This is a genomic window from Marinobacter sp. NSM (assembly GCF_052380025.1).
In the GTDB taxonomy this organism is placed as follows: domain Bacteria; phylum Pseudomonadota; class Gammaproteobacteria; order Pseudomonadales; family Oleiphilaceae; genus Marinobacter.
This window is the reverse complement of record NZ_JBQTCK010000002.1, coordinates 340206-396549: the sequence shown is the minus strand read 5'-3', so window position 1 is coordinate 396549 and position 56344 is coordinate 340206. Positions and strand designations below refer to the sequence as shown.

Here is a 56344-nt window from a genome sequence, read left to right as displayed (position 1 = left end):
CGCCAGGCCGTTACCGATGAACAGGGGCTTGTCACCGTGCAGCTCACGCTGAACGTCCGTTAATTCTAATCGAATCAGGTAGTTCTATGGCCAGTCTGACACAGCGCACTGCCAGCCACTTCTTTGCCTATGTTTCCCGCTTGCGCTGGATCAAGCGCTGGGGCCTGATGCGTAATGCCATCGAAGAAAACGTCGCCACCCATTCCTGGGAAGTGGCCACCATCGCCCACGCCCTGGCGCTGATCCGCAACCGGCACTTTGACGGCCAGGTCAACGCGGACCGCATCGCGGCTGCCGCGCTTTACCACGATGCCACCGAGGTGATCACCGGCGATATGCCGACACCGGTGAAATATCATTCGAAAGTGATGCGGGAAGCCTTCGGTGACATTGAACATAAGGCGGAAGCCGAGCTGCTTGCGCTGCTGCCGGATGACTTGCGGGACGACTTCTCCCCTTACCTGAGGGAATCCCGGCTGGCGGCGGAAGAAAAAGAGCTGATCAAGGCGGCGGACCGGTTGTCGGCCTGGCTTAAATGCCGGGCGGAAATCCGCGCGGGAAATCCGGAGTTCGTTCCTGCCGAGGTCCAGATCAGGTCCCGCCTGGATGCCGACGGGCTACCCGAGGTCCAGTACTTTCTGGAGGTGTTCGCGCCGGGTTATGACCAGCCTCTGGATAACCTGCTGGGATAGCGCCCCCACTGGCCCGACTGCCGGCACCGCGCGGAGTCCAGTGCCATAGGTTTGGTGCTGGCGCGCCTCTAAAGTGGCGAAGTATGCAGACGCTGCTTTAATTGGAAGACCACAACAAGAGGCTCCCGCCATGAAAGATCTGAAAAACAAAGTCGCCGTGGTGACCGGTGCAGGTTCCGGCATTGGCCGTGCCCTGGCCCATGCCCTGGCAGCCCGGGGCTGCCGCCTGGCGCTGTCGGATGTCAACGAAGCTGGCCTGGCGGAAACCGTCGCCACCCTGGACAAGAACCGTGTGAAAACCTACCGCCTGGACGTCTCTGACCGTGACGAGATCTACGCCCACGCCGAACAGGTGAAGGCAGATTTCGGCCAGGTAAACCTGGTGATCAACAACGCGGGTGTGGCGCTGTCTGCCACGGTGCGGGAAATGACTGACGACGACTTCAAGTGGGTCATGGACATCGATTTCTGGGGCGTTGCCCACGGCACACGGGCCTTTTTGCCTCATCTGATCGCCTCCGGCGACGGCCACGTGGTGAACATCTCCAGCGTTTTTGGCCTGATTGGCGTGCCCAAGCAAAGCGCCTATAACGCCGCCAAGTTTGCCGTTCGTGGCTTCACCGAATCCCTGCGCCAGGAAATGAAGCTGGAGAACCAGCCGGTGCATGTCAGCTGTGTGCACCCGGGTGGCATTCGTACCAACATTGCCAACGCCGCTCGTATGGGCAAGTCCGAAAACGCCGACGCCCAGCGTAAGGGCTTCGACAAGCTGGCCATGACCACCCCGGACAAGGCGGCCGAAATCATCGTCAAAGGCATTTTGAAGAACGAATCCCGCATCCTGGTGGGCCCGGATGCCTGGGGCATTGATGCCATCAACCGCCTGTTGGGCTCTGCCTATCAGCCACTGGTGGAGCGTTTCTCCAGAAAGAACCTGTACGTCTGATCGGTTCTAACCCCCGGCCCTTGAATACCGATTGCTTATTTTACAACCAGTCTTCAAGGGCTATACTCTGAGGCTGATCCAGGGAAGAGTCAGCATGAATACGCCAAAGCATCCCGATCTGGGCGCGGCGCTGGAACACAGCCGCTCCGGTTTGCGGGACAACCACCGCCGTACACTCGCAAGATTACTGTTTTTTGTCACCGGTTCCGCACTGGTGGTGTTTGCTGTGCTTCAGTTTTTCAACGGATTCCCCTGGGTGTCTGCCATTGAACTGCTTGCCAGCGGCCTTCTGTTCTTCGGCGCGCAACGGCTGAAGACCACGCCCCACCTGCAGCAGTGGATCTACGCCTACCTGGTGGCCATCTTCTCATTCTTTATTGTCATCATGTTGTTGCCGGATGCCTCCATCGCGGCGTTTGTCTGGGTGTTGATGATGCCGGTGCTGGCCTATTTGCTGCTGGGTAAATGCGAAGGCATGATCCTGAGCGTGCCGTTCATGGTTGTCGGCCTTGTTGTCTACTACTTCTTCCTGGAAACCGTCGGTACCGCCCACGGCATGATTGATCTGCTGAACATGGTGTTGTGCGGCGTGCTTATGCAAGTGTTCATGCATATGTACGAGGAGCGCCGGGAGGAGGCCGAGCAACGGCTGGTGGACATGGCCCAGACCGATGCCCTGACCGGACTGGCTAACCGGGCTAATTTCCAGTCCACCCTGGCCCGCACGATTGCCGAATGCGAGCGCAACGGCAGCGGGTTTGCGCTGGTGGTGATGGACATCGACCATTTCAAGCTGGTGAACGACACACTGGGCCATGATGCCGGTGATCACGTGCTGCGCAACATCGGCCAGTGTCTGAGCGAACGCCTGCGTGCCACTGACTCCGTAGGCCGTCTTGGTGGTGAAGAGTTCGGTTTGATCCTGCGGGACGTAAAACCCGCAGACGCCTTTGAACTGATGGACGAACTGCGAGAGCGTATTGCCGGCCGGGAGCTACGCTACGGTGAGGCCGGTATCCGGGTGACGGCGTCGTTCGGCATTGCCCAGTGGCCTGACCATGGCCAGGACGCCGAAACCCTGTTCTGTGTCGCCGACCGCTGCCTTTACACCGGCAAACGCGCCGGGCGAAATCGGGTGGCCCCTGCGGGACCAATACACCGTGACCGGAGCGAAAAAACCGTGGCTGGAGGTACGGTCTGAATCGGTTATCCTAGGGCGGACAGCATCGATAGCCAAGGACCGAATTCACCATGTGCGAACTGCTGGCCATGAGCGCCAACACCCCCACCGACCTGTGTTTCAGCTTCACCGGTCTGACCCGCCGTGGTGGCGAAACCGGCCCCCACAAAGACGGCTGGGGCGTATCCTTCTATGAAGGAAAGGGCGTTCGCAGCTTCCACGATTCCGACGCCAGCGCCAGCTCCCGCCTGGCCGAAGTGGTCCAGACCCACCCAATCAAAAGCGAAGTGGCCATCTGCCACATCCGCCAGGCCAACGTCGGCGAAATCTGCCTGGCCAACACTCACCCATTTATCCGCGAACTCTGGGGCCGCTACTGGGTCTTCGCCCACAACGGCCAGCTCTCCAACTTTCGGGCCGCAGAGGGGTTCTACGAGCCGGTGGGCGACACCGACAGCGAAGCCCTGTTCTGCGACATCCTCAACCACCTGCGCAGTCACTGTGACCGCAATGCACCTCCGGAGGAAGTGGTCGAGAGACTGGTGCGCCTGTCACAAACCTACGCCCGCGAAGGCGTATTCAACCTGCTGCTGAGTAACGGCGACTGGCTGTTCACCTACTGCACCACCAAAATGGCCAGCATCACCCGCCGAGCCCCCTTCGGCCCGGCTCGCCTAAAAGACGCCGACGTGACCGTCGATTTCGAATCCGAAACCACCCCCAACGACATCGTCAGCGTCATTGTCACCGAACCCCTAACGAGTGATGAACAGTGGGATGTCTACCAGCCAGGCGAGTGGCGGCTGTGGAAAAAGGGAGAAGTGATAGCGGCAGGCGGAAAATAACACTCCGGGCCAAAAAGAGCCCAGAGCACAAAGCCCAGTCAAGCAGGAGAGTGGGTTGGGAGGGCTTTCCTGCAGAAAAAAAGATGTCTGAGCGCAGCGAGTTGTTTTTTCCGGAAGGAAAGCCCTCCCAACCCGCTCGCCAGCGTAACTCCAGACCCCCCGGAGTCACGCTGAGCGGCAGACCTTACTGCAAGGTCCGCCGATTGCCATTCTTATACTGCGGCGCAATATAACCCTCGATCTCCGCCTTGAACCGCCCAATCACCTCACTGTTGTCCTTGTCCCAAGGATGGAAACCAGGCTTAAAGTACTCCAGCCAGGTCGGAATCAGGCTGGAAAACGCCCCGTCCTTGCCCCACATGCGCCACATGCCCTTGGCGGCATCCTTCAACGAGAAATGCTTGCGATCATGCATCACCATACGGCCCGTGTACCAGGTGCCGACAATGCCCAGTGCGACCGTGCTGAACACCTGATAGAACGCCCGCTCGGCGTAGGTGCCGCCAGCCTGCTGGAAGACATCGTAGGCCACCGCCTTGTGTTCGGTCTCCTCGATGGCGTGCCATACCCACAGCGGGCGCATGGATTCGTGCATGTCTTCGCGCACATCGTCCCGCTCCAGCAGCATATCCGCCATCATCGCCGTGATGTGCTCCAGGGCACAGGTAATGGCCAGCTGATGACGCTTGGGCAGCTTGCGGGCGACATCCAGGATGACTTTGAGATCCCGCTCCATCTCTTCCACCGGCATACCCTGGTCACGTACATGCTGGTTCATGGCAATGTGTTCCAAAGAATGCATGGCTTCCTGGCCAATAAAGCCCCGAACCTCATCCTTCAGTTTCTTGTCCTGAATCTGATCGCGGAATGCCCGTACCGAATCCACAAAGAACTGCTCGCCCTCGGGGAACAGCACCGACAGCGCGTTCATGGTATGACTGATCAGGTAATTGTTATCCAACCAGTACCGGGGTACCTGTTCTCCAAATTCAAAGCCCATGCGCTGCGGCTTGATCGAGACATTGTCCGGTGTATGTGAAACCTTGTTTTGCTTGTCTGTTTGAGTTGTTGTCAGCATGTCTGTACTCCTCTGCGATTGAACGCTTTGGCTGATGTCATGGCTTCAGTGTGGAGGAGTCAACGGCGTTACAGAATGCGAGGTTGGGACGGCTGTCGTTCACATTGGGACAAAAAGCGCCGCACAATTGGCCCGGGAGACAGGTAAATCGGTGCGAGCCGCCCCACTGCCAGTGGCGGTGGCTTCTGATAGAGTCAGAAACACGACAAATATCAATCAGGGACATGGCATGGCATCAACCAGTGCAGACAAAGAACGACAAATGCTGGGGCTGTTCCTGGTACCTGGCGTTTACCTGCGGGTACTGGGTGAAACGGTGCGCCAGCTTGGCCACAACGACCGTGCCCTTTACCAGGGGCTGAATTTCACGGCGGACGACCTCAAAGCCAACGACAGCCGCATCTTCGTGACCGATGCCATTCTGATGGCCCAGCGCGCCCTGGAGCTGGCCGGAAAGGATGGCCTTAGCTTCCACTTAGCCAAGGAACTGCGGTTAACCATTCACGGCACCCTGGGATTCGCTGCCCTGACCAGCCCCACCTTTGAGGGCGCGCTGGATTCCGTTCGCCGCTACCTGCAACTGCGGGCCCCGTTCCTGAGCATGAAACAGTCCCTGGCCGGTGATCAGGTGCTGGTGCAGCTATGCACCGAATTCGACGTGCCGGGCTTGTATGGATTTCTGGCCGAAACCGTCAGTGCCACCCTGATCCTGTTAACCGAACAACTACTGGACCGTGCCGACGCCGAAAGCCGGGGCTTTGCCCTGGAGGACGGCAAGCTGCCGGGCGTCTCGGTACGCCTGTCCGGCCCGGAGCCGGCTTACTACGCCCGGTTTGCCAGCCAGTTACCGGTGCGCTTTGAGTACGGCCAGCCAGAGGAAATGCTGGTGTTCCCCCGCAAGCTTCTCGATGTTCGCATGCGCCTGGCCGACGCCGAAGCCTCCCGCATGGCCCGGGACCAGTGCGAGTTTGAGCTGCAGAAAGCGCTTAAGGAACAGGGCGATATCGTGCTCGCGATTCGCAACATGCTGCGCATGACGCCCGGGCCGCTGCCGTCCCTGGAAGCCATGGCGGAGCGTTTCTGTGTGTCGTCCCGAACGCTCAAGCGCCGATTGGCGGAGAAAGACACCAGTTACCGCGAAATCGTCGAGGCGGTACTGAAAGACCGGGCGATCCAGCTGTTGCGTTATACCAATCAGTCGGTCAGCGAGATCGCCTATGAGCTGGGCTACGCAGACTTGTCCAACTTCAGCCGGGCATTTCGCAAGTGGACCGGGAAGTCGGCGTCCGAGTTTCGTGAGGGTGGGGTTGATCCGGCTCCGGAGGTGGGGCCTTGATAGTTTGTTTGTTGCGCCTTTGGGTTGGGAGCGTGACCACCCCACGCCCTGCTGACGTTTTAGAAGGTGTATCTATTAACACATAGCGGTTTTTGAGCGTTCTTTTCAGTGTTCTGTATTGGTTTTCGCAGTTGTCTTTCCCCGCCTATGCCCCGATATTGTGACGGACGGGGAGGTGGGATTATTTTTCCCGCCAGAAAAAAGATGTCTGAGCGAAGCGAGTTGTTTTTTCCAAGGGAAAAATAATCCCACCTCCCCAGTCCCGCCCCCAAAACCCACAGGCTAGGGCCGGAGTTAAAGCCAAAAAAAGGAACCAAGATGAACGGACAACCAGACACCCACAGCAAAATCATCGGCTACCTGCTCTGGATCTTCGGATTCCTCGGCTCCCACCGCTTTTACTACGGCAAACCCATCACCGGCACCATCTGGTTCTTCACCTTCGGGCTGTTCCTCATTGGCTGGATCATCGACCTGTTCCTGATCCCCAGCATGGACCGCCAGGCCGACAAGCGCTTCCAGGAAGGCAATATCAGCTACAACATCAGCTGGATACTGCTCACCTTCCTGGGTGTGTTCGGCGTACACCGCATGTACATGGGCAAGTGGATCACCGGCATCATCTACCTGCTTACCGGCGGTCTGTTCCTGATAGGTGTGCTGTACGATTTCTGGACCCTGAACAGCCAGATCTCGGAACGCAATCACGCCGACCAGATCGGCTGATTACAGGCCCGCGGCCGCTTCCAGCTCTACCAGGCCGTCTTCCAGGTAATCCAGCATCCGCTGCAGGCTGGGCAGGGTTCTTCGGCAGCCAATCAGGCCGAATTCTACCTGGCCGTTGTAGCTGGTCAGGGTCATGTTCAGGGCCAGGCGGTCCATGGCGATGGACACCGGGTACATGCCCTCCAGCTTGGCGCCATTCCAGTAACGGGGGGAGGGTGGCCCGGGCACGTTGGAAATCACCACATTAAACGTCTGCCAGTTGGGCGCCATCCCCGTCAGCAGATGGAAGGCGGCGGGCGCCAGGGTCAGGGCGGTGTAGTTGATGATTTCTTCAGACGACATATGGCGGTAGCGGTCTTTGGCTTCCTGCATGCCGTGATGGATTTTCAGCAATCGTTGACCGGCATCGTTCTCGTCCGTGTGCAGGTTAGCGAGGATGACACCCACCTGATTGCCGTCGGAGCTGTCGTCCCGGTGCAGGGAGACGGGCACGAAGGCGATCAAGGGTTTTGCCGGCAAGGCATCCTGGTTCATCAGATAGGTACGCAGAGCCGAGGCACACATGGCCGTGACCACATCATTCACCGTGGTGCCGGAGGCCTCGCACACCGCCTTGATCCGAGTCAGGCAGTAGGATTGCGCGGCGAAGCGCCTTGAACCGGTGATCTTCTGATTCAACATGCTGCGGGGCGCATGGAAAATGGAATCGTAGGCGGGGTCTTTGCGGGCCTGGTTGACCGTTTTCAGCAATTCCTTCGCCACCGTGGGAATGGTGCCCAGCTGTTTTCCGGAGCTGCCCAGTAAATGCGCAACGCTGCGCCACAGGGACGGGCTGTTATCGTCCCGTTCGGCCCTTTGCCTGGGGGGTAAGGCCCAGATCGGCGGCAGGCCCATTTCGGTGGGGTCTTCACTCAGCATCCGGGTGGCCATGCGCATGGCGGACACACCATCCACCAGGGAGTGGTGAATCTTGGTGTAGATCGCGAATTGCCGGTCTTTCAGGCCCTCAATCAGATGTACCTCCCACATCGGCCGTTCCCGATCCATCAGGTGGGAATGCTCGGCGGAGACAAACGACAACAGCTCCCGGATACGGCCGGGGGTGGGCAGCGCTTCAAAGCGGAAGTGATGCTCCAGGTCGAGATGTTCATCCTCCACCCACATCGGTTGCCCCAGTTTGTAACTCAGCCGTTGGTCGAAGGGCCTGGTCACGCGGTGCTGGGTTCTCAACTGGTCTGCGAGTTGGGCCACGTAATCATCCGGCGCGCCTTCCGGGAAGGAAAACAGCTGGAGACCACCCACGTGCATGGGTTGCTGGCGCTTTTCCAGCCAGAGAAACAGTTGATCGGTGGGGCTCAGAGGTTTCACAGCGCAATCCTTGTTATTGATCTATGGGTCGATACTAGCGCAAGTCGGCCCGGGCTTGATTGACTTTATTAACCCTACGCTGTGTTAGCCCGGCGATTACGCGGCAGGTGGTATTAGCGATGGTCACCCCGCAAGGCTTTGACTTTTTCCTCCAGCAACGGTGCAGCGGCCTGCTCCGGGGCGACGGGGTAGTCGGCCAGAAGATGTATTCTGGACCAGAAACGCTTAGGCAGGTGGCTGAACGCCGGGCCGCCGCAGTGGCTGAAGAAGCTGCCCCACAGGCCTCTCAGTGCCATTGGCACGACGGTGACCGGCCGGCGCTGCAGAATCATGTCTACGCCAGATTTGAAAGTATCCACCTCGCCGTCTTTGGTCAGTTTGCCTTCCGGGAAGATGCACACCAGATGGCCCGCGGCCAGCTCCTCATCAATGCGGTCAAAGGCCGCTTCGTAGATCTCCGGGACTTTGGATTTAGGACCAATGGGGATGGTCTTGGCCAGTCGGAAGAAACTGCCCATGATGGGGGTGGAAAAGATGTTGTGGTCCATCACAAAGCGCACCGGCCTGCGCACGGCACCGGCAATCACCAGGGCATCCATGTAGGACACGTGGTTACAGACCAGCAGCGCTGGCCCTTCTTCGGGGATCCGGTCCAGGTGATGATGGCTGACCCGGTAAACGGTGTGGGACAGTACCCAGATCACAAAGCGCAGGGCAAAATCCGGCACCTGTTGGTAAACAAAGCCCGCCACGATCAGGTTCATGATCGACAGCACCAGGAAAAACTCGGGAATGCTCAGCCCGATCACACCCAGCATCAGCATGGCCAGCAGGGCACTGATCACCATGAACAGGGCGTTAAAAATGTTGAGGGCGGCGATCACCCGCGCCCGGGTGTCTGGCGAGGCTTCTCGCTGAACATAGGCATACAGCGGCACGATAAACAGCCCGCCAAAGATGCCGATGGCCAGCAAGTCGATGGCCACCTGACGGTAATGGGGGTCGGTGATGATCATCCACCAGTCGGAGGGTATGGGCTGCTCGGGCATGTTGAAGTACAGGTCAATACCGAAGAAACTGAGCCCGAGGGAGCCGATGGGCACAATGCCCAGCTCAATCTTGTGGCCGGACAGCCGCTCACAGGCAATGGAGCCGGCGGCAATGCCAATGGTGAAAATCGCCAGCAGGATGGTGACCACGGTTTCGTCGCCCATCAGGTGGGTTTTGGCAAAGTTGGGGAACTGGGTCAGGTAGGCGGCGCCGAGAAACCAGAACCAGGAGATGGCCAGAATGCTCAGGAACACATTGTGGTTTTCCCGGGCGATGGCCATCAGCTTCCAGGTTTCCCGGAGTGGGCGGAAATGAATCCTCAGATCCGGCGCGGCCGCCTCTGCCTTGGGAATACGCAGCGCGGCGATCAGGCCTGCGACGGCAAGCAACGCAACGGCCACCGCGATCACCGGGCCCGGCACCGGAGCTTTCATCATCACGCCGGCCATCAGAGTGCCCACCAGTATGGCCACAAAGGTGCCCATCTCCACCAGCGCGTTGCCACCCACCAGCTCCGAATCCTTCAGGGCCTGAGGCAGAATGGCGTATTTTACCGGTCCGAAAAAGGCCGATTGCACACCGGTGAGGAACAACAGCAGGAACAACATCTCGTACCACCCGAACCAGAGCCCGACAGCGGCGACGCCCATGATCACCACCTCGGCAAACTTGATCCAGCGGATCACGGTAGACTTCTCGAACCGGTCCGCCATCTGGCCGGCAATGGCGGAGAACAGAAAGAACGGCAGGATAAACAGCATGGCGGCGAGGTTGACCACCACATTCGCCGACAAACCGAACAGGCCCCCGGCGGTGTAAGTGACCAGCAACAGCAAGGCGTTCTTGAACAGGTTGTCGTTGAATGCCCCGGCAAACTGGGTCACAAAAAACGGCAGGAACCGTCGCTCTGACAGCAGGCGAAACTGACTGTGATCTTCCATGACCCGGGAACCTTCAATTGGTCTTGTAATGTTGCCGGAGACTAAACCCGCCAGTGAGGGTGGTCAAGCTCTGAAACGGCCTCCATACTGGGCCACAGTCTGAGCCTGTTCAAACAACAACGACGTTTTTGGGAGCTGTCTTCAATGGATGTACAACAAGCCGTCCAGTCCCGTAAGTCCGTTCGGGATTTCCTGGACACCCCGGTCTCCGAGGCCACCCTTCGCAAAATGATCGAAACCGCCACCCGAGCGCCTTCCGGCGGCAACCTGCAACCCTGGCACCTGCACGTAGTGACCGGCGACGCCCTGGCCCGCCTGAAAAACCTGATGCGGGAGAAAGTCAGCAAAGGCTTCAACGAAGTGCCGGAATACGAAATCTACCCGCCCAAACTGCAGTCACCCTACCGCGACCGCCGCTTCGAGATTGGCGAGCTCATGTACCGACAGCTCGACATCCCCAGGGAAGACAAGGTTGCACGCTTTGAGTGGTTCAAACGCAACTTCGAATTCTTCGGCGCGCCCGTGGGCTTGTTCTGCACCGTCGACGACAACATGGGCCCGCCCCAGTGGTCGGATCTGGGTATGATTCTGCAAACCATCATGCTCCTGCTGCGCGCCGAAGGCCTGGACAGCTGCGCCCAGGAATCTTGGTCGGTGTACCCGAAAACCATCAGCGAATTCCTGGGCCTGCCCGAACACCGCAAAGTCTTCGCCGGCATGGCCATCGGCTACGCCAACCCCGACAGCCCGGTCAACCAGATCACCAGCCCGAGGGCACCGCTGGAAGAAAACGTCGAGTTCATTAACTGACCTGATCGAACCTCAGGCGGCCACCGACGCCGCCTGAGCCACCGGCACCTCCAGCCGAATCCGATTGCCGTCCAGCAGCGCCGGATACGTTTTCACCTGCACACTGTCATCCTCCAGACACTGTCCGGTACGCAAACTGAAATGCTGTTTATACAACGGCGACGCCACCACCGGCTCCCCGTTGATATCCCCGGTAATCCCCCGGGCCAGCACGTTCGAGCCACTGAACGGATCGGTATGGCTGATGGCAAACAACGCCGGCAACCGGTGTGGCAGGTAGAACACGGCGATAGGGCCATCTTCGGTCCACACCGCAATCCCGGAATCGGCCACCAGATCGTCCACCGTACAAACCGCTTCCCAACAAGTCCGAGCTTTCATAAAAAATCTCCCAAATCCCTATGTATGTCTGCTGCCTATCCCACAAACGTTTGTGAGCGTGGGGGCCGGATTCATTTTCTGGCAGGAAAAAAGATGTCTGAGCAAAGCGAGTTGTTTTTTCCAGAAGAAAATGAATCCGGCCCCCGCGCTCCGCCCCAAAATCAGAAGGCTACAAAGAAGCCACATCCAAAACAGGCCGCCGCTGCCCCCGCTCCGAAGTCCAACGCTGCACCGGATCTTTCTGTTCCGGCGCATTCACAAACTCCCGGAACCGTTTACGCTTCTCCGGATCCTCCACCGCGGTCTTCCACTCGCACTGATAGGTATCCACCAGATCCGCCATGTGCTGCTCCAGCTCCTCGCCAATACCGAGGCTGTCCTCCAGCACCACCTGCTTCAGATACTCCAGACCGCCTTCCAGATTCTCCATCCAGACCGACGTCCGCTGCAGCCGGTCCGCCGTGCGCACATAGAACATCACCACCCGGTCAATCGTCCGGATCAGCTCCTCATCTGACAGATCCGTGGCAAACAGATCCGCATGCCGCGGCCGCATACCGCCATTACCACACACGTACAGGTTCCAGCCCTTCTCCGTAGCGATCACCCCGAAATCCTTGCTTTGGGCCTCCGCACACTCCCGGGTGCAGCCAGACACCGCCATCTTCACCTTGTGGGGCGCCCGCAGGCCCTTGTAGCGATTCTCCAGGGTGATCGCCATGCCCACGCTGTCCTGCACGCCATAGCGGCACCAGGTGCTGCCCACGCAGGACTTCACCGTACGCAGGGACTTGCCATAGGCGTGGCCGGTTTCAAAACCGGCGGCGATCAATTTCTCCCAGATCTCCGGCAGCTCACTCAGGGTGGCGCCGAACAGATCCACCCGCTGACCGCCGGTGATCTTGGTGTACAGGTTGTACTCCTTGGCCACCTCGCCCAGAACGATCAGCTTGTCCGGGGTGATCTCGCCGCCGGGAATTCGCGGCACAATCGAGTAAGTGCCGTTCTTCTGCATATTGGCCATGAAGGTGTCATTGGTATCCTGCAGCGGCACGTGGTCCGTGGCCAGGATGTGCTCGTTCCAGCAGGTAGCCAGAATCGAGCCCACCGTGGGTTTGCAGAGATCGCAGCCCTGGCCCTTACCGTATTGCTTGAGCAGGCCCCGGAAGGTGCGGATGCCGTTTACCTTCACCAGATGGAACAGCTCCTGGCGGGTGTAGGGGAAGTGTTCGCACAAGTCCGTGCAGACTTCCACGCCGCGCTTTTCCAGCTCGCTGTCCACCACCTTTTTGAGCAAAGCGGCACAGCCACCACAGCCGCTGCTGGCCTTGGTTTCAGCCTTCACGCCGCCCAGATCGGTGCAGCCGGCGTCAATCGCGCAGCAGATGTCGCCCTTGGTGACGTTGTGGCAGGAACAGATGGAGGCGGTATCCGGCAGGGCATCGGCCCCCAGGGCCGGGGCACCGCCTTCGCTTTCCGGAAGAATCAGTGCTTCCGGGTTCGCCGGCAACTCAATGCCATTGAGGGCGTATTGCAGCAGGGTGTCATAGGGGCCGTTATCGCCCACCAGAATGGCGCCCAACAGGGTCTTGCCGTCCTGGCTCACCACCATGCGACGGTAGTGGCCGGCCTGCTCATCGTTAAAGCGGATGTTGCGGGCGCCGAGAGTCTTGGCATGGGCGTCGCCGATGGAGCCCACATCCACTCCCAGCAACTTCAGTTTGGTGCTCATGTCGGCACCGGTGAAGGCCGCAATTGCGTCATTGTTCAGCGCCGCTGACAGAGTGCGGGCCATGGTGTAACCGGGCGCCACCAGGCCGAAGACAAAGTTGTTCCAGAGCGCGCATTCACCGATGGCGTGGATGTTAGGGTCCGAGGTAGCGCACTGATTGTTGATTACAATCCCGCCGCGTTCGCCCACTTCCAGTCCGCAGGCCCGGGCCAGGGCATCCTGGGGGCGAATGCCGGCGGAAAATACAATCAGGTCGGTTTCCAGATGGCTCTCATCCGAGAAATTCATCCGTAGCCGCGCGCCACTGCCCGGCACGATGGCGGTGGTGGCTTTCTCGGTGTGAACCTGCACACCAAGGTCTTCAATTTTCTGGCGTAACAGGGCGCCGCCCTGATCGTCCAGCTGAACCGGCATCAGGCGCGGGGCAAACTCCACCACGTGGGCCTGTAAACCAAGGCTTTTCAGCGCGTTTGCTGCTTCCAGCCCCAGCAGGCCGCCGCCGACCACGACACCGGTTTTAGCTGACTGGGCACTGGCCTGAATGGCGTCCAGATCGTCCAGGGTGCGGTACACGAAGCAGCCATCCTGATCGTTGCCTTCAATCGGCGGTACAAACGGATAGGAGCCGGTGGCCAGCACCAGTTGATCGTAGGTGTACGCGCCTTTCGGCGTTGCCACCACGCGGGTGTTCCGGTCGATGGCGGTGACCGGCTCATTCAGGCGAAGGTCAATGCCTTGTTCCGAGTACCAGTCTGCTGTGCCCATAGCGAGGTCCGCGTGGGTGGAACCGGTGAAGTACTCCGACAGATGCACCCGGTCGTAGGCCAGCTGTTTCTCCTCACCGAATACGATCACCTGGTACGCCTCGGCCGCTGGGGACTGGCTGAACTGTTCCAGGAAGTGATGGCCAACCATGCCGTTGCCGATCACGATCAGGGTCTGTTTATTCATCATGCTGTCCTCTCTCTTGGCAGCCAATCAGGCTGCTGCGTCGCAATAGGGTTTGCCGAAAGCGATGGTGTCCCGGTAGCGGGATATATCCGTGCCTGAACGAATCAACTCGCTGTACCAGGGGCCACTGCTGGTGTCGCCGAGCAGAATGGCGCCGGTCAGGCGGTTGTGTTCCACCAGCAGTTGGCCGTAGACCGCTTGGGCGTAGTCCTGCCACACAATGGTTTCGGTGTGTGGGCCCGGAGTGATCGGCCCGCAGGAAAAAATGGGGAGGTCACTGATTTTCAGGCGGGTGGCGATTTCTCCTGGTGTGAAACCCGGGCTTCCGGACACCTGGCAGAGATGCCGGGCCAACACGGCCGCCTGCTCGTAGCCGGGCTCCACCAGGCCAAACGTGTGTTCCTGAAACTGGCAGCATTCACCGAGGGCGTGGATATGAGGATTGGAAGTGGTCATCTGCGAATCCACTTGTACACCCCGGTCGCAGGCCAGGCCGGCTGCTTCTGCCAGTGCTTTGTTCGGATGAATACCGGTTGCCAGCACCACCAGGTCAGTAGCCAGCACGGTGCCGTCGCTCAGTTGTACCGCCTGGACCTGGTGTTTGCCCAACAGCGCCGCAGGTTCTGTACCGGTCAGAACGGTGAGGCCCCGTTGCTGTAACTGGTGCTTCAGTAATTCTCCGGCGGCTGGATTGAGCTGGCTGTTCAGAAGGTGCCCACTGCGATGCAGAATTGTGACGTCCATATCCCGGGCCCTGAGCCCCTCGGCCGCTTCCAGGCCAAGAAAACCGCCGCCGATGACGACCGCACGGCGATGTGTCTGCGCCCGGTGAATCAGGGTGCGGGTATCAGTCAGATCCCGGAAGGTCATCACGCCATCCAGATCCTCGCCGGGCAGGCCAGGACGTGAAGGGCTGGCGCCAGTGGCCAACACAAGGGTGTGGTACGCCAGCGTGCGCCCGCTTGCGGTCGTTACCCGGCGCTGATGCGGCTCGATGGCCGTGACCGGCTCACGGTTATAGACCTCGATTTTGTGCTGGCGGAACCAGGACCGGGGGTTCAGTTCCAGCTCCGACTCCCGGACCTGATTCGCCAGCAAGGACGACAGCTGGATTCGGTTATAAGCAGCGAAGGGCTCGCCGTTGAACACCACAATGCGGCTGAACGGGTGCCCTGTGGCCACCAGTTGCTCCAGCAATCGCTGCGCAACCATGCCGTGGCCGCAGATCACCAGCGCAGGGGTCTGTGTGTGTTCCATAGGTGCGCTCCCTTACTCAACGAATAGCCGAAAACCAAACGAAAAAAGCCGGAGCATCATGCTCTCCGAAGAGAACAGATGGTCCGGCACCAATGCCAACAACAATGATCTGATGGTCCGGCCTGATTCCATGGCCGGGACAGTCGTCCTTGGTTAGTACTTAGCGATCTCCATGCCAACTTTTTAACTCCATTTAATTCAGTTGCTTAGATGATATCGCTGCTGGATTTCACCTGTGCCGGCCAAAAAAGATGCCCCGGGATGGGGCGAAGCGCACGAAGATGATGCCGGTGGTTCTGGCCTGTTAATTGCTGCAGTCCTGGCAGACAGGAACTGCTGTGTACCGATACCAGGAGTTGCACCATGAACAGCAAACGCCAGCCCAACACGACCGCGACCGCGACAGCCGCAGACTTTCTGATGGCCTCCCGGCAGTGCGAAATCCGCAATCTGGAGTACTTTCTGCAGATGGGGCGGCTGGTGCAGAGCGTGGGTAACCTGGTGCACGGACTGCAACGGGAGCGGGGGGCTACCAATCTGTATCTGGGGTCCGGTTGCCAGCGTTTCGCCCGGGAGCGTTCGGTCATCCTGAAAGAGAACGACCAACTGACCGCAATCTTCCGTAAGGCGCTGACTGACATACAGGAAGACCTGACGACCCATCCGGTCAGCAGCCCGCTGTTGGGGCATATTGCCAGCGCCCTTCATAGCCTCGATCAGCTGGCCGAGTTCAGGCAGAAAGTGGTCGGGCAGGAAGCCAGCGTGGCGGATGCCACGGACTGGTTCTGCGACGCCATCCATCAGCTGATTACGGTGGTTTTTGAAGCCGCCGAAACCGTCGCTGAACCCTCCATCGCCGGCCTGTTGGTGGCCATGGTGCATGTGATGAATGGCAAGGAATACTGTGGCCAGGAGCGGGCGGCAGGCTCCGCGGGATTCTCCAGCGGCCAATTCGAAAACGCACTGTCACGGCGCATGATGCACCTGGTTGAAGCGCAGGAACGTTGTTTCGAGGTGTTTGTCGCCTTTGCCAACGACGATAGCCTGGCCCTCTGGCAAACCCTGCGGTCTCACCCGCGGGAACTGGAAATAGAACGGATGCGCCAGAAGGCGGTGTCGGTGGGACCCTATAAGTCCCTGGACAGGGAAATGGCCGACCGTTGGTTTAACCTGATGACCGACCGCATGGATGACCTCAAGAAAATCGAGGACTCTGTAGAGAACGCCTTCCACCACCGTTGCGTGGAACGATACACCGAGGCGCGCCACTCCCTGGCTCATCAGGAAAGCCTGTTAGCCTCGCTGGAACAGCGGAACACCTCGACAATGCCGGTGCTGGTGGTCTGCGATAATGGTGTAGATGCGAGTACGGCAGATGCCTGGGCCGGTGACGGTGTCGGGCAGCAGTCTGGCCGGTCCATCTTTGATCTGGTTCAGGAGCAAACCCGCCGCCTGCGACAGATGTCTGAAGAGCTGCAAAGTGCAAAAGAAGCTCTGGAGGACCGGCGCACCCAGGAAAAGGCGGTGTTGCTCTTGATGGAGCATCGTGACATCAGCAACGACGAAGCCCATAGATTGCTGCGAAAGCTGGCGATGGATCAGGGCAAACGCCTGCCTGACGTGGCTAGAGCCTTGGTCTCCATGGCCGGCGTGCTGGGCTGAACGCCAAGGTGCACCGGGGCGGTCGTTCTACCACCGCCCCGGTACCGACTCAGGCTGTTGCAGTCTGCTTCTCACCCTCCGATTCCCGCTTCGCTGAACTGGCGCCTCGCCGACTATTCAGCGTTTCCAGCTTGCGCTGCTTCTCATACAGGAACGACAGCACCTCCTGCCGGTAATGCACGTACTTGGCATCATCCGCCAACGTCACCCGATTACGCGGCCGAGGCAAATCAATGTGCAGATCCTCCCCCACCGTCGCCGCCGGCCCGTTGGTCATCATGATGATGCGGTCCGACAACAGCACCGCCTCGTCCACATCGTGGGTGATCATGATCACCGTATTGTTCAGCTCCTGCTGAATCTCCATCAGCGAATCCTGCAGATGTGCCCGAGTCAGCGCATCCAGGGCCCCGAACGGCTCATCCATCAGCAGCACGCTCGGTTTCATCGCCAACGCCCGGGCAATCCCCACCCGCTGTGCCATACCCCCGGAAATCTCCCCCGGCCGCTTATTGGCGGCGTGGGCCATATTCACCAGCTCCAGGTTGTGGGTAATCCAGTCCCGGCGCTCCTTACGGTTCATCGACTTACGAAACACCTGCCGAACAGCCAGCTCGACATTCTCATACACCGTTAACCAGGGCATCAGCGCATGATTCTGAAACACCACCGCCCGCTCCGGCCCTGGTGAATTCACCTCATGCCCGTCCAGCACACAGCCACCCTTGGAGGCCTGCAGCAAGCCGGCGACGATATTAAGCACGGTCGATTTACCACAGCCGGAGTGGCCGATCAGTGAAACGAACTCCCCTTTCTGGATCTTCAGGTTCACATTGTCCAGGGCAACGAACGGCCCTTTCGGCGTATCAAACGCCATTTCAACGCCAGTTAACTCTAAATGTGATTTAGCCATAACAGAATCCCCTAAACAGGTCAGACGAGCGCCGGGTGGGTAGTGCCTCCCGGGACCCTCAAAAACATGGATGTTTTTGCGGAGCGTACAGGGACGTATTCACCGTGTGTCCCGGGAGGCACTACCCACCCGGTGCGGCATGCTCCGCCGTCAGAGATTTCAGGGTTAAACGCGGCAATGGGTGAGTGTTGGCTACTCATTCCAGGCCACCTTCTTCTGAATCAACAGCATCACCCGATCCAGCAAAAACCCGATAAACCCGATGGCCAGCACCGCCACCATGATCCGGCTCAACGACTGACTGCTGCCATTCTGAAACTCATCCCACACAAACTTCCCAAGCCCGGGACTCTGCGCCAGCATCTCCGCCGCAATCAGCACCATCCAGGCAATACCCAAAGACACCCTCAACCCGGTAAAAATCATCGGTACCGACGACGGCAGCACCACCTTGCGAACGTGGGTCCAGAACGACAGCTTCAGCACCTTCGACACATTCAGCAGGTCCGGATTCACCGCCGCCACCCCAACGCTGGTATTGAGAAGCGTCGGCCACAAACTGCATAGGGTGACCGTGATCATCGACGTCAGAAACGACTTCTGGAACATCGGTTCATCGCTGACGTACGTGGCTGACACCACCATGGTCACCAGTGGCAGCCAGGCTAGGGGCGACACCGGCTTGAAGATCTGGATCAGCGGATTGACCGCCGCCTGAAAATACCGGTTAAGACCGAACACAATTCCCAGGGGCACCGCAATCAGCGTGGCCAGGGCAAATCCAGACAACACCGTGACCAGGCTGGTACCGATCTGGTCGATAAAAGTGGGTGCGCCGGGATAAGACCGGATCCGCACCTCCGCCTCCGGGTTGTCAGCCAGAATCCTGGCATTACGCTGCTCCTGCATGGCGATGAACTGGCTGGCGCGTTCCCGCTGGTTGGCGTGCTCTTGCCAGAGTTGCCCCGCCTGCTCCCAGACCTGAGCCGGCCCCGGAAAGGCGCCAAGGGACGTCTGCACCTGGGGAGCTGCCAGATGCCAGAATCCCAGAAACACCAGAATTCCGATCAAGGGCAGCAAACTCTGTTTGCCGGCCGCCAACAATTCATTCGGGCTCAGCCGGGCGAGCAGGTTGCGGCTCCTGGTCGCCATCGACTGACCAATCCTTATGCTTAATGTGCTCATGTTGTGCCCCCTTACGGTGTCTCGGTGCCTTTCAGCCCGATATCAAAGCGGTCTATGTAAGCGTTCGGCTCGCGAGGTGTGAAAGGCACACCGTCAATCAGCTCGCCCTGGTAGGGGCGTTCAAAGTTCTCGGCGTCAAAGTCCGGGAAGTCACTGGCATTCATCACGCCATCATCGATCAGTGACTGTGCGGCCTGAGCATACAGATCACCCCGGTATACCCTGGCTGCGGTCTGCATGTACCAGTCATCCGGCTTGGCGTCCGGAATCTGGCCCCACCGGCGCATCTGGGTCAGGTACCAAATGGCATCCGAGGGATAGGGGTAGGTGGCGTGATAGCGGAAGAACACGTTGAAGTCCGGAACCTCCCGCACATCCCCTTTCTCGTATTCGAACGTGCCGGTCATAGAGTTGGCGATCACGTCTTTGTCTGCGCCCACGTAGCTGGAGCGTGAAAGCAGCTCTACCGCTTCCTGGCGATTTGCGTTGTCGTTTTCATCCAGCCAGTAAGCCGCGCGGATCAGTGCCCGTAACAACCGAAGGTGGGTATTGGGATGCTTCTCTGCCCAGGTCTCGGTCACACCAAAGACTTTCTCAGGGTTGTTTGGCCAGATCTCATAATCAGTGATGACCGGCACCCCGATGCCCTTGAATACCGCCTGCTGGTTCCAGGGTTCGCCCACGCAGTAGCCCTGAATGGTGCCGGCTTCCATGGTCGCCGGCATTTGCGGCGGCGGGGTAACGGACAGATGAACATCGGCCTGCAAGGTGCCACTGGTATCACCCCGTTGTGGGGCGTAGAAGCCGGGATTCAGGCCACCGGCCGCCAGCCAGTAGCGGAGTTCGTAGTTATGGGTGGACACCGGGAACACCATGCCCATCCGGAACCGCTCGCCTTTGCTCAGGGATTGCTCCACCGCCGGTTTCAGTGCGCTCGCGGAGATCGGGTGGGCGGGTTTGTCGCCATCCATTTCCAGGTGGGGCTTCATGGTGTCCCACACCGCGTTGGACACGGTAATCGCGTTGCCGTTGAGGTCCATGCTGAAGGCGGTAATGATGTTGGCCTGAGTGCCATAGCCAATGGATGCGCCCAGAGGCTGGCCGGCCAGCATGTGGGCACCGTCCAGCTCGCCGGTGATCACCCGGTCCAGCAGCACTTTCCAGTTGGCCTGCGCCTCCAGTTCCACGAACAGGCCTTCGTCCAGGAAGTAGCCTTGCTCCCAGGCAACCGCCAGGGGCGCCATATCGGTGAGTTTGATGAAGCCCAGCTTCAGGTCTGGTTTCTCGGCTGGCCCGATGCTCGCCTGGGCCAGTGTGCTCAGCCCGATCAGCGCGGCTGTGAGCAAGCCTCTGAGTTGATGACGGCGTGTGTTCATGCTGTTACCTCTCTGTGTCTCTCTTTTCTGGCGCGCAAAAAAAACGCCCACCCTCCGTTTCCGGAGAGCAGGCGCCAATGCCTTAGAATGAGAGATGTGATGTCTTGATGGTTCGCTGTTACCTCAGCATAAGCCGTGCCATTTTTTAATATTCATAGTTTTCAAAGGTTTGATGTCCATCTCCGTGTTTGGCGAGGGAAACGACAGTAAAGCCCGGTCTGTTTTTGGTGCAACCTGAGCGATTTCGCACCAATGTGAAACCTCAAGTCAGGGGATATCCCGGCCTTGCCTGAGCTGATGACCTGCTGAACAAGGCCATAGCCCGGGTGTTGCCACATGGCCGGCCTGGTAAATGCTGGTTTGGCAATCTCTGGCCCCGTTATTGCTTTCCATAAAACAGACAATTTTGGCAAAGAAGCCCGCCCCGGCTCTGGAAACAGACCCCGGATGGCGGGCTTTTTTATGGGTAAAGCAGAGGATTGATCATGAAAAACCGCCGAACCACTCCTGAAAGTACCGCTACCACTTGCCCTTATTGCGGTGTGGGCTGTGGCATTCTGGCGAAACCTGACGCCGCTCAGGGCGATGTAGGGCACCCGGCCAATAATGGTCGCCTTTGCGTCAAGGGTTCTGCGTTGCATGAGACCGTGACCGGACACGACCGGTTGCTGGCCCCTCGTGTGGCAGGGCATAACGTTGAGTGGTCGGAAGCTATTGACCGGGTAGCGGAGGCCATCCGTGTTTCGGTCAGAGATCATGGCCCGGAGTCTGTGGCTTTTTACCTGTCTGGCCAACTGCTCACCGAGGACTATTACATCGCCAACAAGCTGGCCAAGGGCTTTATTGGCACCCCGCACGTGGATACCAATTCCCGGTTGTGCATGTCGTCCGCGGTGGCAGCCCACAAGAGGGCGTTTGGTGAGGACTGCGTGCCCGGCTGTTATGAGGACCTCGAACTGGCGGACTTACTGGTGCTGGCGGGCAGTAATGCCGCCTGGACGCATCCGGTGCTTTATCAGCGGATAAAAGCGTCCCACCGGTCCGGGCGCAAAGTGGTGGCCATTGACCCAAGGCAAACCGCAACCACAGAGATGGCTGACCTGCACCTGCAACTGCGGCCGGGAACCGACACCCTGCTGTTCAATGGCTTACTGGTTTGGCTGAATGACCACGGAGCCCTGGCCACACAGTACATGGAACAGCATTGCAACGGTTTCGAGGAAACCCTGAGCGTGGCCCGCGCCTGCGCTCCTTCGATACTGGCGGTCGCCCGTGGCTGTGACCTTCGGGCTGTGGACGTGGAACGCTTCTATCGGTGGTTCGCCGAAACCGATCGGACAGTCACCGCCTTTTCCCAGGGTATCAATCAGTCGGTGGCTGGCACCGACAAGGCCAACGCCATTATCAACTGCCACCTGGCCACGGGGCGTGTTGGCCGGCCCGGCGCCGGTCCGTTTTCACTCACCGGTCAACCTAATGCCATGGGTGGGCGGGAAGTGGGCGGTCTGGCCAATACCCTGGCGGCCCACATGGACTACGACACGCCCGGCGCGGTCCAACGGGTTGCCGACTTCTGGCACAGTGAGAAATTGGCAGCGGGACCGGGCTATAAGGCGGTGGATCTGTTTGAAGCCGTTCATCGGGGCGACATCCGGGTGCTCTGGGTGATGGGCACCAATCCTGCCGTCAGCCTGCCCGACAGCGCCCGGGTCCGGGAGGCCCTGGCGCGATGCGAGACCCTTATAGTCTCAGATTGCGTGGCCCAGACCGATACCACGGCGTATGCCGATATCCTGCTGCCTGCCGCCGGGTGGGGCGAGAAGGACGGCACCGTGACCAACTCGGAACGGTGCATTTCACGCCAGCGTCGATTTTTGCCCGTGCCAGAGGGTGTCCGGCCGGATTGGCGAATCATCCGGGATGTCGCCCAGGCGCTCGGTTATGGTCACGCCTTTGATTACCAGGAACCTGCGGAGATTTTCAGGGAACATGCGGCACTGTCCGGTTATGGTAACGGCGGTGAGCGAGTGTTTGATATTTCCGCCCTGGCCAAGCTGAGCCCCGCGGAATATGACCGGCTCCAACCCGTGCAGTGGCCGCTTACCGGGGGCAATCCCGGCTCCTGGCTGCAGACCCGACGGCTGTTCTCCGATGGTCGTTTCCCCACGCCCGATGGCCGCGCCCGCCTGGTACCGGTTTCGAACCTGCCGCCCGGACAGCAGCCCGATGCCCGGTATCCCCTGATCGTGAATACCGGCCGTATCCGGGACCAATGGCACACCATGACGCGCACGGCAAGGGCGCCCAGACTGTTTGCCCATCGCAGTGAGCCTTTTATCGAGGTGCACCCGAAGGACATCGCCACCTTTGGCTTAATGGAAGGCGCACTGGCTACCCTGACAGGGCCAACCCGAAAGGGATTTACCGGCCGGGTCCGGGCCAGCGCCGCACAGAGACCCGGAGAGGTATTCGTTCCAATTCACTGGAACCGGCAGTTTGCATCCTCAGCCTTGGCCTCCAACCTGATCGCCCCCATCGTCGACCCGATTTCGGGGCAGCCGGAAGCCAAATTTGGCGTAGCCACCCTTCGGCCACTCATCACCCGATGGCAAGCCCGGCTGATGCTGCCCGCGGCCGGGGGCACCACATTGGACGCTATGTCACTGGACTACTGGAGCCACCAGGCGCTGCCTCATAGCCGGTCCTGGTGGCTGGCCGGTCGACGGTCCATGGACTGGCGTGAATGGGCCCAGCAGGTGTTCGCCAGGGAACCGGAGCTGGTTATGCAAGATGTTGCCCGGCGTCGTTTTCGTGCGATCTGGCTCACTGGCAACCGGTTGGATGGCGTATTGCTTGTGGAGCCCTGTGTGCAATCCATGCCGGACCTCGGCTGGTTGGATGATTGTTTTGGCTCCGATAACCTAACGCCGGAGCAGCGCCGATCCTTGTTGGCTGCAGGCTCGATTGATGCAGAACCGACCGGACCGCTGGTCTGCAGCTGTTTCCAGGTAGGCGAGCGCCAGATCAACCAGGCAATCGAGGATGGGGCCGCCAGCGTTGAAGCCTTGGGCCAGCGGCTGCAGTGCGGCAGCAATTGTGGCTCTTGTATACCTGAAATTCGTGGCTTGCTGGCGAAATCGGCGGATCGGGAGCCTGCCTGAAACCGGATCAGTCCGGGCTGCGTAGCAAAGAAACCGGCACCCGGTACCGCAAACCGCGGGCATTCAAAGTAACCGCAACCGTGCAGGTTTTTCGGTTCACCCGGACGACCTGGCCCCGTTTCTCGTGCCGGCCTTCGCCAAAACAGACCGCATCGCCTATTTGCCACTGTTGGAGTGCCCGGACGGGGTTGGGGAATTCAAAGGGTGTGCTGGAAAGCTCCACTCCGGTTTTTCCTGCAGTCTCCTCAAGATACTGCCGGGTGGCGATTGCCGCACCGCTGCTATACAACCCGTCCAGCGCCGAATAGAAATGCCGGTTGTGCACTGAACCATAGTGTCGCTGGCCTGCACTGTATTGCAGCAAATGGGCAAACTCATGGCAGCAGGTATGGGACAGCAGGTTCAATACACTCACCTCGCCCCCAAAATAGCCCCGGCCCCGGATCTCCCGCGTCGATAACCAGCCCTGAGCGGTTTCCGGCTGATGCTTGGCGGCAATCATCCTGACCCCGTAGTTAATCAGATGCTGTTTACGCGCCGGATCATAACGGTGATAGGTGGCCTGGCCAGACCCCACCCGCAACGCCAGCCCGGCGCCCCGGTTTTGCTCCCGAACCCGGGCTTCGGCGGGCGTCCACAGGATGTGGCGCGTGGCTTGGCACATGAGAGTGCCGATTGCTCGAATGGTTTCTGAATGCGGGGGTGTCACAGAAGTCATCGATCCGGTTTAGCCCATGCTGTGGGGTAATGTGAAAACAGTATTCTCCGGTAATCTGCCGTTAAAAACAAAAACGGCCGGCCCGAAGGCCAGCCGTTTTGGGTGATCGACCCTGAAAAAATCAGGCTTCGATCGGCGTACGCCAGTCGTCTGCACCGGAAGTACCGGCAACGGCATGCTCCCAGGTGACCTTGCGGTAAGACAGGGAAACAGTCACCAGCTGGGTGAAGTCAGCGTTGGCTGCGTCCTGGCAGTGGGGCATGTTGCAGTTGATGTCGATGATGGTGGCATCTTCCAGGATGGTGGAGAAGAAGTGCTCCTGCTTACCTTCTACGGAAGTGCGGTACCACTTGAGCTCTACCTTCGGCAGCATTTCGCCGGAAGCCAGGGCGTTGTACATCAGCGGGGTGGCTTTGTTCAGGGCAGAAGTGAACTTGAACGGCTTGTGTACACGCTGGCCGGAAGGCTGACCAGACTGTGGGTCAGTCGGAACGGTGACAACGTGGCTGAATTCCTGAACCAGCACTTCGTCTTCGTGACCTTCAACGTAGATGTTACCTACGGAGTCGGAAGTGAATGCGCCAGCGGTGATGTTACCCTGAGTTTTACCTTCGATGCTGATATAACAAGGAGTTGGCATAGTCTGCTCCATGACGTTTAAGTGAATGTTTGTCCCCGGGCTGTTCCCTGGACGCGCTTACTGGTTACAAGCGCTGTGCCAAATCTAAAAAAACTATTGAATACAATCGCCTAAGTAATTTCTGGCGACACTGAAATTTGTCGTGAGCAAACCGTTGCTTGCCCTTTGGGCGAGCTTTTGCTGGCCGGGCAAGAAGTTGCCCGCTCAGGGGCGCCAGGCGAATGATGCCAGCAAGGCGAGTAACAACAGCGCAGACATTCCCTGCCAGAAGGCCACCGGGTGGCGCTCCATCAGGGGTTTCTGGTGATGCTGCTGCCACTGTGGATTGGGTTGGCGCAGGTCGAACAGGAACTCCGACAGGGTCGGGTAGCGTTTGTGGGGTTCCGGGTGCAGGGCACGGGCCAGTGCGTGGTCAATCCAGGCTGGCAGGTCCTCCCGGTGCAGGCGAGCGGGATGGTATCTAAGCTGACGCAACTGGCGGTGATTGCGAATGCCCGGTATCCGGGTGCCGTAGGGTAGCTGGCCGGTCAGCATCTGATAGGCGATTACGCCCAGGGAAAACTGGTCCGCCTGCCAGCCGGTAGTTTCACCGAGACAGGCTTCCGGAGCACTGTACAGTGCAGCGCCACGGGGCCAGGTGGGCTCATCGTAGCCATGAAGTTCCTGCAGGCCGGCGATGCGGGTGGCGCCGAAGTCGATGAGCACCACGGTGCCCTCGCCGTTGATCAGGATATTCTCCGGTTTCAGGTCCTGGTGCACCATTTCCAGCCGGTGAAACGCCCGCAGCCCCCGGGCAATCTGTTCCACCAACTGGCGCACGGTTTCCAGTGCCGGCGCCGGGTGGTCCAGAAGCCATTGCCGCAGGCTGATGCCCTGAACGTACTCGGTGGCCAGGTACAGGCAGCTGCGTGGGCGTTCCGGCGCAAACGCTTTCACCACGTGAGGGCTGTCGATGCGCTGGGCTACCCATTGCTCGGTGGCAAAGTGCTCCAGCCCCGCCGGGTTTTCGCGCAGTTCCATAGCCGGAACTTTCAGGGCGACTTGCCGATTGCTGGCTTGATCGACGGCCAGGTAAACCTGGCTGCGGCTACTGGCGTGAATCGGCCGCACAATTCGGTAGCCGTCCAGCACCTGTCCTGGCGCCAGTTCCCGGGCGAAGGGCAGTTGCTGAACATCCCGGGTAACTTCGTCATTGCTTTTTCCACCAGCAACCGAGTTCACCCGAACCAACTGCACGCTCAGGTTGTCGTCGCTGCCGGCAGCGAGAGCGTGGCGGACCAGCTCTCGGGCGGCATGGTCCAGGTCTTCCCCCGCCGCTCGGATAATGCCGGCCATGTCACGCTCGGTCAGATGTTCATAGGCGCCGTCAGTCGCCAGCAAAAAAGTATCACCCGGCCATACCGGCACCGCCAGGTAGTCGATGTCGACCTGCTGGTTCAGCCCCATCGCCCGGTTCAGGCAGCTGTCTTCCTGTGACAACCATACCCGGTGATCGGTGGTTAGCCGCTCCAGCGAGCCCCCCTGCAACCGATAAATACGGGCATCGCCAACATGGAACAGATGGGCTGTCGCCGATTTCAGTACCAGCACACTTAGGGTGCAGACGTAGCCCCTGTCCCGATCATAACGGTAGCGGCTTTGCCGGGTCTGGGCGTGCAGCCAGGCGTTGGTAGCCCGAAGCACCCGCTGGGCAGACTGCTTTACCGACCAGCTGTCCGGCGTCGCGTAATAGTCGCTCAGAAAGCCAGCAACCGCGGATTCGCTGGCAATCTGGCTGACGTTGCTGGAGCTGATGCCATCGGCAATCGCCACCGCAATGCCCTTGGTGCCCAACTGATGGTTATCCGGGATTATCAGTCCATGAAAATCCTGATTGACCGGCTTGGGCCCCTGGTCAGTGTGCTGGCCGGTGGAGACCGTGAGCTGTGAGGTCATACCGCATTGGTGTTAAAGCGTTCTGGCAGAGTACGCTTGGGAGCCGTGCGCACATGGGTGGCATAGAGAGTCAGACCAGTGAACGACAGGCCGCCAACCAGGTTACCCAGCACGGTGGGAATTTCGTTCCAGACGAAGTAATCCATGATGCCGAATTCACCGCCCATCAGAAGGGCAAAGGGGAGCAGGAACATGTTGACGATGGAATGCTCAAAGCCCATGTAGAAGAACAGCATGATTGGCATCCACATGGCCAGCACCTTGCCCTGTACCGTGGTTGAGATCATCGCCCCGACCACGCCCATCGACACCATCCAGTTACAGAGTACGCCCCGCAGAAAAATGGTAAACCAGCCGGCTACCCCATGTTCCGCGTAGCCTAGCGTGCGCTCTTTGCCAATGGCAGCAATGCGGTCGCCAACCACGCCGGGTTCGGTATTAAAGCCGTAGGTCAAGACAAAGGCCATGATGACAGCGACGATTAAAGCGCCGGCAAAGTTACCCAGGAATACCCAGCCCCAGTTGCGAAGAATGCCGCGGGTATCCACCCTCGGGCGTTTGTCCAGCAGTGCCAGGGGGTGAGCATGAATACCCCGGTGAGCAGGTCAAAACCCATCAGGTAGAGCATGCAGAAGCCCACCGGGAACAGCATGGCGCCAATCAGCGGGCTGCCTGTCTGAACGGCAACGGTGACCGCGAATGCCGCTGCCAGGGACAGGATGGCACCGGCCATAAAGGCCCGGATCAGTACATCCCGGGTAGCCATGTAGATTTTCGATTCACCGGTGTCCACCATTTTGGTGACGAATTCCGACGGCATGATGTAAGACATAGGTTATTCCCTGATTCCTTCCGGGCCCGCGTCTTTCTGGGGGCGAAAAAAAACGGCGATGCCCATGGACTGCCGTGGTTGGCAGGCATGAGCAGACGCCGTCGTCTGAAAGATTGCTGTTTGGGCAGACTAAATTCGATCTGCTGACCAGGACTCAGCAGGCACCGTGCCAGCTCTGAGATTTTCAGGGAAAGCGATTTTAATTCAGTAGGTAATGGAGGGGGAGTGTTTTGTTATCTTGAGCCGGTGTTCGCGGGCTTGCACCGGCTCAGTGCGATCTGCGCATCTGTGGTGCGGGTTCAGCGCAGGCTGAAGCGAACCGGCAGCGCGTAGGTAAACGTCTGGCCCCGCATGGTGTCCGGCACTTTGGGCAGGGGCGCTGCCTGGGCCAGCATCTGCATGGCTGAGTCATCAAGCAGTTGATGCCCGGAGCTGTCCCGCAGCGAATGGCTGACCAGCGAGCCGTCGCGGGCAAATTCGAAGACGATCACCGGGGTGCCTTCCTGCCCGAGGCGGCGGGCTCGCCGGGGGTATTCGTAATAGCGGGCCAGGTGGCGGCTGAGTTTGCTCAGGTAGCTGTCGACATCGCTGGAGTTCCCGGCGTTCTGGAGGGGTATCACATCCTGGCTGTTATCGGCATCTGCTTTCTCCCCGGCTTCTTCCACAGCCGCTGTATCCGTGGGTGCTGGCGTGCTGGGCTCGCTGACTGGCTCGGCAACGGGCTCTGGCTCCGGAGCCGGTTCGGGCTCGGGTTCTGGCTCTGGCTCAGGTTCGGGCTCAGGTTCGGGCTCAGGTTCCGGTTCCGGTGTCGGCTCGGGTTCCGGGGTGGGTTCCGGTTCCGCCACGGGTTCCTGTTGAGGTTCTGGCGATTGTCGGCCAGCAAGGCTGATCCGGATGGCCGGAGCGGTGTTGACAGCGCTGTCGCCCAGCACCGGAAGTTCCATGGGGTTGTCCGGCGCCATCAGTGCCAGCGTGGCTAGCGTCGCCACAATGGCGGCGGTCAGAATCAGTGCTTTCGGGCCTCGTCCTGCGGTTGTCATGCCCCGGGCTCCGTCAGCAGCAGCACGTCGGTGTAGCCGCCGGTTTCCAGAAGACCAAGCAGATCCTCCAGATCAGCCATGGTCAAGCCCTGGTCTGCTGCAATGCGTAAAGACGCCTGTTCTTCAGGTTCGGGCAAACTTGCCAGCAGTCGGTCCCGGCTGACCGTTTCTCCACCCACGGTCCAGCTGCCATCGGCTTTGACCATCAGATCTGCCTCTGGAGCGCGCTCTTCTTTTAGCTGCGCACTGCCAGGCAGTTCCGGCAATGGGTCTTCAGTGAGCTGGCCGGCAACAATAAAGAACATCAATAGCAGGAACACCAGATTGATCAGCGGCAGCAACGCATCTTCAACACGTTCCAGCAGACCTTTTCCGGAGGTGGCGGGGGGTGGAACCAGGTCGGTCATGATTCGGGTGTGCCGCTACGTTTCCAGTGTGGGGTAATGCCAGCGTTATCCAGCGTGCTCAGCGTACGGGTAAAGCTGGCCAGGCTGGCCTCTGGAGCCGCCTCGAGGTTTGCTTCGGAAACGCCGGCGGCGGTCAGGGCCGGTACCAGCTCCTGCAGGCTGTAGCGGGTGTCCTGCCAAAGGATGCGGCCATCTACCTCTACCCGGAGTTCCGGGCGTGGGTCGCCTTCGGTGGTGCTGCGCTGGCTGGTGTCGTTGCCCAGTTCCAGATAATCCACGGGCAACAGACGGGTGGTGAGCATGAAAAACACCAGAAGGATAAACACCACGTCAATTAATGGTGTAATCCGGATCGGTATTGGCCTGCTGGGTCTGGGCTCAACCAGCTGCATGGGCAAAACGCGGGTTGTCTGCGGTGTCGTAGCTTTGGCTGGCTTGAGCGGCCTGCTCCACAGCAACTGCGGGTTGCTCGGTAACAGGCTGCGGCTCTGTGGCCGGCAGCACGTTAAACACGCTTACCAGGGTGCTGTTAATAACCTTGTGAATGCGTCGCAGGCGAAACTCCACCCAGGCCGCCAGTGCCGCAAATGGAATCGCAATGACCAGGCCTGCGGCAGTGGTGGTCAGGGCTTCGTAGATACCGCCACTGAGCTGGCTGGCATTGGCACGGCCATCGGTTGCCGCCATAGCGCTGAAGGCTTCCATCATGCCCATAACCGTGCCCAGCAGGCCAAGCAGTGGCGCCAGGGCTGCGATCACTTCAATGATCTTGAGCGGCGCTTCAAAGGGTTCCAGAGCGTGTTGGGCGTCCCGCACGGCGGTCTCCCGAACCGCTGTGGTGTTTGCCGTGCCTTTGCAGGCCGACATGGTATTCACCATCAAATGCATCAGAGGATTACAACGGCCCAAAAAGCCCGCCTGCTCCCGCACCTTTTCGGGCCGGGTATCTGCCGGGGAGGACTGCCACTGCTGGATAAGGTGCTTCAGCCTGCGGGTGTATCGGGGTGCGTACAAAGCGCCGAACAGCATCAGATAAACGAAGGTGACGAGGCCGATAACGGCAATGGCGATGAGCACAATCATCACCGGTCCGCCCATGTCGATCAGTTGGGCAAGGGGGCCGTGCTGGGCCAGTGCGGCGGATGCAGGGCTGATGGAATCCATACAGAATCGCTCGGAAAATGAAAGTAGATCTAAATAATAACGATTATCACTGAAATTACAAGCGGGAATCTGATTGGAAAAACCTGTCTTTGCTACACTTTCATAAAGTTCGTAGAATGCACTGTGCACTATTTGGACGGCATGAGGTTGGTTATTTGATAAAGTTGTGGTTTGCGAGTCTGGCGAATCGGGCAGTTGACCTGGTCGTGGCCTTTGTGTTGGTGACCGCGGTGGTGGTGGCCAGTATCGGTTCTGCGCTGAGCCGGGCTGAACTGGAGCATCAGGCACACCAGCAAGTGGAAGCGATTGTCGAAATGGTGGCTCGTGACCTTGACCAGAAACTTGCCCTGCGGCGTGATGTTCTCTCTCACGTTGCCAGTGAAATCCCGGCCTCCGAAGCCCTGCTCCAGAATCGGGCGCGAGTCATATTGCGCCAGCAGGCCTCGCTGCTCAGGCTGTTTGATGCTCTGTTTATAATGGATGCCGAGGGTAAGCTACTGGCCGCCAATCCCCTTGATTACCTGATCCCCAGTTTCAATGCCTCGGAACGGCCATACTTCAAAGCCGTTTCCAGCTAGCTAGTGCCGATTATCAGTGAACCGTACGTTACCGCTCTTGAGGGGCGGCCAGGCGTGATGCTGGCTGCACCCCTTTTTGATCACCGTAAACGTTTCACTGGCATGATTGGCGGGTTGATTCTGCTCAATGGTGACAACTTCATGAGCGATATCTCCGGGATTCGTGTGGGGGATGCGGGCTATCTGCGCCTGATAACCCGCCAGGGGGTGGTACTGGCTGATGGCCGTGACGGTCGGGTTATGGTACCGGTGGATGTCCGGCAGAGCTCTATTGCACGTGCCATGGAGGGATTTGAAGGTACACTTCGCGATGAGTCTGACCAGAAAATGCCGACCATCACTGCCTATGGGCAAATGGCCCAAGTGCCCTGGTTTGTGGCGGCGGTCTGGCCCGAGACGGATGCCTTCGCGTCGGTCAACCGTATGCGTGACGCTTTCAGTTGGACCCTGTTGTCAGTACTGGTTGTGTTGATCCCCCTGGCATTCTGGTTCTTCCATCGCTTGTTGCGGCCACTGCGCGATCTGAGCATTCAGATCTATCAGCGCCATACCGGCGAACGCCAGATGCCGGTCTCGGAAACCGGGGGGCGGGAAATCCGGAATGTGGCTCGGGTTTTCAACATGGTTCGCCATGAGCGCGACGAGATTCTTCGGTCATTGGCTGAGCGGGAGGCGTTCTTCCGTTCTCTGACCTAGGATGCCCCCATTGGCATTGTCCACTCCAATATTCTCGGCCGGATTGAATTTGTTAACCCGGCACTGTTGAACATTCTCGGTGAAACGACGGAGCAGGTTACCCAGCGCTACCTTAGCTCGAAAGTGGCCGTTGAAGATCGCGACGCGGCATTGGCAGGCTGGCGCCGGGCATTGACCCGGCACAGGTTTTATCGTGGACGACTGCGGTTGCTGACCACCCGTTCACCGGGGTATGTCTGGGTAGATACCATGACGTCGGTTATTGAACTGCCTGACCAGGCTCTTGGCACCATCACTATTGTGCGGGATGTCACCCGAGAAATGCGCTTTGAGCAGGCGCTCCGGGAAGAGCAGCAAAGGGCCGATTCGATACTGGATGTTTTGCAGGAAGGCGTTCTGATGGTCGACAAGGCGGGCCTGATCCGGTACGCCAACGACGCAGCCGGCGAGTTTCTTGCGTTGGGGGATGATTGCATTGGCGAGAACTTCTTCGATCTGTTCCAGAGCGCGGTTCGCCAATCGGATACTGTCGCACGGTTGGGGGGTGATGAATTTGCGATGCTGTTGCCCGGATGTGGTCTGGACCGGGCCGAAGCCCTGGCAGAAAACCTGCGCAGCCGGGTCGAGGCGCTGAAGGTCCAGCACGATGGCCGCTCTTTCGGTGTGACTGTATGCATTGGACTCACGCTGGTGTCTGCAGGTGACAGCGGCCCGAGGGAGGTCATGGCACGGGCGGATGAAGGGTGCTATATCGCCAAATCACGGGGGCGCAATGCGGTGGTCTCGGTGCCCGCCCCGCCCGACGACACGGGACTTTAGGCCAACCAGCCGGCGGACTCCGCCGCTTGCCACAGCAGGCGCAGCGCCAGAATTGTCAGTACCAGATTGAAGGCGAGGCTGAACCACCGGTTGGTCATGGATTTCAGAACGTGCAGCCCCAGCCAGGTGCCGGTGAAGCCGCAGGCAATCATGGCGAGAATGAACAGCAGCCAGTCCGAGAACACGAATCCGGCAACCCCGAAGACCAGTGCTTTGGGCGCATGTTGCAGGGTCATGGCAGCGGCAAACGTGGCCACGGTTTTAAAGCGATCCCGGTGAATCTGCTTGATAAAGGCGGCGACCAGGGGGCCCGTGGCGCCCACTAACAGGCTGACAAAACTGGTGACGGCGGACGCTGTAAAAATGCCGATGGGCCCGAACGATGCCTTTGGCAGTTTCGGCCCCCAACACAGATACAGCACGAACAGAGCGATGGATAGTTGCCAGAGGTGCGCGGGTAAATTAACCAACAGCCAGGCGCCAAGCGCTGCCCCTGCAATCACGCCGGGCGTAAAGGCAGCAATCACCTTCCAGTCTATGTGGTGCCGGGTCAGCACTGCCCGGCCGGTATTGGAGCCGAGCTGAATCATGCCATGCACCGGAATAATCGCCGCCGGTGGCATCCAGGATGCCATCAACACCAGTAGCAGAACGCCACCACCGGCACCGAGCACAGCGGTCAGCATTGAGGTTATCGCCGAGGCCAATAGCAGGAAAAGAGCGACGCCCGGGCTAATGGCCTCAGGAAACAGGGTCAGGTCCATGGAACTCACTTTGGGATTGGCGTAAGCTCCTGAGTTTCCGGTTTATGCCCCGAAAGTCCAGTGGGGGCGGGTAAATAACAACAAGCAGGGTGGCCCATGAACCAGTCCGAATACCTGAGATACGACGCAACAGCGCTGGCTGATCTGATCCGCCGGGGTGATGTGACGCCCCGGGAAGTAACCGATGCGGCGGTGGAGCGTGCCAATCATGTCAATGGGGCCCTCAACGCCATCTGCCACCCCCAGTACTCGGATGCCATGGGGCAGGCGCCGGTGTCTGATGGGCCGTTTTCTGGTGTACCCCTGTTGCTGAAAGACCTGGCCCAGGAACAGGCCGGGCAACCTTGCACCTACGGCAGCCGGGCCATGCAAAAGCATATTCCGAGCCGTGACTCACAGTTCGTACAACGTGCCCGTAAGGCTGGCTTGGTGTTCATCGGTCGCACGGCAACGCCGGAGTTCGGCCTCAAGGCCGTGACCGAGTCTGCCCTTTGGGGCCCGAGCCGCAACCCCTGGAACACAGAATTGACGCCCGGAGGCTCCAGCGGTGGCTCCGGTGCCGCGGTAGCTGCTGGTGTTGTTCCCATGGCCGGAGCCAACGATGGCGGTGGTTCCATCCGCATTCCGGCAGCTTACAACGGGCTGTTTGGACTGAAGCCATCCCGCGGCCGGATTTCTGTAGGGCCCCACGCCGGAGAGGCCTGGACCGGTGCTTCGACCGACCATGTGGTGTCCCGCACAGTTCGAGACAGCGCCAGCATGCTGGACGTGCTGGCCGGCCCTGCCAGTGGCGACCCATTTCGCATTACGGAACCGGAGGGCTCCTGGTTGGACTTGATGCAGCAATCGCCGGGGCGGCTGAGAATTGGTGTGTTCACCTCTTCCCCCTACGATACCGAGGTAGCACCGGAGTGCGTGGCCGCCGTCGAAGAAACCGCCCGTATGCTGGAAGATCTGGGGCATCATGTCGAATATGCCCGGCCGGAATTTGACGGCATGGCCCTGGCACGGTGCTACCTGGCCCTGTACTTTGGTGAAGTGTCCTCAATGATGGACAGAGCACGCGAGCAGTTCGGTGCCGAGGACAAGGATTTCGAGCTGGAGACCCGGTTACTGGGTATGCTGGGGCTCACCATGCCCTTGCCGGACTATGTTCGTCGTCGCCAGCAGTGGAACGACTTCGCCCGTGCCCTGGGCGCATTTTTCGAGCGTTTCGACCTGTACCTGTCCCCGACCACCGGCCAGTTGCCGGCAAGGATTGGTGAAATGGACACCCCGGCTCATCTCAAACTGATCGCCAGGCTGATGCTAACCCTGAAAGCGGGCAAGCTGGTCCATCGTAGCGGCCAGGTGGACCAGATGGCGCTGGAAAGCCTGGCTCGAACGCCCTTTACCCAGCTTGCGAACCTGACCGGCACGCCGGCGATGTCGGTACCCATGCACTGGACCCGCGACGGTTTACCGGTCGGCGTACAGTTCGGCGCCGCCCATGGCCGCGAGGATCGACTGTTGCAGCTGGCCGCCCAGCTTGAGGAAGCAAACCCCTGGTTCGCTAATTACGAACGCCTGGAAAACGCGTTCTGATGCGTTGACACAACTTCCGGCGCGACCTTGTGATCCGCGCCGGCAAACTCCACGTTTATCTTTACTGGCGGAACAGGCTATGCTGTAACACAGGGAGCTGATTCCCTGACTACCCTGATGGCATCGAGGAGGCGAGCATCTTATGAACCAATCGATGGCAATCGACGATCTGGTATCCGTAGCACAGGCCGAAGCCATGGGGGAACTGGACGCCCCGATGATGGCCATAGTTCTGTCCAGTGAACAGAGCTACGACCTGCCCATCAACTCTCTGGAAACCGATGCCGACAAGGCCCGCTGGGGTCTGATTCTGCGGGCGGCCCGAGAACACGTGGAAGCGGACGCCGTGGCGGTACTCTACCCGGCCTGGACCACCATCCGTCGCAAACCGACCGATGCCGAAACGCCCCAGGCCCAGGAAGAGGACGACGACGGTGCCGATGATGATAACGGCCCCATCGACACCCTGTTTGTTCAGCTGCACACCCGTGACAGAATCTATTGGCGGGGTTTTGAACAGATTCGCGACCCCAAACATCAGCGCATTATCGGCTTCCGCCGGATCAAAGCGTTGTCCACCGACTACGACAGAGACAGCGCGCCAAGCGTGGCGGCCTGGCTGAGCACCCTGTTCGAACCTTTGCCGGACGAAGGCGAGGAAACCGATATCGACCGCGAGCTGGCGGATTTGCTGGAAGAACCGGAAGTCAGCGCGGCCTTGTACCCACGGCAGATGCGGGCGCTGCACTGAGCCCGTTATTAAGGCCGGCCGGGCGCCAAGGGCACCGGCCGGTTTGGTTATCTATATTTCGGCGACCCGTTCCAGCACCCAGTACAGACTTAAGGCGCCGACTGCCATCAGCATGACGGGCACCGCTGCCCGTTCGTAGAACCTTGAGCGGGCTGAGAGGTATAGCAGTGGGAAAACCACCAGCACCAGCGCAACCTGCCCCAGTTCCACGCCAAGATTGAACCCGGCCAGCGCCACCGCCAGTTGCGATACACCGGTCGTCAAATCGCCCAACACGCTGGCGAATCCGAACCCGTGAATCAGTCCGAACCCAAAGGCCAGCTTCCAGGTTTTCCGGCCCAGTATCGGCCAAATGACGTTCAGCGCTGCCAGTGCGACGGATAACGCAATGATGGTTTCCACCCAGGCAATGGGTGGGCGCACTACGCCCAGCGCTGAAAGCCCAAGGGTAATGGAGTGGGCTACAGTAAAAGCGGTGACGATGCCGACCAGCTCAAGCAGCCTGGGTTTCAGACCGGCTACACCGAGAGTATTACCCGCTTCAGTGGTCTTACGTCGGCGAATGGTGGCTGGCAGCATTAATACCAGCAAGAAGAGAATATGATCCAAGCCGATCAGTAAGTGGATAATGCCCTCGTAAAGGAAGGTGCCGAACAATCGGGCATTACCGAAACTGGTCGCTGCCAGAGCCAGTGTGGTGTCTCCGGGGGCAATAACGGCAAGGGTTTCCTGGTCTTCATAGGTCAGGCTGACCAGCCCTCTGTGCAGGGGGTCGCGATCAAACAGCAGCGTATAGGTAAGGGATTCCGGCGCCTGGCCGTTAGGGCATGCGACCAGATAACGTGCTGCCGCGTAAGGCCCGTCACTGTGTGTGGATAATCCCCACTGTTCACCTTGCAGGGTGCAGTTGCCGCTGTGATTGCTCAGCACCAGACCTTGTTCCAGATAACCGGTGATCTCGCCTCTGGCAGCCCTTAGTTCGGCACCACTGACTTGCCGGTCGGCGTTGCGGTCGAGTGGCACCTCCAGGGCAAGGTCCCTGAGCGCAAGATCCACCCTGACTGTAGACTGATCAAGGTCAAGGTAGATAAACGCGTCGCTTGCCTTGTGGGCCCAGGCAGGCGAAGCGCTTGCCGAGAATGCCGCAAGAAGCAGTAACCGTAGAAACAGGAAGCGGTTCATGAGTCGGTCTCCGGGTAGCGGTTATCAGTCTGCCGGTGTTGCTTCAGCCAGTCGCGAACACTGCTCGCCCGCTCTTCTTCGCCGGCAGCGATGCTGGCACGCAACACCAACCGGGTGTCTTCCGGCTCCCGCTGATCCTGCCAGTTGGCCAGTGCGTAACCGAGTGCCTGCGGTGCTTGCCCTTCCACATCAAGTTGGAAACGCGCCAGGTCGCGTTCATGCAAAAGGCTCCCCCGCCAGCGCGCTTCGGAAAAGCGCTCTCTCAGTCGTGTGATTAAGGCATCGGCTTGCGGATGTTCGGTTTGCTGCATTGCGATCGCCCGGATGACTGCCAGCGAGTCCACGTGTTCATAGCTTTCCGTCAAAGACAGGACGTTCTCTGGTTGTTGATTATCGAGAAACCAGTCAGCCAGCCGGGTGCGGGTGTACAGATCGTCCGGTTGCAAGTTGAGAATGAGCTGCCAGTGATCGCGGGCACGGGGATCACCAAGCTGAGCGGCCAGATCAGCCAGCGTACCCTCGGCCCAGACCCTTTCGTTGTTGTTTTGCCGGCGCTCTGTACGGGTATGATCGAGCAGCCTCTGATAGGCTGATTGTGGTTGCCCTGTGCGGCCCCGAACTTGCGCCTGACAACTATAGGCAATCAATCCCGGGGAGGATTCAAGCAGTGCCTGGCAATTTTCAGCTGCATGCTCATAGCGGCCCTGCACCAACTCAAGGTTGGCCAGTGTCAGGTGAGCCTGCAGTCGCTGAATGGGGTCATCGGTCGTGGCGATGACCGTTTGGAGGTCTGCCCTGGCCTCATCGAACTGATGCAGGCTTTGCTGGACCGTAGCTCGCAGAACTCTCAGCCGATCGGTCAGGCGGTCTTCAGGCCATTGGGCGAGCAGGCTGCTGGCATAACCCAGATATCTTGGGTCGCCATCTCGTCTGGCCTGGAGGATCTGCTGTTGTATGGTATCGGCCAGCTCCTCTGCGTTGTCTGGAAGCGCGGTTTGGGTCAGTGTTGGTTGTGGCAGGGTGACTAGAATGTCAGTGTCACCAAAGTCGGTTCTGATGTCGGCGGGTGCTGCCCAGGCGGCGGAGCCAAAAACGGCCATCCCTGTCAGGATGGCCGAGAAGGCTCCGCCCTTCAGGGCAGGAGCAAGAGCTGCCAGCGCGCCGTGCCTGGCGCGCTGGCAGCGGAGCAAGCCGCGCTCAGAACAGGTTGTCGAACGCCTGTTCATTGTCTTGATCATTGAAGCTGAACTCCAGGTTATTGATGTTTACCGGCTCACGATCATCTGCGGTGCGTTTGATCTCGTTCTGCACAAACGTGGTGAAGTCCACGGAGATCTTCAGGCCCTGGCCCCGATTGTTGGAACTGTCTGAACAGCCTGCCAGCGCCAGAGCAAGAGCCATCAACGTGGCGATCTTGAGTATGGGTTTCATGGAAACCTCCTTGATTGGCATTATTCAGGTTGTGAGCGCTGCGGGTTCGGGGAACCGGAGACCGGATGGCCCAGATACGGGAAGCCGCTCAGCAGAAGGTCTCGATCCACTACTGCTCCGTCGGTAAATGGAGTATTTCTGGCCGGTGCATTCCCCGCCATCAGCTGTTCGAAAGCTGGATGGACCTCGTTAAACGCCTCATCAAACAGCGCGCCCATTACTACACGCAGCGCTATATCGACCACGTCGTCAACCGGTCGGCGGCCGTTGGGGAAGCCAGCAAGATCCCCTCCAAGGACACCTAGGTCTTTTTGCGACATAACGTTGCTGTCGGCCGCATCAATATCGGTGTTCAGGCGAAGCATTTCACCCAGGTTTGGCGTGCCGGCGGGGCGGGTAACGCCCGGAACACCATTCAGAAAGCCCCATACCAAATCGACGCGGGGGAACTGATTCGGTGCAAGATTACCTTCGCCTCCGTTTGCCATGGGATCGCCGAACAGACTTTCAATAAGCTCAGGCAGTGTGGGTGTTAGAACATAAGGCGCAAAGTTGGACGCATCGTCTTTCGGCTCACTGGTGTTAAACAGATTCTTGTCCCGCAGGCCGATCACGACTTCGTTCACCAGCGGGGAACCGAGGCGCGAGACCTGGGTGTATGCGCCACCTTCAACGGTTGCGCCTTTGCCTGCATCGCCCTCTTCAAAGGCGACAGGTCGCGGGTTGATAACCCGGGCCTGGCGAACGCTTGCAGTGGTCCAGGCACCGATGACCGGGTCATTGGCGGACGCAACACACTCGATCGGCACCTCAAGGGCCAGTGACGTCACGTTCTTGCCTTCCAGAATGTTCAGGCCCAGATCCCGGCCGTTGGCGCCGGTGACATCCTCGGGAGACAGGTTGATCAGATCGAAGACTTCGCCGAGATTGACAGCAAAGGCTTCGGCCCGCTGTCCGGCAAACACCCGGCCGGTGCCGCAGCCCGGGATATTGGCCGTGTACACATGGCTTTGTGCATAGGCCGGATAATTCTCTATGGTTTTGCTGCCGATGTTGTCCAGCGGCTTGCTGAAGGTTGGGCTACCCCCGTCACCGGTCACGGCCTGCGATACGCCAGTGCGCCGGTCACCTCGAATGACATCCACAGTGTAGGTCTGGCGTACCTGAATAGCGCCGTTCATGGCGTCATCCATGGCGCCGGGGCCAACCGGTGCGCCTGTTTTAAGAGGGATGGAGACCATTTCCCCGTTCACATCAATTTTCAGATCCTGTCTCACATCCTGGAACGAGAAACGGAAGGTGATGTCTTCCCGTGCGTTCCCGGTGTTGTCGATGTGAATCTCGTAGATGGCGTCTTCATCAAGATCGAAGTAGTTGGGCCCGCCATAGGCATCCTGCAGTGGCAGATAGTTCGCGATCAGCGTAACAAAGCCTTCTCGGCCAGCTTCGTAACTGCGGAACATGTAGAAATCGGTACCGTCCACTTTTGGCATTTCCGTGATAAACGGGGCTTCTCTGTGACTGGACGCATAACCGGTTCCGGCGGCCAGGCATAAGCCGGCAACCGCAACAGCGAGGCCGGAGCGTTTTATAAATGTGTTCATTCCGTGCTTCCTCATCGATGGTTGGTATTGCTAAGGAGTAACGGACGCCACCGGTGAAAAGATGCACTCCGACGCGAAATAAAATGTGTGATTTTCAAGGAGTGACCCTGCAACTTTCGTGGCACTCGCACCGTAACTGTTCCTACCATTGGATGACACGGTGTAGAACATGACGGTTGATGAGTCAGAACAAAAAGAATTGTTAAACCTGTTGTTGGCAGTGGCACAGCATGATAGGGAGGCTTTTCGACAGCTCTACCAGCGAGTCTCGGCTCGCATGCTCGGGCTGTGTTACAAGCTGGCAGGCCAGCAGGAGCTAGCGGAGGAAGCCTTGCAAGATGCATTCGTACAGATCTGGCACAACGCAGGTGAATATCACGGAGATAGAGGCGCCCCCTTGGGGTGGATGCTAACCATAGCCAGGTACCGAACGCTGGATCTTATTCGTGCTCGAAGATCTTTAAGAAATGCCGGTGACGACGCGCTAAACCATCTTGAGGATGGCCGCTGGGGGCCACTGGAGACCCGGCTGCAGCAAGCTGGAGCATTAGCGCTGACCGGGTGCCTGGAGGAACTGAGTGACACCCAGCGCGATACCATCCTACTGTCCTACTACCGGGGCATGACCCATGACGAGCTGGCACAGACCCTGGCCTCGCCGGTCGGTACGGTGAAAAGCTGGATAAGGCGTGGTTTGATGGCGCTGAAGAGGTGCCTTGAGCGATGAAGAAAACGCCGGAACGTATAGAAAGCCTTGCCGCTGAGTATGTGTTGGGCTCATTAACGGGGCGGGCCCGGCAACGCTTCGAGCGCTGGATGATGCAATCGATGCAGGTTCGGCAGGAAGTCTGGTTCTGGGAAGAGAGACTGGGCCAACTGACTCGGGCTGTGCCTTCGGTTAACCCGGCGCCATCGGTCTGGGCAGAGATAGAACAGCGCCTTTGGCCCACCGTCGAAAACGCTACTCAGGCACGTCCGAGCACAGGGTGGTTCTGGCCGAGCTGGAGCTTATTGGCAAGCGCGGCTGTCGTTGTACTGGCGGTGATCCTGGTGGCTCCGCCACAGCAGGGGCCAGTGCGTGATGTGCAGTTAACCGGCGCCGTTGTGCAGTCTGACGTGAGTGATCCGCTCTGGTTGGTCAGCGAATCCGGGAATGATCGATTGAGGCTGAGATCCGTGGCCGCCGTCGACCCAGGTCAGGGCAAGGATTACGAGCTATGGGTCGTGCCGGGTGAAGGCAGCCCGGTATCATTGGGTGTTATGGCTGTGGGTGGAATCTACGAGGTGACCCTGACTGAAGAGGCGCGTAGGTTGCTGGCCAGCAGCCGCACGCTGGCCATAAGTCTGGAGCCCAGTGGTGGCTCTCCGACGGGCGTACCGACCGGCCCGGTTCTACATATCTCCCGGCTTTACGAGATGTGAAACAGTGTCGATCCGCCTCTCGGTGGATCAGTGGTTGGTGGTTAACAGCGTGAGGCACAATTGTGCGTTCTGAATAAAGTGGGCGAAGGCTGCCAGCTGTTGTTCTGATGGCACATAGCCCGCCGCAGCATTATCCGCATAGAACAGGCCAACCAGTCGCCCTTTGGCGGTAAGCGAGCCTACCAGGGCCGGCACCTTGCCCAGCCAGCGGTCATAGGGAACACCGCCCGCCTGTTTGCCGGGTTTGTGAATGGCACAAGTCCCGTGGGGTAAAAGCTCCCCAAGTGGCCCGGTGCCATCCTTGTGGATAATCAAGTGTTCTCGCCACTCCTCGCCACTCCTCGGTACCCCGGCCGCCCACCTTGCGGGGAATCAGGTCTTGTCCGGTAAGGTCGCTCATCAGCAGGGCTACCCGTTGCATTCCGATGGCCCGGTGAATGCCTTCGATCACCAGCTGACACACTTCGTTGATATCGGGTTTTTCTGCCAGTGTCTGGGTCAGATCCCGAAGGATCTGCAATTGCAGGGCGGGGTCCATGACCGGGGCTTCGGCACCGTGTCCGGCGGCGCTACCCTGGTTGCCGGGCAGCAACGCGGTTACCTGTGGAATGCCCAGAGACACCGCCACCTTGGTGGCTTCCTGAGCGTTGACCTTCAGTTGGTCCCGGATGGCGGCGGGGCTTTCTCCGACATCTGCTGACAACCTTTCCAGCACCTTGTCCATCTCCGGCCCGCTCCAGCCATGCTCGGACACCGTGGCCATTTCCACGGTATTGCGCACCAGGCTGCTGGCCATGGAATTGGCCTTGCCGGGCGCCACCACTTCTCGGATAAACGGCCCTAAAGACCAGGCTTCCACCAGGCCCCGGGTGATCTCGGTAAAGGTGGTGTGCAGCACGGCTTTCTGGGCCTCCACGGCCGGTTCGTCAAGCCGCAGGCGCTCTTCCAGCTCGGTCGCCTGATCGGTTTCGCATGACCAGAAGGCCAGCTCACCGATATTCATCAGCAAGGCTCCGATGAACACCTCTTCAAGAGCATATTCGGTACGTTTTGGCATCAGGCACCGGGCCTGAACGGCTGCGTGAATAGCGCGAGCAAGGCAACGCAACAGGTGTGGCCGGTCGTTGCGTTTGAGCAGAGTGTCGACAATCAGCGATGAAATCGCCATGGATTTCACCGCGTCGAAGCCGATCAGGGTGATAGCCCGGCTGACCGTGCTCACCTGGGTACGGGTCTGGTTGTAGAACACCGTGTTGGATAGCCGAAGCACCTGGGAGGTGAGCTGGGCGTCATTCAAAATGACATTGGCCAGCTCGTTCACTGTGCTGTTGCGGCTGTCGGTCAGTTCGTTGATCTGCCGGAGGGTGTTGGCCAATACCGGCAGCTCTACCTTGCTGAGGTAGGAAACCCATGCCTGGGTGGAATTCATCCTTGAGCGCGTATTCTCGGACGCTGTAGTCACAGGTACGGCGCGCCTCGGACGGGTGGACGTTTATTAATGTTCTTTTCAAATAGCAGTTTAGCTGAGGGCAGGCTGGTGTGTCAGATAGCTTTTTGTGTAAGGGCAACTACACACCGCCCGGATTCGGGTTTGGTCATCGAATAGGCTATAATCGCCGGTTTTCGGCTGCGCGCCCTATGCACTCCAAAGGCAAAGACCAAGGCACTGATCGTGATTGTATTTGACCAGGTACAGAAGTCATACCAAGTGGCCGGCCGGGCGATCCCCGCGCTGCATCCCACCAGTATGACCATTGAAACCGGCGAGGTATTCGGCATCGTCGGCCATTCCGGCGCGGGCAAATCCACCCTCGTCCGTTTGATTAACTTGCTGGAGCCTGCCACCGGCGGTCGCATTCTGATTGATGACGAAGACATCACCCGTTACAGCGCCGCCGAGCTGCGCGCCTTTCGCCGCAAAGTGGGCATGATCTTTCAGCACTTCAATCTGCTGTCCTCGAAAACCGTGGCCGACAATGTCGCGTTTCCGATGAAGCTGGCCGGCATCTATTCGAAAGCAGAAATCCGCAGCCGGGTTGAAGAGTTGCTGGCCCGGGTCAGCCTGAGCGAGCACGCCAACAAGTACCCGTCGCAGTTGTCCGGTGGCCAGAAACAACGGGTCGGCATCGCCCGTGCCCTCGCCTGCCGGCCGACCATTCTGCTGTGCGACGAGGCCACCAGCGCCCTGGACCCGCAAACCACCCAGTCGGTCCTGAAACTGCTGGGCGACATCAACAAGGAGCTGGGCCTGACCATCGTGTTGATCACCCATGAAATGGACGTGGTGCGCCGGGTGTGCGACCGGGTAGCCGTAATGGACGCCGGTCGCGTAGTGGAAATGGGCCCGGTGAGCGAAGTGTTCCTGCACCCCCAGCACCCCACCACCCGGGATTTTGTGTTCGAAAGCGAAAACATCGACCGCAATGAACTCCAGGAAGACCTGCAAAAAGCCGACGGCCGCATCCTGCGCCTGACCTTCAAGGGCGAATCCACCTACAAGCCCCTGCTGGGGAGCGTAGCGAGGGAATCCGGCGTAGACTTCAGCATCCTCTCCGGCCGGATCGATCACATCAAAGACACCCCCTACGGCCAGCTAACCCTGTCACTGGTGGGCGGTGATCTCGACGTCGCCATGCAGGCACTGGAAGCCGCCGATGTTCACGTGGAGGTAGTGCGCTGATGGAAGCTTTAATGGAAACCCTCATGGGCAACGTCGACTGGCTGGAAATCGGCTGGGCCAGCTGGGACACCCTGGTGATGGTGGGCATGTCTCTGCTGTTCAGCGTACTGATCGGCCTGCCCATTGGCGTATTACTGTTCCTGTTCGGCAAACGCCAGCTACTGGAACAACCAGTGGCCTATGCGGTGTTGTCGTTCGTGGTCAACGTACTACGCTCCGTGCCCTTTATCATCCTGTTGATCGTGATGATCCCGTTCACCGTATTGCTCATTGGCACCTCCCTGGGCGTGGCCGGCGCCATTCCGCCACTGGTGGCTGGCGGTGCCCCCTTCTTCGCCCGCCTGGTGGAAACCTCCCTGCGGGAAGTCGACCGCGGCATCATCGAAGCCACCCAGGCCATGGGCGCCAACGTGCGCCAGATCATCTTCGGCGCCTTGCTGCCGGAAGCGCTTCCGGGCATCATCGCCGGTATTACCGTGACCGCCATCACCCTGGTCTCCTACGCGGCCATGTCTGGCGTCATCGGTGGCGGCGGCCTGGGCGACCTGGCCATCCGCTTCGGTTACCAGCGTTTCCAGACCGACGTGATGGTGATTACTGTCGCGTTGCTGGTGATTTTCGTACAGGTACTCCAGATGGTCGGTGACCGTCTGGTGCTTTATTTCAGCAGAAAGTAACCGGACTCACCTGCGGAGTCTGATATAGGCCGGGGGCCGGATGGTCCTGACGAAAACCTGGAGCGCCATGGACGGCGCGACGGAGCCCTACAGGGATGTATTCACGGGCGTTTTTCGGCAGGACCATCCGGCCACCGGCCGTATTTCCGAACATGATGTACGCATTAATGCTTTAAGGAGAGATTAGATGAACTTGAAGAAAACTCTGGTAGCCATCGCTGCCGTGGCAACTTTCTCCTCTGCTGCTGTTGCAGAGAAACTGTCCGTAGCCGCCACTCCGGTCCCGCATGCTGAGCTGCTGGAATTTGTGAAGCCGGCACTGGCCGAGCAAGGTGTCGAGCTGGATGTGAAAGTCTTCACCGACTACGTGCAGCCCAACATCCAGGTTGATCAGAAGCGCATGGACGCCAACTTCTTCCAGCACCAGCCGTACCTCGACGAATTCAACAGCGGCCGTGGCACCAATCTGGTCACCGTTGCCGGTATCCACGTTGAACCCTTCGGCGCCTACTCCAGCAAAATCAGCTCCCTCGACGAACTGAAAGACCGCGCCGTAGTGGCCATCCCCAACGACCCCACCAACGGCGGCCGCGCCCTGTTGCTGCTTCAGGAAGCTGGCCTGATTGCCCTGAAAGACGAAAGCAAGATCACCGCCACACCTCGTGACATTGCCGACAACCCCAAGCGCCTTAACTTCCGCGAACTGGAAGCCGCTACCCTGCCGCGTATCCTGAACCAGGTCGATATGGCCCTGATCAACACCAACTACGCGCTGGAAGCTGGCCTGAACCCGTCTGAAGATGCCATGGTCATTGAAGGTGCTGAGTCCCCTTACGTGAACATCCTGGTTGCCCGCCCGGACAACAAGGACAGCGACGCCATGCAGAAACTGGCCAACGCGCTGAAATCAGACGCGGTTCGCGAGTTCATCAAAGAAAAATACGAAGGTGCCGTGGTTCCCGCATTCTGACATCGGGGTACCCAGGAATGAAAAAGCCGGGCAGTGTGAGCTGCCCGGCTTTTTATTGAGTGCAATATTCTACGGCAAGGCTCTAATCAATCACCGCTCCAGTTGGACGACGGGTCCGGGGTCATCCGCAGATAGGATTTCACCGCCTTGTAGCCCTTCGGGAAGCGCTGTTTGATCTCATCTTCGTCTTGCAGCGACGGCACAATCACCACATCGCCGCCTTTCTCCCAGTTGCCGGGCGTGGCCACCTTGTGGTCATCGGTAAGTTGCAGGGAATCGATAACTCGCAACACTTCGTTGAAGTTACGACCGGTGGATGCCGGGTAGGTAATGATCAGGCGCACCTTCTTGTTCGGATCAATGATAAACAGTGAACGCACGGTCAGGGTGCTGTCGGCGTTCGGGTGGATCATGTCGTACAGCTTGGCGACCTTGCTGTCGTGGTCGGCAATGATCGGGAAGTTGACGGTGCAGCCCTGGGTTTCGTTGATATCCTTGATCCATTCCTCGTGGGAATCGACTGGATCGACACTCAGGGCAATGGCCTTGACACCACGTTTGGCGAATTCGTCTTTCAGTTTGGCGGTCAGGCCCAGTTCCGTGGTGCATACCGGTGTGAAGTCGGCCGGGTGCGAGAACAGAACCCCCCAGCTGTCGCCAAGCCAGTCATAGAATCGAATGGTGCCTTCGCTGGAATCCTGTTCAAAATCCGGTGCAGTGTCTCCAAGACGCAAACTCATAGTCGTTCTCCTCAGACAGGTTGTTGGCAAACATGGTGTTATTTTTTGTGTACGTTAACCACTGTGGCGATGGATGTGCCGAATGCAAGGGGGGCTTGATCCGGAACAATCAACGGTGTGCTCACATCCTTATGAGCACCAGACATACCGACTGTTTATTTCACCCCCAGGGCCTTCTGCTTCTCAAAGTGTTCCCGGGTGAGCTTGAACACCACCGGGCTGAGTAACAGCAGGGCAATCAGGTTGGGCAGCGCCATCATGGCGTTGAGGGTGTCGGCCACCAGCCAGATAAAGCCCAGGTTGATAGTGGCACCCACGGGGATGGCGACAATCCACAACACCCGATACGGCACGATGGCCTTCACACCGAACAGGAACTCGATGCAGCGTTCACCATAGAATGACCAGCCAATGATCGTGGTGAAGGCGAAAATCGCCAGGGCAATCGCTACCACGTAGTTGCCGAAGCCGGGCAGACCGGTCTCGAAGGCCAGGGAGGTGAGGGCCGCACCGGTTTCACCCGAAGTCCAGGCGCCGGAGGTGATAATCACCAGGCCGGTGATGCTGCACACGATGATGGTATCGATGAAGGTGCCGAGCATCGCCACCATGCCCTGTTTGACCGGGTTCTTGGTCTGGGCGGCAGCGTGGGCGATGGGTGCGGAACCCAGGCCCGCTTCGTTGGAGAAGATGCCCCGGGCGACACCAAAGCGAATAGCCGCCCAGACAGCGGCACCGGCAAAACCACCCTCGGCTGCGGCCGGGCTGAAGGCGTAGCTGAACACCATGCTCACGGCTGCTGGAATCTCATTGGCATTGATGGCCAGAACCAGCAGGCCAACCAGCACATAGGACACCGCCATAAACGGTACCAGCGCGCTGGCTACCTGGCCAATACGCTTGATACCGCCAATCAGCACCAGTCCCACCATAATCATCAGCAGCACACCGGTGATCCAGTGGGGCAGGCCGAAGTTGGCAGACAACACATCTGCCACCGAGTTGGCCTGCACCGTGTTGCCGATGCCAAAGGCCGCGATGGACGCAAACACCGCGAACAACACGCCAAGCCAGGCCCATTTCTTACCCAGGCCATTGCGGATGTAATACATGGGGCCACCGACATGGGCGCCACGCTCATCCACTTCCCGATAGCGCACCGCCAGTACCGCCTCGCCGTACTTGGTGGCCATGCCCACCAGGGCGGTCAGCCACATCCAGAACAGGGCGCCCGGGCCGCCCAGGAACACGGCGGTGGCAACCCCTGCGATGTTACCGGTGCCTACGGTGGCCGACAGGGCGGTCATCAGGGCCTGGAATGGCGGAATATCACCGTCGTCCTCGTCACCGCGGGCACGGCCGCTCCACATCAGCCGGAACCCGGCGCCCAGTTTGAGGATCGGCATCAGCTTCAGGCCAATACTGAGAAACAGCCCGACCCCGAGGATCATTACCAGCATGGGTGGTCCCCAGACCAGGCTGTTGATTTGACTCACAAAATCAGAAATGGCTTCCATGGGTTCTCCCACTGTTTACCACGGATGGGTCATATGATTAGAGCCCCAGAGGGCATAACTTGTTGAGTTTAGTCGACTATTTTGTGGTGTAAACCGTTTTGCTCCTGAGAGTTGTCCATTTTGCCCAGCATTGCCTATGTTTAGAGTAACTGCGGTGCCAGTTTCGGCGCCTTGAATAAAACCGAAAAGGGGCTGCCTATGCGCTCACTGAAAATCTCGGAAGTCATGTGGAATCACATTGAGCCTATCCGTTGCGGCACACCGCTGACCAAGGTTGTTAAAGCGTTACTGGATAACCATGTCACCGGTTTGCCAGTGGTGGATGAAAAGCGCCAGGTTCTGGGCTTTGTGTCGGAGCAGGACTGCATTCACTCGCTGCTGGTGAGCAACTATCACAGCGAGGGCGAGCCCATTGTGGACGATGTGATGTTCCATAAACCGCTGACGGTGTCGCCAGAGATGTCGGTGATCGATCTGGCGCAGAATCTGGGGGCCGGCAAGCCGAAAGTGTACCCGGTGGTTGATCATGGCAAACTGGTGGGAATTGTCACCCGTACAGCTATTCTGTCCCAGTTGGCGAAATCCGGTAATACCATCGAAAAACAGCGTTTTGCCAACGTTGAGGACTGACTTCTCCACCCACAATCGCCAGGAATACTATGGAACTCTTAGCCACCAACGTTTGCTTTGACGGCGAGCACCGCCGCTATCGCCATTTTTCCGCCACGCTCCAGTGCGACATGGAGTTTGCGGTGTTTCTGCCGCCGTCGGCTCTGGGCGAGAAAGGCAAACCAGCGCCAGTGCTGTACTGGTTGTCCGGGCTGACCTGCACCGACCAGAATTTCATGCAGAAAGCCGGTGCGCAGAAACTGGCCGCCAGGCTGGGCCTGGCGATTGTGTGCCCGGATACAAGCCCCCGGGGCCTGGACCTGCCTGGTGAGCACGACAGTTATGATTTTGGCAGTGGCGCGGGCTTTTATGTGAATGCCACAGAACAGCCCTGGGCACCCCACTACCGCATGCACGATTATGTGGTGAAGGAACTGCCCCAACTGGTCGAGAATGAGTTGCCGCTCAGCAGTGAACGGTCAGTCAGCGGCCATTCCATGGGCGGCCACGGAGCCTTGATTTGTGCCCTGAAGAATCCGGGGTATTACAAATCGGTATCGGCGTTCGCGCCCATTGCCAACCCGATGGCATGCCCCTGGGGGCAGAAAGCCCTGAAGGGTTATCTTGGGGAAGACCAGAGCCGCTGGGAAGAATGGGATGCTACCTGCCTGATCCCGACCGCAAAAGAGCGGCTGCCGCTACTGGTGGACCAGGGTACGGCCGATGAGTTTCTGGAAACCCAGCTGAACCCGGAAACGTTGGCGGATGTCTGCGAGAAGTTCCATCACCACATCAACCTGCGAATGCACCGTGGGTACGACCACAGCTATTTCTTTATTGCCTCGTTCATTGACGACCACCTGAATCATCATGCCAGGGCATTGGGTTTGGCATGAGTTCGCTGTGCTCCACGGGTTTCAGTTGCGAAAGCCCCAGAGCAGGCTGAAATCCATGGAGGGCATTTCTTCCGGCTCTTCGGCGCCCTGGATGTTGTATTCGGGAACGCTGGTGTCACGCTCGAACGTGCCGCTGTAGCGGTTGCCCCGAGGCCCGAAAATAGCTTTGACAAACGGTCCCCTGGCTCTGACGGCGCGGCCGGTCACCACACCGACTTCGTTATTGTCGAGCCGCACCAGCATGCCTGGCGGGTATTCGCCGAGTACTTGCAACAGTGACCGTGGAATGGCCGGGCGGACTTTGCCGTCGCCGAGGGTGGCGATCAGTTTGCGGGCAGCGGTGATGGTCATTCGGTTGCGGTAGGCTCGTTTGGTGATCATGGCCACGTAACGTTCTGACAGAGCCAGAATTTCGGCTTCTGGCAGAATATCAGTGCCACTTAATCCTTCTGGATAGCCGGAGCCATCGGCCTGCTCGTGGTGCTGGGCGATGATTTTCAGCAACAGTTTATTGGTAATGCCGGCGGAGGTCAGTGCCTGGATGCTGCGGTGCGGGTGTTTGCGGATAACCGCCCGCTGGTCGTCGGTGAGCACGCGGGTGGAAGCATTTAGCTGATCGGCCACCGGCACCAGTGCCAGGTTGGCGGTCAGGGCCGCGGCGGTCAGCACACTGGTTCGTTTTTCATCAAGCCCAAACTCCCTGGCCGTGAAGTGGCACAGAATGCCGTAGAAAAGAATCTGTTCATGAATGGTGGGGCCGATCGAGTAAAGATGAACCAGGGCCAGGCTGGCATCGGGGGCTTCCTGACAGGTCCGCTCCAACATTCGCGCCAGCCCCAGCAAACGTTTCTGGGCAGACGGATCTTCGCTGGTGATGGCGTTGCGGGTTGCTTCCAGGGTGGCCAGCAGGTCAGCGTAGTCGGCGAAGGGGTTACGCTGCCGTTGATCCTCCTGAATCTTTTCCTTTTTCCGTTCGATTTTCCGGGGCTTGAACCGGCCCCGCTCAAACAATTGCTCCAGCTGGGTATTGGTCTGGATAACATAGCCCTGACGCAGCAAGACGTTACCATCGGCGTCGAAAACATCCCAGGGTAATGGACGGCCAATGGTCAATGCCCCAGGGGCGATGCGTATGAGTGAATCCAATTTGAATATCCCAAGGTGTCGTAGAGCGATTCTTGTTCTTCGGAATACTTCTTTCAATATTCTGACGTCAAAACCGGCATAGGCTTGTGTATTTAGAATACTAACCGACGCACTTTTGTGATGCATGTCACGTTGTGTCGTGTTCAGAGATAGAATTGTTAAGAATCGTAGCCCGGTAGCGCCCCCTTTCATAGCTTACGCTAAGCTTGTGCACAAACTAAGACCATAGTCGGACCCGTTCTGAATGTTTCATCGGCTAAAAAACGATTTCCGATTATCGATCATCACATTGCTTGGCATCAGCGCCATCATTGGTATTACGCCGTTCGCGATCCTGCGATTTGTCGAGGGTAATCCGCTCGCCGGTTTTGTTGATCTCGGGATTCTGTCTGGCATCGTTGGCAGCCTTGCTTATGCCTGGTTCACAGGCGACACATACCGCAGCGGCATGTTCCTGGCGATTGTCATCTGCGCGGGCGCGGTCACCGTGGGTGCGGTGATGGGTGAGGCGGGTCTGTTCTGGATATTCCCTTGCTTGGTAACAACCTTCTTTCTGGTATCGAGCCGACTTGCGGCCTTTTTGAACCTGCTATCCGTTCTGGCGCTGATGTCCATTGAAACGGCGTTCAGCTCAACGGTTCAGATGTGGACGTTTGCGACCACGGCGACGGTGGTCAGCGCCTGCGCTTATGTCTTTGCCTACCGTAACCAGGATCAGCGTGAGCGCTTGGAACACCTGGCCACCATTGACCCGCTGACCGGTGTCAAGAACCGCCGCTCCATGGATGAGGAGCTGGATGCGGCTGCTGCCAATGCGGAGCGATCCGGGCTACCCTATGCCCTGGTGATGCTGGATATCGACCACTTCAAGAAAATCAACGATGTGTATGGTCATGGCGTCGGTGACAATGTGCTGACGGATTTGGTGGCGCTGATTGAACACAACACACGAAAGTCTGATCAGCTGTTCCGTTATGGCGGTGAGGAGTTTGTGTTATTGCTGCCCGGTGTGGATGGTTCCAGCCTGCAGGCGGTTATGAACAACCTGCAACAGGTGTTGCGCAGGCATCTCAAGTACCCAGGTGGCCCGGTTACTTCGTCGTTTGGTGTCGCCTTGCTGGGCCACGGCGAGAGCGTGGAGAGCTGGCTGGCGAGGGCTGATGAAGCGTTGTATCAGGCCAAGGAGACCGGGCGGGATCGGATTGTATTTGCGGACAAGAACACTCAGCTGGTGGCCGAACCGGCTTGAACTGAAGTCCGGCTGTCGGGTTCGCCGTGATGGTGGTTTCCGGGCCGGTAGCGGAACAATCGCCAACCCAGCAAAACACTGGCGGAGGTCAGCCCGGCCGTCAGCCCCACCCAGAACCCCGCCGCTCCCAACGCCGGCCAAAGCAGGTCTGTAAAGGTCAGAACGTAGCCCAGCGGCAGGCCAACCCCCCAGAACGAAAACAGCATAATGAACATGGGAATGCGGGTGTCTTTATAGCCCCTGAGCGCACTGATGCAGGTTACCTGAATCACATCAGCAACCTGGAACATGGCGGCAAACGCCAGCAGGCGAATGGTGACATCTCGCACGGCCTGGTCGCCGGTGTAGAGCGCGGCAATCTGTGCGGAGAACACAAACAGCAAACTGGCAAAGATCAGGGCAACTGCCGAGGCCAGGATGAGCGAGCTACGGGAAATCAGCCGGGCGGTATCCGGCGCCCGGGCACCCACTAGAAAGCTCACCCGCAGCGTCAGTGCCATGCCTATGCTCAGCGGTAGCATGAACAACAACGACACCACGTTCAGCGCAATCTGATGTCCGGCCACAATCACCGGCCCCAGTGGTGCCAGGAACAGGGCAATGACCGAAAACATGCTGGCTTCGACAAAAATGGTGAAGCCAATCGGCACGCCGATACCCAGAATGTAGCGAATTCCCCGCCAGTTGGGCTTCACCCAGTCGGCCAGCAGGTGAAACTGGCGGAAGGTACGGCTCCGGTTCAGGTAGATCAGTAAGGCAATGGCGGCGGTCCCGTTGGACAGGGATGTCGCCCAGCCGCAGCCCACACCGCCCATGGCGGGCAGGCCGAGCTTGCCGTAAATGAAGATGTAGTTCAGCGGCAGGTTGATCAGCGTGCTGAGTACAGAGAAGGCCATGATTACCCGGGTGTGGCCGAGGCCGTCAGTGAGTCCCCGCAGAGCGTTCATAAGAAGCAGGGCTGGAATGCCCCAGGCGAAGGCGTTCAGGTATCCCTGAGTGATGCCGGCAGTCTCTGTATCCATCTTCAGCATCGCCAGTACCGGGTGTACGTTGGTCAGCAACAACGCCATGATCACCGTGCCGCCGGCTGCGATGTATATGCCCTGCCAGGTGGCCGGCATGATCTTCGAGTGCTGCCGGGCACCGTTGTAGCCGGAAATGATCGGTTGCAGAGCCCCCAGCATGCCCATGAAAAACAGGAACAGTGGCATCCACAGGCTGCTGCCAATGCCTACCGCGGCCAGATCCTGAGCACTGGCGTGGCCCGCCATAACGGTATCAATAACCCCATTGGCCATCTGTGCCACCTGGGCAATCAGGATCGGCCCGCCCAGAATGGCCAGGGTTTTCCATTCCGCCAGCGTGCGGCGAACAAGGGTCTGTCGGGCTTCGGGTAACGGTTGGTGGTTTTCGTCCATGGTGCTGGTTTCGATGTTGGTTCGTCAGGGTTATACCTGTCAGAAGCGGACATGGTACCCGATTGGCGGTCGGGCAGCTTATAGGGGTTTGCACCGCCTTCTGTACTGGATAATGCCGGCAAAAACGGTAGAGTAGCGGTCCGGTTTATCTCAGGTGTGGTGGTATGGTTCTTCTGGTTCTGGTAACGGCGCTGTGGGCGTTTTCGTTCAGCTTGATCGGCGAGTTCCTGGCTGGCCGGGTAGACAGCGATTTTGCCGTGCTTACCCGTGTGCTGCTGGCGGCCCTGGTGTTTCTGCCCTTCACCCGCTGGCGTGGTGTTCCTGGGGGCATGAAGCTTGGCATTCTGATTACGGGCATGCTGCAGTTCGGTATTACCTACCTTTGCCTGTACCGTTCGTTCAGTTACCTCACGGTGCCTGAAGTGTTGCTGTTCACCATCTTTACTCCTTTGTACGTTACGCTGATTGACGATGCCCTGTTTCGCCGGTTCTCCCCGGTGGCCTTGCTGGCGGCAGCCATCGCCACGCTGGGCGCCGGGATTATTCGCTACGATGGCCTGAGTGAAGATTTCATTACCGGCTTCTTGTTACTGCAAGTGGCTAATTTCACCTTTGCCGCCGGCCAAGTGGGCTACAAACACGTGATGCGCCACTACGCCCTGGCCTTGCCGGGCTACCGTACCTTCGGCTACTTCTTTTTCGGGGCGCTGGTGATCGCCTTGCCGTCGTTCCTGATATTCGGTGATGCTGAAAAGCTACCCACGACCAGTCTTCAGTGGGGCATTCTCGGTTGGCTGGGGCTTGCAGCCTCGGGGCTCGGGCTATACCTGTGGAATCGCGGTGCCTGTGAGGTAGATGCTGGCACCCTGGCGATTATGAACAATGCCCTGGTGCCTGCCGGGTTACTGGTGAACCTGCTGATCTGGAACCGGGATGCGGACCTCACGCGCCTTATGCTTGGCGGTGCGGTGATCGCGTTTTCACTGTGGGTGAATGCCCGTTTTCATCCCCGGGCAAGGGTCCTGGCCGGGCCCTGACAAGCCTTGTCTTCAAGATATCGGGTTGTGTGCCGTTACATTAATGTGACGTAGCGTAACTCATTAGATATTTCCTTGATATTCATCCAGACTTACGCTTGCGCCCTGAAATAATTTCCCCGGTTTAACGGACATCGACCCCCTATGCGCAAGAATCTACCTGTCACCCAGCGCGAAATTACCGTACCGGAAGGTATGCGTCTGATCAGCACCACCTCCCTCAAGGGCGTGATTACCTATTGCAACGACGATTTTGAAACCATCAGTGGTTACACCAGGGACGAACTGATTGGCCAGGCGCATAATCTGATTCGCCACCCGGACATGCCGCCGGCGGTGTTCGCCGACATGTGGGAGTATCTGAAAGCGGGCAAGGCCTGGATGGGTGTGGTCAAGAACCGGGCAAAGAACGGAGATCATTACTGGGTCAGTGCCTATGCCACTCCCATCTGGGAGAGCGGCCAGATGGCGGGCTATGAATCCGTGCGCGTGGCGGCCACTCGGGACCAGATTGCTCGGGCTGAAAAACTCTATGCCGGTATTTCCGCAGGCAAGTTGTCGTCATCGTTCAGTAACCGGGCCATGTCGATGGGCCGATCCGGCTGGCCGTTTTTGTTATCCCTGGTAATCACCTTGGGTGCCATGCAACTCGAACCGCTCTGGCTGGCAGCGCTGGTTGTGTTGGTGGGGCATGGTCTGGCCTTCAGTCTGGTGTTCGGGTCTATTTCCAATCGTTTGAAAGGTTTACTCGCTTTGCGCCCCGATGCTTTCCAGGACCCCATCGTTGCCCGCACATACAGCGGTGAGCATGGCCTGATGTCGCGGTTGGCCCTGGTGCTGGTCAGTGAGGAAGCGCGCATTCGCACAGCGCTGGCCCGAATTGACGATCAGGCTGAGCATTTGCTGCAGCAGGCCCGGGCGTCCCATGGTTTCATTACTGAGGGGGCAACGGCCATTGCACGGCAGCGGGCGGAGACAGACCAGACCGCCTCGGCGATCAATGAAATGACCGCGTCCATTCAGGAAGTGGCGGAAGCCGTTACCCACAATGCGAAAGAGGCGGAGCAGGCCAACCGGCTGGCCCATGAGGGCAGGCAGCGCAGTGGTGAGGCCACTGCCGCGATCGAGCAGCTGGTGCAGCAGGTGAATGACATTGGCGAATCTGTGGGTCGTCTGGGTGAATCCACCCGCACCATTGGAGAGGCGGCCGACCTGATCTCGGACATTGCCGAGCAGACCAATCTGCTGGCTCTCAACGCGGCCATTGAAGCGGCCCGCGCCGGCGAGCAAGGCAGAGGCTTTGCGGTGGTCGCCGACGAAGTGCGCTCCCTGGCCCAGAGAACCCGGCAGTCCACTGTCAAGATCCATGAGGTGATTGAGCAGTTTCGGGCCCAGGTGGATGAAACCATTCAGGCAGTACGTTCTGGTGAGGAAATCGCCAGCCAGGGGCTGGCCCGGGTGCAGGGCGCGGCAGAATCCCTGCAAACCATTGTGGGTTCGGTGGATTCGATTTCCGACAGTTTCATTACCATGTCGGCCGCGTTCGAGGAGCAAAGCCAGGTATCGGACGAGATCAACCGGCAAATCGTGAACATCGCCGGCCTTGCTGACCAGAGCGACGAGCAGGCAGAAGCCGCTAAAGACAGCAGCGACCGGCTCAGTGGCATGGCCCGTGGCCTGAAGGACCTGATTGCCCGGTTTGTCAGTAAATCTGGCTAGTTAGCTCTGCGCGGTTGGATCTGTGCGGTCTACAGAAACCACCGAACAACATTTCAGCACTGGCATCACCGCGCCAGTGCTGGCAGAATCCCGCACCAATGGCCTGAACCATTGGTTCGGCGCCCTCACAATTCGTAGTTTCCTATAGCCAAAAGCACAGGAAGAAAATTCATGTCACAGTCCAACTCCGCATCAGACAGCGGTATCGGGGCTCGCGGACTCTGGTCGTCCAAGTTCGCGTTTATTCTGGCAGCAACCGGTTCTGCTGTTGGTCTCGGTAACGTCTGGAAGTTCCCTTATGTCACCGGTGAGAACGGCGGCGGTGCCTTCGTTCTGGTTTACCTGCTCTGTATCTTCATCATCGGTATTCCCATCATGATGGCCGAGGTGTTTATCGGCCGGAATGGTCGTCACAACCCGATCACCAGTTTCCGCCTGGTGGCCGAGCGCAACCTGGCGTCGTCTGGCTGGCGTATCTCAGCCATCGTAGGCATGCTGGCGGCCTTTATCATTCTGTCGTTCTACTCTG

At 58.9% G+C, this 56344-nt stretch carries 54 protein-coding genes and 1 pseudogene (2 of these 55 only partly in view); 27 read left to right on the top strand and 28 right to left on the bottom strand.

What is annotated here, in order from left to right; all coding sequences use genetic code 11:
• The 5 genes from ACTZWX_RS05910 to ACTZWX_RS05890 form a co-directional block, all read left to right on the top strand.
• Positions 1-63, top strand: the final stretch of a protein-coding gene (locus ACTZWX_RS05910) for a DUF748 domain-containing protein (protein WP_444713144.1). Its footprint begins 2760 nt before the window's first position; the window shows 63 of its 2823 coding nt (coding positions 2761-2823); its start codon lies off the left edge, out of view; it ends in the stop codon at positions 61-63.
• 23 nt (positions 64-86) lie between these two features.
• Positions 87-692, top strand: a complete 606-nt coding sequence (gene yfbR, locus ACTZWX_RS05905) for a 5'-deoxynucleotidase (protein WP_444713143.1) — start codon at positions 87-89, stop codon at positions 690-692.
• 130 nt (positions 693-822) lie between these two features.
• Entirely contained in the window at positions 823-1638 is an 816-nt protein-coding gene (locus ACTZWX_RS05900) for an SDR family NAD(P)-dependent oxidoreductase (protein WP_058092851.1), read from the top strand.
• A 94-nt stretch (positions 1639-1732) separates the two neighbouring features.
• Entirely contained in the window at positions 1733-2839 is a 1107-nt protein-coding gene (locus ACTZWX_RS05895) for a GGDEF domain-containing protein (RefSeq protein WP_444713142.1), read from the top strand.
• Positions 2840-2889: 50 nt separating this feature from the next.
• Positions 2890-3663 carry a class II glutamine amidotransferase gene (locus tag ACTZWX_RS05890; RefSeq protein ID WP_444713141.1) on the top strand — a complete coding sequence of 258 codons (774 nt, stop codon included), beginning with the start codon at positions 2890-2892 and terminating at the stop codon, positions 3661-3663.
• A gap of 184 nt (positions 3664-3847) precedes the next feature.
• On the opposite strand, the gene ACTZWX_RS05885 is transcribed toward ACTZWX_RS05890, so the two are convergent.
• Positions 3848-4741: a metal-dependent hydrolase gene (locus ACTZWX_RS05885; RefSeq protein WP_444713140.1), complete on the bottom strand. Its 894-nt coding sequence runs from the start codon at positions 4739-4741 to the stop codon at positions 3848-3850.
• 229 nt (positions 4742-4970) lie between these two features.
• Between ACTZWX_RS05885 and ACTZWX_RS05880 the strand changes: the two genes are divergently transcribed.
• Together ACTZWX_RS05880 and ACTZWX_RS05875 are read left to right on the top strand one after the other, a co-directional pair.
• A complete protein-coding gene (locus ACTZWX_RS05880; protein ID WP_444713139.1) occupies positions 4971-6077 on the top strand; it encodes a helix-turn-helix domain-containing protein in 1107 nt (368 codons plus the stop codon).
• A 318-nt stretch (positions 6078-6395) separates the two neighbouring features.
• The gene (locus ACTZWX_RS05875; RefSeq protein WP_061331279.1) at positions 6396-6803 is read left to right on the top strand and encodes an NINE protein; all 408 of its coding nucleotides are present in this window, start codon (positions 6396-6398) and stop codon (positions 6801-6803) included.
• On the opposite strand, the gene ACTZWX_RS05870 is transcribed toward ACTZWX_RS05875, so the two are convergent.
• Positions 6804-8171: a WS/DGAT/MGAT family O-acyltransferase gene (locus ACTZWX_RS05870; RefSeq protein WP_444713138.1), complete on the bottom strand. Its 1368-nt coding sequence runs from the start codon at positions 8169-8171 to the stop codon at positions 6804-6806. It lies immediately after the preceding gene.
• Between the two features lie 113 nt (positions 8172-8284).
• The gene (locus ACTZWX_RS05865; protein WP_444713137.1) at positions 8285-10162 is read right to left on the bottom strand and encodes an MFS transporter; all 1878 of its coding nucleotides are present in this window, start codon (positions 10160-10162) and stop codon (positions 8285-8287) included.
• 144 nt (positions 10163-10306) lie between these two features.
• Between ACTZWX_RS05865 and ACTZWX_RS05860 the strand changes: the two genes are divergently transcribed.
• Positions 10307-10972, top strand: a complete 666-nt coding sequence (locus ACTZWX_RS05860) for a nitroreductase (protein WP_444713136.1) — start codon at positions 10307-10309, stop codon at positions 10970-10972.
• Between the two features lie 12 nt (positions 10973-10984).
• On the opposite strand, the gene nirD is transcribed toward ACTZWX_RS05860, so the two are convergent.
• From nirD to ACTZWX_RS05845, 3 genes are all read right to left on the bottom strand, one after another.
• Entirely contained in the window at positions 10985-11353 is a 369-nt protein-coding gene (gene nirD / locus ACTZWX_RS05855) for a nitrite reductase small subunit NirD (RefSeq protein ID WP_444713135.1), read from the bottom strand.
• Positions 11354-11522: 169 nt separating this feature from the next.
• The gene (nirB, locus tag ACTZWX_RS05850; protein WP_444713421.1) at positions 11523-14036 is read right to left on the bottom strand and encodes a nitrite reductase large subunit NirB; all 2514 of its coding nucleotides are present in this window, start codon (positions 14034-14036) and stop codon (positions 11523-11525) included.
• A gap of 27 nt (positions 14037-14063) precedes the next feature.
• The gene (locus ACTZWX_RS05845; RefSeq protein ID WP_444713134.1) at positions 14064-15293 is read right to left on the bottom strand and encodes an NAD(P)/FAD-dependent oxidoreductase; all 1230 of its coding nucleotides are present in this window, start codon (positions 15291-15293) and stop codon (positions 14064-14066) included.
• 363 nt (positions 15294-15656) lie between these two features.
• On the opposite strand from ACTZWX_RS05845, the gene ACTZWX_RS05840 reads away from it, so the two are divergent.
• Entirely contained in the window at positions 15657-16955 is a 1299-nt protein-coding gene (locus ACTZWX_RS05840; RefSeq protein ID WP_444713133.1) for a nitrate- and nitrite sensing domain-containing protein, read from the top strand.
• A gap of 49 nt (positions 16956-17004) precedes the next feature.
• Here the strand turns inward: ACTZWX_RS05840 and ACTZWX_RS05835 are convergent, their stop codons facing one another.
• From ACTZWX_RS05835 to ACTZWX_RS05825, 3 genes are all read right to left on the bottom strand, one after another.
• Positions 17005-17868, bottom strand: coding sequence for an ABC transporter ATP-binding protein (locus ACTZWX_RS05835; RefSeq protein ID WP_444713132.1), 864 nt, complete (start codon positions 17866-17868; stop codon positions 17005-17007).
• A 192-nt stretch (positions 17869-18060) separates the two neighbouring features.
• Complete coding sequence (locus ACTZWX_RS05830; protein WP_444713131.1) at positions 18061-19053, bottom strand: ABC transporter permease; 993 nt, start codon at positions 19051-19053, stop codon at positions 18061-18063.
• Between the two features lie 11 nt (positions 19054-19064).
• Positions 19065-20429 (bottom strand): CmpA/NrtA family ABC transporter substrate-binding protein, encoded by a 1365-nt coding sequence (locus tag ACTZWX_RS05825; RefSeq protein ID WP_444713130.1) that lies wholly within the window; start codon positions 20427-20429, stop codon positions 19065-19067.
• Between the two features lie 336 nt (positions 20430-20765).
• Between ACTZWX_RS05825 and ACTZWX_RS05820 the strand changes: the two genes are divergently transcribed.
• Positions 20766-20912 (top strand): hypothetical protein, encoded by a 147-nt coding sequence (locus ACTZWX_RS05820; RefSeq protein WP_172972231.1) that lies wholly within the window; start codon positions 20766-20768, stop codon positions 20910-20912.
• Between the two features lie 2 nt (positions 20913-20914).
• Positions 20915-23590: a nitrate reductase gene (locus ACTZWX_RS05815; RefSeq protein WP_444713129.1), complete on the top strand. Its 2676-nt coding sequence runs from the start codon at positions 20915-20917 to the stop codon at positions 23588-23590.
• 7 nt (positions 23591-23597) lie between these two features.
• Here ACTZWX_RS05815 and ACTZWX_RS05810 read toward each other — a convergent pair whose 3' ends face one another.
• The 8 genes and pseudogenes from ACTZWX_RS05810 to ACTZWX_RS05775 form a co-directional block, all read right to left on the bottom strand.
• The gene (locus ACTZWX_RS05810) at positions 23598-24254 is read right to left on the bottom strand and encodes a hypothetical protein (protein WP_444713128.1); all 657 of its coding nucleotides are present in this window, start codon (positions 24252-24254) and stop codon (positions 23598-23600) included.
• A 175-nt stretch (positions 24255-24429) separates the two neighbouring features.
• The gene (locus ACTZWX_RS05805) at positions 24430-24948 is read right to left on the bottom strand and encodes an Hcp family type VI secretion system effector (RefSeq protein ID WP_058092827.1); all 519 of its coding nucleotides are present in this window, start codon (positions 24946-24948) and stop codon (positions 24430-24432) included.
• A 204-nt stretch (positions 24949-25152) separates the two neighbouring features.
• Positions 25153-26883, bottom strand: coding sequence for a protein kinase domain-containing protein (locus ACTZWX_RS05800; protein WP_444713127.1), 1731 nt, complete (start codon positions 26881-26883; stop codon positions 25153-25155).
• Positions 26880-27715, bottom strand: a pseudogene (locus ACTZWX_RS05795) (formate/nitrite transporter family protein). The gene ACTZWX_RS05800 and the pseudogene ACTZWX_RS05795 overlap by 4 nt, the downstream one beginning before the upstream one ends.
• 299 nt (positions 27716-28014) lie before the next feature.
• Entirely contained in the window at positions 28015-28755 is a 741-nt protein-coding gene (locus ACTZWX_RS05790; protein ID WP_444713126.1) for an energy transducer TonB, read from the bottom strand.
• Positions 28752-29162 carry an ExbD/TolR family protein gene (locus ACTZWX_RS05785; protein ID WP_444713125.1) on the bottom strand — a complete coding sequence of 137 codons (411 nt, stop codon included), beginning with the start codon at positions 29160-29162 and terminating at the stop codon, positions 28752-28754. Before ACTZWX_RS05785 ends, ACTZWX_RS05790 begins: the two co-directional genes overlap by 4 nt.
• The gene (locus ACTZWX_RS05780) at positions 29159-29464 is read right to left on the bottom strand and encodes a biopolymer transporter ExbD (RefSeq protein ID WP_444713124.1); all 306 of its coding nucleotides are present in this window, start codon (positions 29462-29464) and stop codon (positions 29159-29161) included. Before ACTZWX_RS05780 ends, ACTZWX_RS05785 begins: the two co-directional genes overlap by 4 nt.
• A gap of 76 nt (positions 29465-29540) precedes the next feature.
• A complete protein-coding gene (locus ACTZWX_RS05775; RefSeq protein WP_444713123.1) occupies positions 29541-30326 on the bottom strand; it encodes a MotA/TolQ/ExbB proton channel family protein in 786 nt (261 codons plus the stop codon).
• A 155-nt stretch (positions 30327-30481) separates the two neighbouring features.
• Here ACTZWX_RS05775 and ACTZWX_RS05770 point away from each other — a divergent pair, with 155 nt between their 5' ends.
• Genes ACTZWX_RS05770 through ACTZWX_RS05760 form a run of 3 tightly spaced genes read left to right on the top strand, consistent with a single transcriptional unit; the run spans position 30482 to position 32419 of the window.
• A complete protein-coding gene (locus ACTZWX_RS05770; RefSeq protein ID WP_444713122.1) occupies positions 30482-30904 on the top strand; it encodes a cache domain-containing protein in 423 nt (140 codons plus the stop codon).
• Positions 30905-30961: 57 nt separating this feature from the next.
• On the top strand, positions 30962-31600 hold the full coding sequence (locus tag ACTZWX_RS05765; protein WP_444713121.1) for a hypothetical protein: 639 nt from the start codon (positions 30962-30964) through the stop codon (positions 31598-31600).
• Positions 31601-31609: 9 nt separating this feature from the next.
• Positions 31610-32419: a GGDEF domain-containing protein gene (locus ACTZWX_RS05760; protein ID WP_444713420.1), complete on the top strand. Its 810-nt coding sequence runs from the start codon at positions 31610-31612 to the stop codon at positions 32417-32419.
• Here ACTZWX_RS05760 and ACTZWX_RS05755 read toward each other — a convergent pair.
• A complete protein-coding gene (locus ACTZWX_RS05755; protein ID WP_444713120.1) occupies positions 32416-33183 on the bottom strand; it encodes a sulfite exporter TauE/SafE family protein in 768 nt (255 codons plus the stop codon). The genes ACTZWX_RS05760 and ACTZWX_RS05755 overlap by 4 nt on opposite strands.
• A gap of 96 nt (positions 33184-33279) precedes the next feature.
• Between ACTZWX_RS05755 and ACTZWX_RS05750 the strand changes: the two genes are divergently transcribed.
• Positions 33280-34767 carry an amidase gene (locus ACTZWX_RS05750; protein WP_444713119.1) on the top strand — a complete coding sequence of 496 codons (1488 nt, stop codon included), beginning with the start codon at positions 33280-33282 and terminating at the stop codon, positions 34765-34767.
• A 142-nt stretch (positions 34768-34909) separates the two neighbouring features.
• Positions 34910-35518: a hypothetical protein gene (locus tag ACTZWX_RS05745; protein WP_444713118.1), complete on the top strand. Its 609-nt coding sequence runs from the start codon at positions 34910-34912 to the stop codon at positions 35516-35518.
• A gap of 51 nt (positions 35519-35569) precedes the next feature.
• Here ACTZWX_RS05745 and ACTZWX_RS05740 read toward each other — a convergent pair whose 3' ends face one another.
• The 4 genes from ACTZWX_RS05740 to ACTZWX_RS05725 are packed head-to-tail and all read right to left on the bottom strand — an operon-like array spanning position 35570 to position 39735.
• Positions 35570-36700: a HupE/UreJ family protein gene (locus ACTZWX_RS05740; RefSeq protein WP_444713117.1), complete on the bottom strand. Its 1131-nt coding sequence runs from the start codon at positions 36698-36700 to the stop codon at positions 35570-35572.
• A complete protein-coding gene (locus tag ACTZWX_RS05735) occupies positions 36697-37938 on the bottom strand; it encodes a tetratricopeptide repeat protein (protein ID WP_444713116.1) in 1242 nt (413 codons plus the stop codon). The genes ACTZWX_RS05740 and ACTZWX_RS05735 overlap by 4 nt, the downstream gene beginning before the upstream one ends.
• Entirely contained in the window at positions 37898-38131 is a 234-nt protein-coding gene (locus ACTZWX_RS05730) for a hypothetical protein (RefSeq protein ID WP_444713115.1), read from the bottom strand. Before ACTZWX_RS05730 ends, ACTZWX_RS05735 begins: the two co-directional genes overlap by 41 nt.
• A gap of 20 nt (positions 38132-38151) precedes the next feature.
• Positions 38152-39735: a DUF4331 domain-containing protein gene (locus ACTZWX_RS05725; RefSeq protein ID WP_444713114.1), complete on the bottom strand. Its 1584-nt coding sequence runs from the start codon at positions 39733-39735 to the stop codon at positions 38152-38154.
• Positions 39736-39904: 169 nt separating this feature from the next.
• Here ACTZWX_RS05725 and ACTZWX_RS05720 point away from each other — a divergent pair, with 169 nt between their 5' ends.
• The gene (locus tag ACTZWX_RS05720; protein WP_444713113.1) at positions 39905-40462 is read left to right on the top strand and encodes a sigma-70 family RNA polymerase sigma factor; all 558 of its coding nucleotides are present in this window, start codon (positions 39905-39907) and stop codon (positions 40460-40462) included.
• Entirely contained in the window at positions 40459-41157 is a 699-nt protein-coding gene (locus ACTZWX_RS05715) for an anti-sigma factor (RefSeq protein ID WP_444713112.1), read from the top strand. Before ACTZWX_RS05720 ends, ACTZWX_RS05715 begins: the two co-directional genes overlap by 4 nt.
• Before the next feature lie 27 nt (positions 41158-41184).
• On the opposite strand, the gene ACTZWX_RS05710 is transcribed toward ACTZWX_RS05715, so the two are convergent.
• Positions 41185-41352, bottom strand: a complete 168-nt coding sequence (locus ACTZWX_RS05710; protein WP_444713111.1) for a hypothetical protein — start codon at positions 41350-41352, stop codon at positions 41185-41187.
• Between the two features lie 16 nt (positions 41353-41368).
• Entirely contained in the window at positions 41369-42586 is a 1218-nt protein-coding gene (locus ACTZWX_RS05705; RefSeq protein WP_444713110.1) for an HDOD domain-containing protein, read from the bottom strand.
• Positions 42587-42829: 243 nt separating this feature from the next.
• Between ACTZWX_RS05705 and ACTZWX_RS05700 the strand changes: the two genes are divergently transcribed.
• The 3 genes from ACTZWX_RS05700 (at position 42830) to ACTZWX_RS05690 (ending at position 45484) form a co-directional block, all read left to right on the top strand.
• Positions 42830-43837 carry a methionine ABC transporter ATP-binding protein gene (locus ACTZWX_RS05700; protein ID WP_444713109.1) on the top strand — a complete coding sequence of 336 codons (1008 nt, stop codon included), beginning with the start codon at positions 42830-42832 and terminating at the stop codon, positions 43835-43837.
• The gene (locus tag ACTZWX_RS05695; RefSeq protein WP_058092815.1) at positions 43837-44514 is read left to right on the top strand and encodes a methionine ABC transporter permease; all 678 of its coding nucleotides are present in this window, start codon (positions 43837-43839) and stop codon (positions 44512-44514) included. Before ACTZWX_RS05700 ends, ACTZWX_RS05695 begins: the two co-directional genes overlap by 1 nt.
• Before the next feature lie 187 nt (positions 44515-44701).
• On the top strand, positions 44702-45484 hold the full coding sequence (locus ACTZWX_RS05690; RefSeq protein ID WP_444713108.1) for a MetQ/NlpA family ABC transporter substrate-binding protein: 783 nt from the start codon (positions 44702-44704) through the stop codon (positions 45482-45484).
• Between the two features lie 86 nt (positions 45485-45570).
• On the opposite strand, the gene ACTZWX_RS05685 is transcribed toward ACTZWX_RS05690, so the two are convergent.
• Positions 45571-46224 (bottom strand): peroxiredoxin, encoded by a 654-nt coding sequence (locus ACTZWX_RS05685; protein WP_152437056.1) that lies wholly within the window; start codon positions 46222-46224, stop codon positions 45571-45573.
• Positions 46225-46379: 155 nt separating this feature from the next.
• Positions 46380-47741, bottom strand: coding sequence for an alanine/glycine:cation symporter family protein (locus ACTZWX_RS05680; RefSeq protein WP_444713107.1), 1362 nt, complete (start codon positions 47739-47741; stop codon positions 46380-46382).
• A gap of 198 nt (positions 47742-47939) precedes the next feature.
• Between ACTZWX_RS05680 and ACTZWX_RS05675 the strand changes: the two genes are divergently transcribed.
• On the top strand, positions 47940-48371 hold the full coding sequence (locus tag ACTZWX_RS05675; RefSeq protein ID WP_061331240.1) for a CBS domain-containing protein: 432 nt from the start codon (positions 47940-47942) through the stop codon (positions 48369-48371).
• 29 nt (positions 48372-48400) lie between these two features.
• A complete protein-coding gene (gene fghA, locus ACTZWX_RS05670; protein WP_342631625.1) occupies positions 48401-49246 on the top strand; it encodes an S-formylglutathione hydrolase in 846 nt (281 codons plus the stop codon).
• Positions 49247-49267: 21 nt separating this feature from the next.
• Here fghA and ACTZWX_RS05665 read toward each other — a convergent pair whose 3' ends face one another.
• Positions 49268-50392, bottom strand: a complete 1125-nt coding sequence (locus ACTZWX_RS05665) for an HD-GYP domain-containing protein (RefSeq protein ID WP_444713106.1) — start codon at positions 50390-50392, stop codon at positions 49268-49270.
• Between the two features lie 244 nt (positions 50393-50636).
• On the opposite strand from ACTZWX_RS05665, the gene ACTZWX_RS05660 reads away from it, so the two are divergent.
• The gene (locus ACTZWX_RS05660) at positions 50637-51641 is read left to right on the top strand and encodes a GGDEF domain-containing protein (RefSeq protein WP_444713105.1); all 1005 of its coding nucleotides are present in this window, start codon (positions 50637-50639) and stop codon (positions 51639-51641) included.
• On the opposite strand, the gene ACTZWX_RS05655 is transcribed toward ACTZWX_RS05660, so the two are convergent.
• Entirely contained in the window at positions 51617-53059 is a 1443-nt protein-coding gene (locus ACTZWX_RS05655; protein ID WP_444713104.1) for an MATE family efflux transporter, read from the bottom strand. The two genes, ACTZWX_RS05660 and ACTZWX_RS05655, sit on opposite strands and share 25 nt — an antisense overlap.
• Positions 53060-53223: 164 nt before the next feature.
• Between ACTZWX_RS05655 and ACTZWX_RS05650 the strand changes: the two genes are divergently transcribed.
• The 3 genes from ACTZWX_RS05650 to ACTZWX_RS05640 all read left to right on the top strand — a co-directional run.
• Complete coding sequence (locus tag ACTZWX_RS05650; RefSeq protein WP_444713103.1) at positions 53224-54096, top strand: carboxylate/amino acid/amine transporter; 873 nt, start codon at positions 53224-53226, stop codon at positions 54094-54096.
• 144 nt (positions 54097-54240) lie between these two features.
• Positions 54241-55815 carry a methyl-accepting chemotaxis protein gene (locus tag ACTZWX_RS05645; RefSeq protein ID WP_444713102.1) on the top strand — a complete coding sequence of 525 codons (1575 nt, stop codon included), beginning with the start codon at positions 54241-54243 and terminating at the stop codon, positions 55813-55815.
• Positions 55816-55986: 171 nt separating this feature from the next.
• A protein-coding gene (locus ACTZWX_RS05640; protein ID WP_444713101.1) for a sodium-dependent transporter crosses the window boundary here: on the top strand, positions 55987-56344 show its 5' end (the start). It continues 1037 nt past the right edge of the window; the window shows 358 of its 1395 coding nt (coding positions 1-358); it begins with the start codon at positions 55987-55989; its stop codon lies beyond the right edge, outside the window.

Coding starts and splice junctions, on each gene's coding strand:
- ACTZWX_RS05690 (WP_444713108.1), top strand. CDS start 44,702: ATGAACTTGAAGAAAACTCTGGTAGCCATCGCTGCCGTGGCAACTTTC.
- fghA (WP_342631625.1), top strand. CDS start 48,401: ATGGAACTCTTAGCCACCAACGTTTGCTTTGACGGCGAGCACCGCCGC.
- ACTZWX_RS05805 (WP_058092827.1), bottom strand. CDS start 24,948: ATGCCAACTCCTTGTTATATCAGCATCGAAGGTAAAACTCAGGGTAAC.
- ACTZWX_RS05775 (WP_444713123.1), bottom strand. CDS start 30,326: ATGGATTCCATCAGCCCTGCATCCGCCGCACTGGCCCAGCACGGCCCC.
- ACTZWX_RS05675 (WP_061331240.1), top strand. CDS start 47,940: ATGCGCTCACTGAAAATCTCGGAAGTCATGTGGAATCACATTGAGCCT.
- ACTZWX_RS05680 (WP_444713107.1), bottom strand. CDS start 47,741: ATGGAAGCCATTTCTGATTTTGTGAGTCAAATCAACAGCCTGGTCTGG.
- ACTZWX_RS05860 (WP_444713136.1), top strand. CDS start 10,307: ATGGATGTACAACAAGCCGTCCAGTCCCGTAAGTCCGTTCGGGATTTC.
- ACTZWX_RS05735 (WP_444713116.1), bottom strand. CDS start 37,938: ATGATCAAGACAATGAACAGGCGTTCGACAACCTGTTCTGAGCGCGGC.
- ACTZWX_RS05790 (WP_444713126.1), bottom strand. CDS start 28,755: ATGACAACCGCAGGACGAGGCCCGAAAGCACTGATTCTGACCGCCGCC.
- ACTZWX_RS05655 (WP_444713104.1), bottom strand. CDS start 53,059: ATGGACGAAAACCACCAACCGTTACCCGAAGCCCGACAGACCCTTGTT.
- ACTZWX_RS05780 (WP_444713124.1), bottom strand. CDS start 29,464: ATGCTCACCACCCGTCTGTTGCCCGTGGATTATCTGGAACTGGGCAAC.
- ACTZWX_RS05825 (WP_444713130.1), bottom strand. CDS start 20,429: ATGAACACACGCCGTCATCAACTCAGAGGCTTGCTCACAGCCGCGCTG.
- ACTZWX_RS05900 (WP_058092851.1), top strand. CDS start 823: ATGAAAGATCTGAAAAACAAAGTCGCCGTGGTGACCGGTGCAGGTTCC.
- nirD (WP_444713135.1), bottom strand. CDS start 11,353: ATGAAAGCTCGGACTTGTTGGGAAGCGGTTTGTACGGTGGACGATCTG.
- ACTZWX_RS05885 (WP_444713140.1), bottom strand. CDS start 4,741: ATGCTGACAACAACTCAAACAGACAAGCAAAACAAGGTTTCACATACA.
- ACTZWX_RS05810 (WP_444713128.1), bottom strand. CDS start 24,254: ATGTGCCAAGCCACGCGCCACATCCTGTGGACGCCCGCCGAAGCCCGG.
- ACTZWX_RS05820 (WP_172972231.1), top strand. CDS start 20,766: ATGGCCGGCCTGGTAAATGCTGGTTTGGCAATCTCTGGCCCCGTTATT.
- ACTZWX_RS05815 (WP_444713129.1), top strand. CDS start 20,915: ATGAAAAACCGCCGAACCACTCCTGAAAGTACCGCTACCACTTGCCCT.
- ACTZWX_RS05835 (WP_444713132.1), bottom strand. CDS start 17,868: ATGGCTAAATCACATTTAGAGTTAACTGGCGTTGAAATGGCGTTTGAT.
- ACTZWX_RS05830 (WP_444713131.1), bottom strand. CDS start 19,053: ATGAGCACATTAAGCATAAGGATTGGTCAGTCGATGGCGACCAGGAGC.
- ACTZWX_RS05660 (WP_444713105.1), top strand. CDS start 50,637: ATGTTTCATCGGCTAAAAAACGATTTCCGATTATCGATCATCACATTG.
- ACTZWX_RS05865 (WP_444713137.1), bottom strand. CDS start 10,162: ATGGAAGATCACAGTCAGTTTCGCCTGCTGTCAGAGCGACGGTTCCTG.
- ACTZWX_RS05740 (WP_444713117.1), bottom strand. CDS start 36,700: ATGAACCGCTTCCTGTTTCTACGGTTACTGCTTCTTGCGGCATTCTCG.
- ACTZWX_RS05715 (WP_444713112.1), top strand. CDS start 40,459: ATGAAGAAAACGCCGGAACGTATAGAAAGCCTTGCCGCTGAGTATGTG.
- ACTZWX_RS05895 (WP_444713142.1), top strand. CDS start 1,733: ATGAATACGCCAAAGCATCCCGATCTGGGCGCGGCGCTGGAACACAGC.
- ACTZWX_RS05765 (WP_444713121.1), top strand. CDS start 30,962: ATGCTGGCTGCACCCCTTTTTGATCACCGTAAACGTTTCACTGGCATG.
- ACTZWX_RS05755 (WP_444713120.1), bottom strand. CDS start 33,183: ATGGACCTGACCCTGTTTCCTGAGGCCATTAGCCCGGGCGTCGCTCTT.
- ACTZWX_RS05650 (WP_444713103.1), top strand. CDS start 53,224: ATGGTTCTTCTGGTTCTGGTAACGGCGCTGTGGGCGTTTTCGTTCAGC.
- ACTZWX_RS05645 (WP_444713102.1), top strand. CDS start 54,241: ATGCGCAAGAATCTACCTGTCACCCAGCGCGAAATTACCGTACCGGAA.
- ACTZWX_RS05745 (WP_444713118.1), top strand. CDS start 34,910: ATGAACCAATCGATGGCAATCGACGATCTGGTATCCGTAGCACAGGCC.
- ACTZWX_RS05695 (WP_058092815.1), top strand. CDS start 43,837: ATGGAAGCTTTAATGGAAACCCTCATGGGCAACGTCGACTGGCTGGAA.
- ACTZWX_RS05720 (WP_444713113.1), top strand. CDS start 39,905: ATGACGGTTGATGAGTCAGAACAAAAAGAATTGTTAAACCTGTTGTTG.
- ACTZWX_RS05685 (WP_152437056.1), bottom strand. CDS start 46,224: ATGAGTTTGCGTCTTGGAGACACTGCACCGGATTTTGAACAGGATTCC.
- ACTZWX_RS05840 (WP_444713133.1), top strand. CDS start 15,657: ATGAACAGCAAACGCCAGCCCAACACGACCGCGACCGCGACAGCCGCA.
- nirB (WP_444713421.1), bottom strand. CDS start 14,036: ATGAATAAACAGACCCTGATCGTGATCGGCAACGGCATGGTTGGCCAT.
- ACTZWX_RS05880 (WP_444713139.1), top strand. CDS start 4,971: ATGGCATCAACCAGTGCAGACAAAGAACGACAAATGCTGGGGCTGTTC.
- ACTZWX_RS05750 (WP_444713119.1), top strand. CDS start 33,280: ATGAACCAGTCCGAATACCTGAGATACGACGCAACAGCGCTGGCTGAT.
- ACTZWX_RS05890 (WP_444713141.1), top strand. CDS start 2,890: ATGTGCGAACTGCTGGCCATGAGCGCCAACACCCCCACCGACCTGTGT.
- yfbR (WP_444713143.1), top strand. CDS start 87: ATGGCCAGTCTGACACAGCGCACTGCCAGCCACTTCTTTGCCTATGTT.
- ACTZWX_RS05875 (WP_061331279.1), top strand. CDS start 6,396: ATGAACGGACAACCAGACACCCACAGCAAAATCATCGGCTACCTGCTC.
- ACTZWX_RS05800 (WP_444713127.1), bottom strand. CDS start 26,883: ATGACCTCACAGCTCACGGTCTCCACCGGCCAGCACACTGACCAGGGG.
- ACTZWX_RS05725 (WP_444713114.1), bottom strand. CDS start 39,735: ATGAACACATTTATAAAACGCTCCGGCCTCGCTGTTGCGGTTGCCGGC.
- ACTZWX_RS05705 (WP_444713110.1), bottom strand. CDS start 42,586: ATGAATTCCACCCAGGCATGGGTTTCCTACCTCAGCAAGGTAGAGCTG.
- ACTZWX_RS05730 (WP_444713115.1), bottom strand. CDS start 38,131: ATGAAACCCATACTCAAGATCGCCACGTTGATGGCTCTTGCTCTGGCG.
- ACTZWX_RS05785 (WP_444713125.1), bottom strand. CDS start 29,162: ATGACCGACCTGGTTCCACCCCCCGCCACCTCCGGAAAAGGTCTGCTG.
- ACTZWX_RS05845 (WP_444713134.1), bottom strand. CDS start 15,293: ATGGAACACACACAGACCCCTGCGCTGGTGATCTGCGGCCACGGCATG.